Consider the following 57,671-nt stretch of genomic DNA (forward strand, 5'->3'; position numbering starts at 1 on the left):
ACCGAATGCTTAATACCATAGCACTATGTGCTGGGTAGCAGTTGCTCTTGCAGATTCGCCCCGCCCACCCTTTCTTAGTTGTCTCTCGGATAATCTTAGGCGGTCCTCATGCAGATTCTGATTCTTGGCAGCGGTGTCGTCGGCATCACCAGTGCGTACTATCTCGCGCGCGCAGGCCATGAGGTCACGGTGGTCGATCGTCAGAATGGTCCTGCGCTCGAAACCAGCTTTGCGAATGCCGGCCAGATCTCCCCCGGCTATGCCGCACCGTGGGCCGCGCCGGGCGTTCCGCTGAAGGCCATCAAGTGGATGTTCGAAAAGCACGCGCCGCTCGCTGTGTGGCCGGACGGCACACGCTTCCAGCTCCAATGGCTCTGGCAAATGCTGAGCAACTGCCGGACCGATCGCTATGCGGTCAACAAAGGCCGCATGGTGCGTCTTGCCGAATACAGCCGCGACTGCCTGCAAGCCCTGCGTGCCGAAACTGGCATCGAATACGAAGGGCGTCAGGGCGGCACGCTGCAATTGTTCCGGACGCAGGCACAACTCGAAGGTGCCGCAAAAGACATCGCCGTCCTTGACGATGCCGGTGTTCCCTATGAATTGCTGATGCCCGAGGAACTCGGCCGGGCCGAGCCTGCGCTCGTGCATGTCCAGCACAAACTCAGCGGCGGCTTGCGCCTGCCGAACGACGAAACGGGCGACTGCCAGCTGTTCACGAACCGGCTCGCCGCGATGGCTGCCGCGCTCGGCGTCAAATTCCGATACGGTGTGTCGATCGATGCGCTCGAAGTCGCGAGCGGCCGGATCGCGGGCGTGCGTACCGGTAGCGAGACCCTGCGTGCCGATGCCTATGTCGTCGCGCTCGGTTCGTTCTCGACCTCCTTGCTCGACAAGATCGTCAAGATTCCTGTCTATCCGCTCAAAGGCTATTCGATCACGGTACCGATCATCGACGGCACGCATGCACCGGTGTCGACCGTGCTCGATGAGACCTACAAGATCGCGGTCACGCGTTTCGAGGACCGGATCCGGGTTGGCGGGATGGCCGAAGTCGTTGGCTACAACCGCGACCTGAAGCCAGCGCGCCGCGCGACGCTCGAGATGGTCGTCAACGACCTGTTCCCGGGTGCCGGCGACACCGCCCAGGCCTCGTTCTGGACCGGCCTGCGCCCGATGACACCGGACGGCACACCGATCGTCGGCAAGACCGGCCTGCCGAACCTCTTCCTCAACACGGGCCACGGCACCCTAGGCTGGACCATGTCGTGCGGATCGGGCCAATTGCTCGCCGACCTGATGTCGGGACGCCGTCCCGCGATCCAGTCGGATGACCTGTCGGTCTCGCGCTACCTGAAGGGCGGCGATCGCGCATGGCGGCCGGCCTTCGCACACGCCTGAGCCCCACGCACCCCACCCACCCGACGGCTTCGACAAACGCAACAGACGCTTCAACCGCAATGGCCCGCGGTCGAAGCGTCTGCTCAGAACGCGTCGACCGGAAGTGTGAGCCAGTGATCGTCTCCGACTGTCTCGACGATCGATGCCTCGATGCCGGGCGCCTGCGATAACACTTGGCTGGCGAAGAACGCGGCGGTCGCGATCTTCGCCGCGAAAAACGCCGGATCGCTCGCACGCTTCGCATCGGCCACGAGTAGCGCACGCGCCATTTGCCAGCCGCCGAGCACGATGCCGGCCAGCTTCAGATAGGAGACGCTGCCGGCGAACACGGCGTTCGGATCCGGCTCGCCCTGTGAGACGACGAATTCAACCACGTTCGCCAATGCTTCGCGTCCCGCGGCAAGATGTTTGCGCATCGCCTCGAATGTCGCCGCGTCGCCCCCTGAGGCCGCGCGTGCGGCAAGTTCCACTTCGACTTCTGCGATTTGCGCAAGCAGCGTCTTCGCAATCGCACCGCCGTCTCTCAAAGTCTTGCGACCGACCAGGTCGTTCGCCTGGATCGCGGTCGTGCCTTCGTAGATCGGCAGGATCCGCGCATCGCGATAGTACTGGGCCGCTCCGGTCTCCTCGATAAATCCCATCCCGCCGTGCACCTGGATGCCGAGGCTCGCGACCTCGACCGACAACTCGGTGCCCCAGCCCTTCACGATTGGCACAAGAAATTCGTAGAGCGCGAGGCAATGACGACGTGTGGCCTCATCGGGTGAAGCGTGCGCACGATCCGCCAGCCCCGCCGCATAGTAGGACAGCGCTCGCGCACCCTCGGTCAGCGCGCGCATCGTCAAGAGCATGCGCCGCACATCGGGGTGATGAATGATCGCGACAGCCTGCCTTGCCGTGCCGTCCACGGGCCGGCTCTGCACACGATCCTTCGCATAGGCGGCCGCCTTCTGATAGGCACGGTCGGCCACGCCGACCCCCTGCGTTCCGACCGCGAAACGGGCCGCGTTCATCATGATGAACATGTACTCGAGGCCGTGATGCTCTTCACCGATCAGGTGACCGATCGCGCCACCCTGATCGCCGTATTGAAGCACCGCAGTCGGACTCGCCTTGATGCCCAGCTTGTGCTCGATCGACACGCAATGGACATCGTTGCGCTCGCCAAGCGAGCCGTCGGCATTGACGAGAAACTTCGGCACCACGAACAGCGAAATGCCCTTCACACCTTCGGGTGCGCCCGGCGTGCGTGCGAGGACAAAATGGACGATGTTGGCGGCCATATCGTGCTCGCCATACGTGATGAATATCTTCGTACCGAACAGCTTGAACGAACCATCGCCCTGCGGCTCTGCGCGCGTGCGAACCAGTGCGAGATCGGAGCCTGCCTGGGGTTCAGTCAGGTTCATCGTGCCGGTCCACTCGCCCGAGATCAGCTTCGGTACGTAACGCGCCTTTTGCTCGTCCGAACCGGCAGTCATCAACGCTTCAATCGCGCCGTCGGTCAACAGCGGACACAGTGCGAACGAGAGATTGGCCGCGTTGAGCATCTCGGTGCACGCGGTCGCGACGAGTTTCGGCAGGCCCTGACCGCCGAATTCGAGCGGATGCGGGACGCCTTGCCAGCCCCCCTCGCCAAACTGCCTGAATGCGTTGCCGAAACCGGGGCTCGTCGTGACCTTGCCCTCGCGCCACGCGCTCGGATCGCGATCGCCGATGACATTCAGCGGCGCGATGACCTCGCGATTGAAACGCGCCGATTCCTCGAGCACGGCATGCACGGTTTCCGGTTGGGCGTCCTCAAAGCCGGGCAATGCGGCAACGTCTGGGAGACCGGCGAGTTCGTTGAGCACGAACAGCATGTCCTTGACGGGGGCCTGGTAACTCATGGTTCTCTCCCTGTGGGTACGGGGCTGCAAAAAAGGGGTGCCTCACGGACACCCCTTTTTTATCTTTCCTTCGTCGAGCCCGCTATCAGGCAAGGGCTTTGACGAGCTCCGGCACAACCGTGAACAGGTCGCCGACCAAGCCATAGTCCGCGACACTGAAGATCGGCGCTTCGGGATCCTTGTTGATCGCGACGATCACCTTCGAATCCTTCATGCCGGCCAGGTGCTGGATCGCACCCGAGATACCGACCGCGAAATACAGTTGCGGCGCGACGATCTTGCCAGTCTGCCCGACCTGATAGTCGTTCGGCACATAACCCGCGTCGACTGCGGCGCGCGAGGCGCCGAGCGCCGCGCCGAGCTTGTCCGCGAGCGGCTCGAGCACACTCATGTAGTTCTCGCCGCTGCCCAGGCCGCGACCGCCCGAAACGATGATATGGGCCGACGTCAGTTCCGGACGATCGAGCTTCGTGATTTCACGGCTCACAAATTTCGAGACGCCGCTATCGGCCGCCGCCTCGATCTTCTCGATCGCGGCACTGCCGCCTTCCGCCGCGACCGGATCGAAGCCCGTGCCGCGTACGGTGATCACCTTGACCGGATCGGCCGACTGGACCGTCGCCACCGCATTGCCCGCGTAGATCGGACGCTCGAACGTATCGGCGCTCACCACGCCGGTGATGTCGCTGAACTGCGCGACGTCGAGTTTCGCGGCGATGCGCGGTGCCACGTTTTTGCCAAAGGCCGTCGCAGGCGCGAGGATATGCGAGTAGTTCCCTGCAATCGCGAGGACCGTCGCCTCGACGTTTTCCGCAAGGCCGTCGGCAAGCTGCGGCGCATCGGCGAGCAGCACTTTCGCTACACCCGGGATCTTGGCGGCCGCGTCGGCTGCGCCCTGCGCGTTGTGACCGGCAACCAGGAGATGGATATCGCCGCCGATCTTCTGGCCAGCGGCGATCGTGTTGAATGTCGCACCCTTGAGCGACTGGTTGTCGTGTTCGGCGAGAATCAGAATCGTCATGTCGGTATCCTTTTACAGCACTTTGGCTTCAGTCTTGAGCTTCGTCACGAGCGTCGCGACGTCGGGCACCTTGACTCCCGCCGCGCGCTGCGCGGGTTCGGCGATCTTGAGCGTCTTCAGGCGCGGCGTCGTATCGACCCCCAAGTCGACCGGCTTGATGTTCTCGAGCGGCTTCTTCTTCGCCTTCATGATGTTGGGCAACGTCACATAGCGCGGCTCGTTCAGGCGCAGATCGGTCGTGATCACGGCAGGCAGCGTCAGCGACAGCGTTTCGAGACCGCCGTCGATTTCGCGCGTGACCTGCACCTTGCCGTCGGCAACCGTGACCTTCGAGGCGAACGTCGCCTGAGGCAGATTGGCGAGCGCGGCAAGCATCTGCCCGGTCTGGTTCGCATCGTCGTCGATCGCTTGCTTGCCGAGAATCACGAGCTGCGGCTGCTCCTTGTCGATCAGCGCCTTGAGGATCTTCGCGACGGCGAGCGGCTGCAGTTCGTCGCCCGTCTCGACCAGGATCGCACGATCGGCCCCGATGGCGAGCGCCGTGCGCAGGGTTTCCTGGCATTGCGTGACGCCCGCGGAAACGACGATCACTTCGGTCGCGACGCCAGCTTCGCGCAGACGCACGGCTTCCTCGACCGCGATTTCATCGAACGGGTTCATCGACATCTTCACATTGGCGATGTCCACACCCGAGCCGTCCGACTTCACGCGGACTTTGACGTTGAAGTCGACCACGCGCTTGACTGGCACTAAAACTTTCATCCAAATGCTCCAAGATCCAGAGTTACGAATACTCAATCGCACCATTATAGCGATTGGCCTATGAGGCTGAGGCCGCCCCTCGGAAGCTTCCTCGCGGCTCATGTCGGCGGCCCCTGTTGGGGCTCATGCCGACGCGCCCTCGTGGGGCTCACATCGAACGATCGTACTATTTTAGAAGTGTACTGATGCTTTCGCTAGGGGGCTCACTCGACAGATTGTTCTAAAGCGGGAGAGCGCTCAGGCTTCGGTCAGGACTTTCAGGTGCGAGGCGACGCTGCGGCCGAGCGCCGACAGGTTGTAGCCACCTTCGAGGCAGCTGACGACGCGCCCTTTCGCATAGCGTTTCGCGATCGCGCAGATCTGGGCGGTCAGCCATTCGTAGTCGGCCTCGACGAGTCCGAGGCCACCGAGATCGTCCTCGCGATGCGCGTCGAAGCCCGCGGACACGAAGATCATCTCGGGCCTGAACGCCTCGAGCGCAGGAATCCACATCAGCTCGACCGCCTCACGCATGGTCGCGCCATTAGTGCGTGCCGCGAGCGGCACGTTGACCATGTTCGAGGCGAGCGGCTCGCCGCCCGAATAGGGATAGAACGGATGCTGGAAAAAGCTGCACATCAGTACGCGCTCGTCGCCCGCGAAGGCGACTTCGGTTCCGTTGCCGTGATGCACGTCGAAATCGATGATGGCGACGCGCGACAGGCCGCGCGCTTCGAGCGCATGACGTGCGGCAATCGCCACATTGTTGAACAGGCAGAAGCCCATCGCTCGGCCGGGCTCGGCGTGATGGCCCGGCGGACGCACGCTGCAGAATGCGTTGTCGTATCGGCCATCGAGCACCGCATCAGTCGCGGCCACGGCCGCGCCGGCGGCGCGCATCGCGGCGCGCCAGCTGTAGGGGTTCATCCTCGTGTCGGCGTCGATTTCGGCATAACCCGCATCGGGCGCGAGCGCGCGGATGAACTCGACATGCTCGGCGCGATGCACGCGCAACAGCTCGGCCTCGTCGACCATCGGCGCTTCCTCATGGACGAGGAGCGGCTCGATGCGACTCGCGATCAATTGATCTTCGATAGCCTGCAGACGGCCAGGGCATTCGGGATGCCAATCGCCCATATCGTGCAGATTGCAGTCGGGATGAGAAAAGAGACCAGTGGCCATGCGTGTCGAATTGCGCGCCCTGCACTAGGCAGAATGACGATAAGTTACCACAGCGGCCTCGGTTATACTCCTCCCAAACCCGCCCGACTCGACCAATGATCGCCTCAAGCTTCTTACGCCTGTCTGCCGTCTGTCCGCCCGTTTCCCCGCTGCTTCGCCGGACCTTCATCGCGGCGGCCACAGCAGCCCTCGCGCTCGGTGCCGCCACGGCGCACGCACAGGATCCGGCCCAGGGTTTTCCGGGACAAACGGCGCCCGGCCAGACCTTCGAAGAAGAGATCGAGCCGCAGCGTTACGCGAACAATCCCGACGTCGATGCGTTCATCAACGACATGGCCGCGCGCTACGACTTCGATGCAGATTCGCTGCATGCGCTGTTCAACCAGGTCAGCTATTCCGCGACAGCGGTCAAGCTCGTGACGCCTGCGCCGGCACCCGGTGTCAAGAACTGGCAAATCTACGAGAGCCGATTTGTCGAGCCGGTACGTATCAATGCAGGCGTCAAGTTCTGGCGCGACAACCGCGATGCCTTGCAGCGCGCCTCGCAACAGTACGGTGTACCGCCGGAGGTCGTGGTCGGCATCATCGGAGTCGAAACGATCTACGGCAAATACATGGGCAACTTCCGGGTGCTCGATGCGCTGACGACGCTCGCGTTCGACTACCCGGCGACGCCGAACCAGGCCGACCGCGAAGCAACCTTCCGCAAGAACCTCGCCGACCTGCTGATCTGGACACGCGACTCGGGTATCGACCCGACGACGGTGCAGGGTTCGTATGCGGGGGCGATAGGCATTCCCCAGTTCATGCCGAGCAGCATCATCCAGTATGCGGTCAATTTCGACGGCAACAAGACCATCGACCTGCGCAATAGCCCGGCCGATGCCATCGGCAGCGTGGCGAACTATCTCAAGCAGAATGGCTGGGAGCCGGGTCGGCCCGTCGTCTGGCATATCGCCGTCGATGCGGGCAGCATCGGCATCGCGCAGGCCGCCGCCGACGGACGGGCTCAACCGAGTTGGTCACTCGACCAGTTGCTCAAGGCGGGCATGCTGCTCAACGAGCCCGGGCTCAACCAGAACGACGAACTCGGCACGCCGGTCACCGTCGTGGATCTGCCCTCGCCGACCCAGCCGACTCAATATGTGCTGGGCCTCAAGAATTTCTATGCGCTGACACGCTATAACCGCAGTTTCTTCTATGCGGAAGCCGTCTATGAACTCGGCGAGGCGGTCAAGGCGAAGCTCATGGCGACCGGCGGAACCACCGGCGCGAGCACCAACTGAAACGCCGCAATCCTCCCCGCCCTAAAGCAGGCCTGAAGGAGGAAGATTGCCGTGCACTTGTTCAAGCTCGGTACGCTTCATGCACTCCGGCCTCCGGTTTCATGCCGGGCCTTGGACCGGCTCTCAGGCCGGAAACACGCCAGTCGACAAGTAGCGATCGCCGCGATCGCAGACGATGAACACGATCGTCGCGTTCTCGACCTGCCTTGCGACGCGCAGGGCGACTTCGCAGGCGCCGGCCGATGAAATTCCGCAGAAGATCCCTTCGACCATCGCGAGACGCCGTGCCATGGCTTCCGCATCGGACTGGCTGACTGACTCCTCACGATCGACACGCGCGCGATCGAAGATCTTCGGCAGATAGGCTTCGGGCCACTTGCGAATGCCCGGAATCCGCGAGCCCTCGGCGGGTTGTGCGCCGATGATCTGGATGTCGGCGTTCTGCTCCTTCAGGTATTGCGAGACGCCCATGATCGTGCCGGTCGTCCCCATCGCTGAAACGAAATGCGTGATGCGCCCTTCCGTGTCGCGCCAGATCTCGGGGCCGGTGCCCTGATAGTGCGCGAGCGGATTGTCCGGGTTCGCGAACTGGTCGAGGATCACACCCTTGCCGTCACGCTGCATCTGGTCAGCAAGATCGCGTGCGTACTCCATGCCACCCTTGAGCGGCGTGAGGATGATTTCCGCACCGTAGGCGGCCATGCTCTGCCGCCGTTCGACCGACAGGTCCTCGGGCATCAGCAACACCATCTTGTAGCCGCGAACCGCCGCGGCCATCGCGAGCGCGATCCCCGTATTGCCGCTCGTCGCCTCGATCAGCGTATCGCCCGGCTTGATCCGTCCGCGCGCTTCGGCCTGCTTGATCATCGACAGTGCTGGACGATCCTTGACTGAGCCGGCCGGATTATTGCCCTCGAGCTTGCCAAGAATGACATTGTTGCGCGCACGAATCTCATCGTCGACCAGACGAACGAGCTGCACGAGTGGTGTATTGCCGATGGTGTCTTCGATAGTTTTGTAAGGCATGGCGACGCTGGATACTCGGTTGAGCCCGGAAAGAGTAGAGCCTTTGATTGTAATCCACGGCCTGCGGCGGCGCAGGTTGCAAGGACGAAGCGTCAGTGAGGAAGCTCGATGAAGAGCGCCGTCAACAGGGCCGGTAGAGGGGCGATGAATGCATCCGAGGATAGCGGCTGGAAAGAGCGCCTGAGAAGAGCCCCTCAGAAGAGAGCCGGCAAAGAGGGCCAACGAAGAGGGCCGGTGATACGCCCGGCATGGGCTGCGCCCTCTTCGACCGACACCATCACGGACAACGGGCAAGCCTCGCGCTTATTTCTTCGCGGTCTGCGTCGGCGGCGCGGGGGATTTGCCCGATACGGCGGCAGGCGCCGCACCCTCCACAGCGGGTGCATGACCCGTGGCGACACCGCCGGCGACACCGCTGCCCCCGATCGTCAGCCCGTTGGCCACCAGCTTCTCGATCGACTTCAGTCCGAGCCCGTCGATGCGCCCGGCGAGATCGTCCGCATCCCGGAACGGTCCGTTCGCTTCGCGCTCCTTGACGATCGCACGTGCCTTTGCAGAACCGATACCCGCCACGCTCTCGAGCGCGGCCTCGTCGGACACGTTCACGTCGACGGCAGCCGAGGCACAAGACATGCCCGCCACAAGCGCGAGTCCCACCCAGAAGTTTTTGCTGAACATCCGATGCTCCCTTGAAAGTCGCTCGCCGCAACAGCGCAACGAGGAACAGTCAGTGTAGGGAGCGCGCCTACGCGCTAAAAGCTGGCCGGATGGCCAGACACGCCAGCAAGAGGTCGTTCGTTCGGCCCTCACCTGGCATGCCGGGTTGCATGTTGATCCGGCGAAGGCCATGGCCTCAAGCCATGTCCTTCACACGGTCCACCTCATCATTCGGCGCCTTCGACCATCCAGTTCACGTACCGCTCGACGCCCTGCTGAACGGTGAGGAACGGCACGGTATAACCGGCCGCGCGCAGCCGAGTCTGGTCGGCCTCGGTGAAGCATTGATACTTGCCCCGCAGCGCATCGGGAAACGGAATGTATTCGATCAGCCCCTGTCCGACGAGCTCCTCGAGCGACAGCCGCGTCTCGCCCTTGATCGCGCGCAGCGTATTGACGACGGTCGATGCGACATCGTTGAACGGTTGCGCATGACCCGTGCCGAGGTTGAAGATCCCCGTGATCTGCGGGCGATCGAAAAAATGCAGGTTCACGCGCACCACGTCCTCGACCGACACGAAATCGCGCGTCTGCTGGCCTGCGCCATAACCGTTGTACTCGCCGAACAGCTTGACCTTGCCCTCGGCGCGGAACTGGTTGAAGTTGTGAAACGCAACCGACGCCATGCGCCCCTTGTGCTGTTCGCGCGGTCCGTACACATTGAAGTAGCGGAAACCGACGATCTGGCTTTTTGCGATCGTCAGGCGTCGCCGCACGATCTGGTCGAACAGGAACTTCGAATAGCCGTAGACGTTCAACGGGCGCTCGGATTCGCGATTCTCGACGAAGGTCTGCGAACCGCCGTAGATCGCGGCCGAGGATGCATAGAGAAACGGCACCCGTTGCGCGATGCACGCATCGAGCAGTGCGCTCGAATAGCGGAAGTTGTTGTCCATCATGTAGCGGCCGTCGCTCTCCATCGTGTCGGAGCACGCACCTTCGTGAAACAGACCGCGGATCTTGCCGAAGTATCCCGAAGCGAAGCGTTCGACGAACTCGCTCTTGTCGAGATAGTCACTGACTTCGCAATCGACGAGATTGCGAAACTTGTCGGCACGCGTGAGATTGTCGACGGCGATGATGTCATGTTCGCCCCGCTCGTTGAGCGCCTTGACGAGATTGCTGCCGATCAGGCCGGCCGCGCCGGTAACGATAATGGTCATGAAAACGCCTTGTGTTGATTGCCCGGCTTCAGCCGAACAGTTCGTGATATTCGACGGTTGCGGTCCCCAGCTTGGCCACCACCACACCGGCGGCGCGATTCGCGTAGGCCATCGCCTCCTGCAACGACAGACCCGCGCCCAGCATGGCTGCGAGTGTCGCGATCACCGTGTCACCGGCGCCCGACACATCGTACACTTCGCGCGCCTGGGCCGGCTCGTGGACCACGCCTTGCGCCGTGAAGAGCGTCATGCCTTCCTCGGAACGCGTGAGCAGCAGCGCGGCGATATCGAGCTCGGCGCGCAGCTTCGACACACGCTGTTCGAGATCGGCTTCCGAATGCCAGCGCCCGACCACCTCACGCAACTCGGCGCGATTGGGCGTGATGACCGATGCACCGCGATACCGCGCCCAGTCGTCGCCCTTCGGATCGACGAGGATCGACTTGCCCGCCGCGCGCGCGTTCGCAATCATCTTCTCGACATGGGTCAGGCCACCCTTCGCATAGTCGGAGAGCAACACCACGTCGTGCGCGGGCAGCAGTGCATCGAAACGCGCGAGTCCCGCGAGCAGGACTTCATGAGTCGGCAGGCTTTCGAAATCGATGCGGATCAATTGCTGCTGCCGCGACACGATGCGAAGTTTGATCGTCGTCGCGAGGCCCGGGTCGCTCTGGACGTGGGCCACCACATTGCTGTGCGCCAACAGCTCGATCAGCTTTTGCGCGGGCTCGTCGTCACCGATCACGCAGAGCAGGCTCGTCTGCGCACCGAGCGTCGCGGCATTGCGCGCGACGTTCGCGGCCCCGCCGAGGCGCTCTTCACTGCGCGTCACATGGACGACCGGCACGGGGGCCTCGGGCGAGATGCGATTGACATCGCCGAACCAGTAGCGGTCGAGCATCACGTCGCCGACCACCAGCACACGCGACGCGCCGAGCTGCTCGCGCGTCACGACCGGCAATGTGGCCGCACCGGCCGCACCCAGATCCGCGGGACCCGATGAGGCCGCCGTACCCGGGCCGGTATGCGCCGATTTGCCCGGATCAAGAGAGGATCCTTGCGGCGAACCCTTTGACAACTCAGGCGATGACATCTGCATTTCCCTCGAGCGTTGTCAAAGCGATCTCAGGCCTGCCGATCCCGTAGTACTCGATGCCCTGTTCGGCGAGCGTCGGCGGATCATACAGATTGCGGCCGTCGAAGATCAGCGGGGTCTTGAGCTGCGTTTTCAGATAGCTGAAGTCAGGGCTTTTGAATGCCTTCCATTCAGTCACGATGACCAACGCATCGGCACCGGCCACCGCCTGGCGCGGCTCATCGACATAGCTGAGGCGTTCGAGCACCTCGGGCTGGTCCGCGAAGTCGATCGCGAAGACACGGCGCGCCTCGCCCATCGCCACGGGGTCGTGGGCAACGACCGACGCCCCGCGCGCGAGCAGCGCCGCCACGAGCACGCGGCTCGACGCGGCACGCATGTCGTCCGTGTTCGGCTTGAACGCCAGCCCCCAGACCGCGAACCGGCGCCCCGTCAGGTCTTCGCCGAGCCGCTTGACGATCTTGCCGACCAGCACCTGCTTCTGCTGCTCGTTGACGCGCTCGACCGACTCGAGAATATGCAGGTGCTGGCCAGATTCCGCCGCCGTGCGGATCAGCGCCTGCACGTCCTTCGGGAAACACGAGCCGCCATAACCGCAACCGGCATAGAGAAAGTCATAGCCGATGCGCGGATCGGAGCCGATGCCGCGACGCACGGCCTCGATGTCCGCGCCGACGCGATCGGCGAGATTGGCCATCTCGTTCATGAACGAGATCCGTGTCGCCAGCATCGCATTGGCCGCGTACTTCGTAAACTCGGCCGAACGGACATCCATATAGAGCATGCGTTCGTGGTTGCGATTGAACGGCGCATAGAGGCGCTTGATCATTTCGCGCGCTTTCGCTCCATGCCTGTCGTCGTCGCAGCCGATCACGATCCGGTCCGGACGCATGAAGTCGTCGACGGCCGCGCCTTCCTTGAGAAACTCCGGATTGGAGACGATCGAGAAGTTCGCCGCGACGCCACGCGCGTCGAGCTGCTCGCGAATGACTTCGCCCACGCGCTGCGCCGTGCCGACCGGCACGGTCGACTTGTCGACCACGACCTTGAAACCGGTCATATGCTTGCCGATCGAATACGCGGCATCGAGCACATGCGACAAGTCGGCCGAGCCGTCCTCGTCGGGCGGCGTGCCGACCGCGATGAACTGGATGTCGCCGTGCGCGACGCTCGCCTCGACATCGGTCGAAAACTGGATGCGGCCGGCCGCGCGGTTGCGTGCGATCAGTTCCTGAAGGCCGGGTTCATGAATCGGTACGCCGCCGGAATTGAGAATCTCGATCTTGCGCGCGTCGACATCGACACAGAACACGTCGTTGCCGATTTCGGCCAGGCAGGCGCCCGTGACGAGACCTACATAACCGGTGCCGATAATAGTGATTTTCATAGAGGTCGAAGTAGTCCAGATTCGGTTCCGCGACGTTCAGCCGCCGCTTGCCATGGGTTCGACGCGGCGCGGCGCGTAGGTTTCCCAGCCGCTGCAACCGGGGCATTGCCAGTAGAACAGGCGCGCGCGGAAACCGCAGCTCTGGCAGGTATAGCGAGGCAGGTTCTTGGTGCGCTGGCGCATCAGGTTGCGCATCAGCTCGAGTTCGCCGCGGCGCGGCTCCTCGGCCGTGGCCACTTGCGCTTCGAGCAGGCGCGACATGCCGGCAAGGTTCGGCGCCTTCTGCATCTGGCCGCGCACAAGCTGATGCGCAGCCTCCGTGCCGATTTGCTGAGCGATATAGGTATAGGACGTGTCGAGCAGATCATTCGACGGATATTTGTCGAGATACTGCATCAGCAGGTGCGCGCCTTCCGCGTCCCGGCCGAGCGCGCTGTAGGCTTTCATCAGGCGCTCGACGATCAGGGGCAGGTGCGCAGCCGACTGCGTCTCGACCTTGCGCCAGTGATCAATCGCGCCGGCCGGATTGGCGGTCGCCATCTCGGCGTCGCCCGCGAGGATCGTCGCGCGGACATTGGCCGGATTCGCCTCGCGCGCCAGCCGCAGTTCGGCGACCGATTGCGCACTATCCTGCTTCTGCAAGGCTTCCTGGGCCCGTTCGCAATGAAACTGCGCGACTTCCTTGCGAAACGACTGCGCGCTGATCTTTTCGAGCGCCTCGGCCGTTTCGATTGCTTTCGCCCAGTCCTTCTCGATCTCGTAGATGGTCAGCAGGCAGCGCTGAGCGTCGATCGCAAATGCGCCCTCATCGAGCGACTTGAAGGTGTCCTCGGCGCGGTCGAGCAGGCCCGCCTTGAGAAAGTCCAACCCGAGTTCGAACATCGCATGCTCGCGCTCGACCGAAGGCAGATCGGAACGGTTCAGAAGATTCTGATGGACGCGGATCGCCCGTTCGGTCTCGCCACGGCGGCGAAACAGGCTACCCAGTGCGAAGTGCAGTTCAGTCGTCTCGGGGTCGAGCTTGACGACTTCGATGAACGCATCGATCGCCTGGTCCGGCTGCTCGTTGAGCAGGAAATTCAGGCCGCGGAAATACGAGCGCGGCAAATTCGCGCTTTCGGACAGCAGATGCTTGACGTCGAAGCGCGCCGCCATCCAGCCGAGCCCGAAAACCACGGGGATCAACAACAACCACCAATAATCGAGATCCATGCGGCGTCGTCAGCTTTAGGAAAGGGATAGTTGAAAGAACGGCGTCACGACAGGGCACCCGCCGGGCACGCCGACCGAGGCGAGGGTCGGCTCGATTTCCGACACCCCACCGCTCGCTCAGATGATCGGGGGCAGCGGCGGTTCATCCAACACGACCGGCGCGTTCTGCGCATTCTTGATCTGGCGCCTGAGCCGCGCATTCTCGAGGCGCATCCGCACCAGCGCGGGCGCCGCCGCGAGTACACCCGCGAACAGGCCGACCGCGAAGAACACCAGGCCGAGGAGGATCAGGGGGGCCTGCCACGCATAGCCGGCAACGAAGTTGAGCGACGCTTCCTGGGTATTGGCGAGCGCCAGAATCAACAGCACGACAAAGACCAGCGCACGCAGCAGCCAGACGATGAACCTCATGCGATTTGTTTCCCGTTGGAGAGTGCGAACTACGCCGTTGCAAGCGTTCCGGCCGCCCGGCGCCCACCCCGCGAGCCAGCGTCGGCCTGCGAATCGCCCGTATTGTAATGGATGCGGCACCGGTCCCGAAGCGCGACCCGGCCGCCACCGCGTTTCGCGCGGATACAAAAAAAGCGCCCGGAGGCGCTTTCTTCGACAACCACTGCTATCACTTCAACTGGCTCGGATGATGGCCGTCCACCCGCCCTGCCTCCACTCCTGGGAATGGATTTCAGAAATGACGGGGCGCATCGTCCTGCTTCAGCGGCTCTCCCGCACGACCGTCGACACGTTCGCGCAATTCCTTGCCGGGCTTGAAATGGGGCACGTGCTTTTCGGGCACGAGCACCTTTTCACCCGACTTCGGATTGCGCCCTACGCGTGACGGGCGGCGGTTCAGTCCGAAACTGCCGAAGCCTCGAATTTCAATGCGGTGTCCTTTCGCAAGCGAGTCGGACATCGCATCGAGCATCTGTTTCACCGCGAAATCCACATCCTTCAACACCAGTTGTGAAAATCGCGTGGCCAGTTGCGCGACCAATTCGGATTTGGTCATACGCCCGCAACCTTACTGGTTCTGGCCGTCCAGCTTTGCCTTCAGCAGCGCGCCGAGATTCGTCGTGCCCGTTGCTGCGGAGCTGTCGTTGGCCATCTTCGACATTGCTTCGGTCTGCTCGGCTTGATCCTTCGCCTTGATCGACAGATTGATGCCGCGCGACTTGCGATCGATATTGATGACAACCGCTTCGATCTGCTGGCCTTCCTTCAGCACATTGCGCGCATCTTCGACGCGGTCATGCGTGATTTCCGACGCACGCAGGTAGCCTTCGATGTCGCCTTGCAGCGTCACGACAGCACCCTTGGCATCGATCGACTTGACCGTACCCGTCACGAGCGAACCCTTGTCGTTCATCGCGACATAGTTGCTGAACGGGTCGCCTTCCATCTGCTTGATACCGAGCGAGATGCGTTCCTTCTCGACGTCGATGCCAAGTACCAGGGCTTCGACTTCGTCGCCCTTCTTGTACTTGCGAACCGCTTCTTCGCCGGTTTCGTTCCAGGACAGGTCCGACAGGTGGACGAGACCGTCGATGCCGCCCGGCAGGCCGATGAACACGCCGAAGTCGGTGATCGACTTGATCGCGCCCTTGAGCTTGTCGCCCTTCTTGTAGTTACGGCTGAAGTCGTCCCACGGGTTCGGCTTGCATTGCTTCATGCCGAGGCTGATACGGCGGCGGTCTTCGTCGATTTCGAGAACCATGACTTCGACTTCGTCACCGAGCTGCACAACCTTGCTGGGGGCGACGTTCTTGTTGGTCCAGTCCATTTCCGAGACGTGAACCAGGCCTTCGATGCCCGATTCCACTTCGACGAATGCGCCGTAGTCGGTGATGTTGGTGACCTTGCCGAACAGGCGCGTGCCCGACGGGTAACGGCGCGAAATACCTTCCCACGGATCGTCGCCGAGTTGCTTGATGCCCAGCGAGACGCGGTTCTTCTCTTGATCGAACTTGAGAATCTTCGCGGTCACTTCCTGGCCGACCGACAACACTTCGCTCGGGTGACGCACGCGACGCCATGCGATGTCGGTGATGTGCAGCAGGCCGTCGATACCACCGAGGTCCACGAATGCGCCGTAGTCGGTGATGTTCTTGACCACGCCTTCGACGATCGCGCCTTCCTTGAGCGTTTCGAGCAGCTTCGCGCGCTCTTCGCCCTGGGTCGCTTCGATCACGGCACGGCGCGACAGCACGACGTTGTTACGCTTGCGGTCGAGCTTGATGACGCGGAATTCGAGGGTCTTGCCCTCGTACGGGGTCGTGTCCTTGACCGGACGCGTGTCGACGAGCGAACCCGGCAGGAATGCGCGGATGCCGTTGACCATGACCGTCAGGCCGCCCTTGACCTTGCCCGTGATCGTGCCGGTCACGAGTTCGTTGTTGTCGAGGGCCTTTTCAAGCGACAGCCACGAAGCGAGACGCTTCGCTTTGTCGCGCGACAGGATGGTGTCGCCATAACCGTTTTCGAGCGCGTCGATCGCGACCGAAACGAAGTCACCCGCCTGAACTTCAACCTCACCCGCATCGTTGAAGAATTCTTCGATTGGGATATAGGCTTCGGACTTCAGACCCGCGTTGACGACCACGAAGTTGTGGTCAACACGCACGACTTCGGCGGAGATCACTTCGCCGGCGCGCATGTCTTGACGGGTCAGCGACTCTTCGAACAGAGCCGCAAAGGATTCGTTGCTGGAGGTTGAGGTTTGCAGGTCGGACATAAAAATCGAAAATGGCGTGTTGCCGTTCGCGGCATGACGGCCGCTAGCTGAACGATGACACGCGGGGTTAAGGGTTGAAATACATCCCGCGGCACCCTTGCCGGGGACACTTCATCCGGCGCGCGACTGCTGCACGCCGGTACTGCACTTGCACTTCACTTGCGTACCACTTGTTGACGACTCGTGCGACCTACTCACGCGCGGTGCGCTCGCGAAACCAGCCGACCACCGTCTCCACCGTCTGTTCGACGCTCAAACCGGAGGTATCGAGGGTCAGCGCGTCGGCCGCCGCCTTGAGCGGTGCGGCCGCGCGTTGGCTGTCGCGTGCGTCGCGCGCTTGAAGATCGCGACTTAGATCATCGAGCTTAGCAGAAAAGCCTTTTTCTATCAATTGCTTATATCGCCTTTCCGCGCGCGCGGCAACGCTGGCCGTCAAAAACACCTTGAGCGTCGCATCCGGGAAAATCACCGTGCCCATGTCACGCCCGTCGGCAACCAGGCCCGGTGGCACGCGAAAGGCCCGCTGGCGGGCGATCAGGGCCTGCCGCAGCGCGCCGTGCACGGCGATCGCGGAGGCCCGGTTGCCGACGTGCTCCGCGCGGATTTCGTTCGAGACGTCCTCCCCGTCGAGCCGTACACAGCCTTCGCGGAAGACGATATGGAGATCGCCGGCGAGTTCCACAAGGGTGTCGACGTCGTCTTCATCGATCCCCACTTTTAGACTTGCCAATGCGGTCAGACGATAAAGCGCGCCGCTGTCGAGGTAGTGGAAGGAAAGCACCTCGGCCACCTGCTGGGCGACCGTCCCCTTGCCGGACGCCGTGGGCCCGTCGATCGTGATGACCGGGGCTTTTAGACTCGCGCTCATCGTCGCGCCACCTCGGCGAAGCGGTCGAAATAGTCCGGGAATGTCTTGCCCACGCAACGGGGGTCATTGATCGTCACGGGTACGCCCGCCAGGCTGACCAGCGAAAAACACATCGCCATGCGGTGATCGTCGTAGGTGTCGATCTCGGCACCCGCGCTCAGGCGCGCGGGCGGCGTCACCTTCAGATAGTCCGCGCCCTCCTCGACCGTCGCGCCGACCTTGCGCAGTTCGGTCGCCATCGCGGCAAGCCGGTCGGTCTCCTTGACCCGCCAGCTTGCAATATTGCGCAGCGTGCTCGTGCCGTCGGCAAACAGCGCGGCGACGGCGATCGTCATGGCCGCGTCGGGGATCAGGTTGAAATCCATGTCGATCGGCTTCAAACGGCCATGGTCGTTCTCGACGCCACGCACTTCGATCCAATCGTCGCCCACTGAGACATTCGCACCCATTTGCGCGAGGGCATCGGCGAAACGCACATCGCCCTGGATGCTCGTATGGCCCACGCCCTCGACCCGCAGCGGGCCGCCGCCGATCGCGCCGGCCGCGAGGAAATACGAGGCGGAGGACGCGTCGCCTTCCACTGCGATGCGGCCCGGCGACTTGAAGCGCGCGTTGGCCGGGATCGTGAAACGCGCCCAGCCCTCACGCTCGACGACCACGCCGAAACGCTCCATCAGCCGCATCGTGATCTCGACGTAGGGCTTCGAGATCAGTTCGCCCTCGATCTCGACGACGACTGGGCCGCTTGCCGAAACGAGCGGCAGAGTCATCAGCAGCGCCGTCAGGAACTGGCTCGAGACGTCGCCGCGCACCCGGATCGGCGCGCTCACGCGAATCGCGGCGGGGTGGATCCGCAGCGGCGGGAAACCGTCGTTGAGTTCATAGTCGATCTGGGCGCCGATCTGGCGCAGACCGTCGACGAGATCGCCGATGGGTCGTTCATGCATGCGTGCCACGCCGGCCACGCGATATTCACCGCCGCTCAGCGCCAGCGCCGCGGTCAGCGGGCGGACAGCGGTGCCCGCATTGCCGAGGAACAGGTCAGCTTCCTTGACGGGGAACGCGCCGCTTGAATTCCCACCGATGCCCTTGATGAGACAGTTTCCGTCGCCGCGCTCAAGCTCGACGCCGAGCTTGGCGAGCGCATCGAGCATCACCCGCGTGTCGTCCGATGCAAGCAGGTTCTCGACACGCGTCTCGCCTTCGGCGAGCGCGGCCAGCAGCAGCACGCGATTCGAAATGCTCTTCGAGCCCGGCAGGCGTACCGTGCCCGACGCACGGGAGAACGGCCCCAATACCAGTTGTTCCATTGTTGATCCTTTATTCGCCTGTTTTGTTAGCGCCGCCACCGGCCCGATGCGCTTCGCCACCTGCTGCCACGCCGGGTTCCGGCCGGTCGCTCCAGCGCTGGCGTGCGTCGCGCGCACGGCTGAAGACATCGGCCAGCCGATTGCCGTCACCCGCTTCGATCGCTGCACGCAGTCGGGCCAGCACCGCGGTATAGCCATCGAGTTCCGCAAGCAGCGCCTGCCGGTTCGCGAGAAAGATATCGCGCCACATCTCGGGGCTCGATGCCGCGATCCGGGTGAAGTCGCGAAATCCGCCCGCGGCAAAAGAAAACTTTAGTCCCGCTTCGGCCGAATCGAGAATCTGATCGACGAGCGCAAACGACAGCAGGTGCGGTAAATGGCTGACCGAAGCGAATACCGTGTCGTGCTGGTGTGCGTTCATCCGGTGCAGACGGGCTCCGCTCGCCTGCCACATGGCCTCGACACGCGCCACGCTCGCCTCTGGATTTTCGGGTAGCGGGCAGAGTACGACATTACGTCCGTCGTAGAGATCTTCGATCGCCGCGTCGATGCCACTGAGCTCACGCCCCGCGATCGGGTGGGCCGGGACGAACTGTTTGATCCGCGAACCGAGCGAGGCGCGCGCCGCGGCGATCACGTCGCTCTTGGTGCTGCCCGCGTCGGTGACAATGGTTTGCAGTTGAAGATGCGGGATCATGACGTCGAGCAAGGCGCGCGTCTGCGCGACCGGCGTGGCGATCACGACGAGATCGGCACCGTCGAGTGCCCGGGCGAGACCTGCCACGTCGTCGAAGGTACAGCCCGAATCGACCACGCCAAGCTGGATCGCACGCTCGACAGCGGCCATGCCGCGACCCACACCGACGATCTCGCCACGCGGTGCCGCTGGCGGCGACTTGCCGGCCGCATCGCTGCTTGCCCCGCTGTTCACCCCTCCGCTTGCCGCGCTGTTCACACCCCTGGCCTCGGCCAGCGGCGCGGCGCCATAGGCACTGTAGGGGTCCCCGAGTTCGTCGGCACGCCCGGCACGACGCAGCGCACGCGCGAGCGAACCGCCGATCAGCCCGACGCCGCAGATGACGATCTTCCCGAAGCGAAACGGCGCAGGCTGCGCCTCCTGCCCTTCAGCATCCATCACGCGCGACCGAGCACGCGGCGCAGCGCGGCCACGAAGGTTTCGTTTTCCTCGGGCAGGCCGATCGTCACGCGCAGCCATTGCGGCAGGCCGTAGTTGCCGACCGGACGAACGATCACGCCCTCCTTGAGCAGGCCGATGTTCACGCGCGCGCCGGCGCCATCGTCGTCGCCGACGCGCACCAGCACGAAGTTGCCGTGCGACGGTACATATTCGAGTCCGAGCGCGTCGAAGGCCGCGGTCAGCGTCTTGTATCCGGCCGAGTTGAGTTTGGCACTCTTCTCGAGGAAGGCCCGGTCGCCGAGCGCGGCAAGCGCCGCGGCCTGCGCGAGACTGTTGACGTTGAACGGCTGGCGCAGGCGATTGAGCAGGTCCGTGAGCTGGGGCTGCGCGATCGCAAACCCGACGCGCAGGCCCGCGAGGCCATACGCCTTCGAGAAGGTGCGCGAAACCAGTAGGTTCGGATAACGGCGCGTCCACTCGATCGAGTCGTAGCGCTGACTGGCGTCCAGATATTCGGTATAGGCCTCGTCGAGCACGACGACGACGTGCGAGGGCACCTTCTTGAGGAAGGCTTCCATCTGCTCGCCCGGCACAAACGTGCCGGTCGGATTATTCGGATTCGCAACGAATACGAGACGGGTGTCGTCCTCGATGGCGGCGAGCATCGCATCGAGATCGTGGCCATAGGCCTTCGCGGGCACGACGATCGCGCGCGCGCCGACGCCTTGCGTCGCGAGCGCGTAGACCGCGAACGAATACTGCGCGAACACGACCGACTGATCGTGTTCAAGCAAGGCATGCGCGGCAAGCTCGAGAATGTCGTTGCTGCCGTTGCCGAGCGTGATCCAGTCTTCGCCTACACCGTAGCGTGCCGCGAGCGCGGTCTTCAGGTCGAAGCCATTCGAATCGGGATAGCGGCCGAGATCGGCGATCGCGCGTTGCACCGCGGTCTGCGCGGACGGCGGCATGCCGAGCGGATTTTCGTTCGAGGCGAGCTTGACGATGCGTGCTTCGTCGAGCCCGAATTCGCGTGCGACCTCGGAAATAGGCTTGCCGGCGATATACGGTGCGATCGCGCGCACATAAGACGGCCCATAAGACGTGGCGGACATGAAGTCTCCCTTCTGCATGAGATGCGGCATAAACGGACCGCGCAAAGCGCGACGTGAGCTTCTGCAGCAATAGTGGCAATCCGGTCGCGGCAATCGCACACGGCCGGCATGATCAGTCGAATATCGGCGAACACCGCGGCGCGATTCAGCGCGAGCGCGGATAGGATCCGAGGATCTTGATGAACGCCGCGGTCTGTTCGAGTTCGGCCAGTGCCACGGCGACCTTCGGATCGGCGCGGTGGCCTTCGATATCGATATAGAAAAAGTATTCCCAGGAACCGCTGCGGGCGGGCCGCGACTCGATGCGCGTCATCGAGACGCCGTGACGCGCGAGCGGCTCGAGCACCCGGAACATCGCGCCCGGCACATTCTTGACCGACAGGATCATCGACGTCTGGTCGCGCCCGCTCGGTTCGGCCGGCGTGCCGCCGATCACGACGAAACGCGTGCGATTGTGCGGGTCGTCCTGGATCAATGCGGCGACGACCTGCAGGCCGTAGTGCGTGGCCGCACGATCGCCCGCGATCGCCGCGAGCGTCGGGTCTTCGGCCGCGAGGCGCGCGGCTTCGGCATTGCTCGCCACGGCCTGGCGCTCGAGTGTGGGCGCGTGTGTCGAAAGCCAGCCCTGGCACTGCGCGAGCGCCTGCGCATGCGCGCATACGCGCGTGACGCCCTCGAGCGAACCGGAACGGGTCATTAGATTGTGATGGATCGGCACGGCGATCTCGCCCGTGATCGTCAGCGTCGACTCGAGCAGCAGGTCGTGCGTGCGCGAGACCGCGCCTTCGGTCGAGTTCTCGACCGGCGCGACACCGAAGTCTGCGCCGCCCGCCTCCACCGCGCGGAACACCTCGTCGATCGACGGGCTCGGCAGGCCATGCACCGAATGACCGAAGTAGCTTGCCATCGCAAGCTCACTGTACGTGCCAACCGGCCCGAGGAAGGCCACCGTCGTTTCAGTTTCGAGTGCACGGCTCGCGGCCATGATCTCGCGCCAGATCGATGCGATGTGCTCCGCGTGCAGCGGCCCTTGCGCGCCGAGTTGCTGAAGGCGCGCGATCACCTGCATTTCGCGCTCGGGCCGGAACACCGGCGCCGCAAAGCGCTTCTTGACTTCGCCGACTTCGAGGGCGACCCCCGCGCGTTCGTTGAGCAAGACAAGCAGGCGCGCATCGAGCGAGTCGATCCGATCGCGCAGGGGGGTTAGCAGTGAATTGAGTTCGTCGTCCATTGTCTTTGTGCGAGCGGCACGGGTACCCCACCGCGGCGAGGCCGTTCACATTGCCGCCCAGATGTCCCGCGCATTCCATCGTGCAGCGGTACGACACCGGGGACGGCACGGAGCGGCCGCGTCGAACCGCGGCGCGGCACCTGTCGCCAGGTCTCTACGTCACACGCTCAGGCGCGTGTGCGCTCGAATTCCTTCATGTAATCGACCAGCGCATGCACCGCGTCGATCTGCACCGCGTTGTAGAGCGATGCCCGCATGCCGCCGACGGACTTGTGGCCCTTCAGTTGCAGGAGCTGGCGCGCTTTCGCGCCGGCCAGAAACGCATCGTTGAGCGTCTCGTCGGCCAGGAAGAACGGCACGTTCATGCGCGACCGCGCCGACCGTTCGACCTTGTTCAAATAGAAACTGCTGTTGTCGATCGTCTCGTAAAGCAGCGTCGCTTTCTCGATATTGCGCCGCTCGATCGCGGCGAGGCCACCCTGCGCCTTGAGCCACTTGAACACGAGGCCGGCAATATAGATCGCATAGGTCGGCGGCGTATTGAACATCGAGTCGTTGGCGGCAATCGTCTTCCACTCGAACGCACTCGGACAGATCGACATCGCCTGGTCGAGCAGGTCGTCGCGCACGATCACGATCGTCACGCCGGCCATGCCGATATTCTTCTGCGCGCCGCCGTACACCACGCCGAAACGCGATACGTCGAGCGGACGCGAGAGGATGTGCGACGACGCATCCGCGACGATCGGCAGGTCGCCGAGGTCCGGGAAATCGTTGAACTCGACACCGTCGATCGTTTCGTTCGAGCACAGGTGCAGATAGGCCGAGTCGGACGACACTTGCCACTCGCCGAACGCGGGAATGCGTGTAAAGCTGCCCTTGGTCGACGCGGCGAGATGTCCCTCGCCATACCGCTTCGCCTCCTTGTGCGACTTGTCCGACCACGAACCCGTGACGACGAAGTCGGCCTTGCGGCACCGGCCAAACAGGTTCATCGGCACGATCGCGTTCTCGCCAATTCCGCCGCCCTGCACGAACAGAATCTTGTAGTTCGAGGGCACGCCGAGCAGTTCGCGCAGATCGGCCTGCGCGGTTTCGATGATCGAGGTGAACTCATGGCCGCGATGGCTCATTTCCATCACGCTCATGCCGCTGCCGTGCCAGTCGAGCATCTCGCTCGCCGCCTGCTGCAACACCTCGACAGGCAGGGCCGCCGGACCCGCCGAAAAATTGAATGGCCGCATTCGAATTCCGAGATCGAGAAACGACAAAGGCCGTTTGCGCTGTGGCGCAAACGGCCTTCAACGCACGGGCTGGACAGCCCGTGCCGAATTGCTTTCCTGCAGTCCGCCTGCTTACTTTTGCGGTGCCGCGGGTGCTGCGCCGGCCGCCGGCGCCTTCACGTTTGCCACTTCCTTGTCAGCCATCGAACGCGTTGCGTTGACCGATTGCGGCATGTACTTGTCGAGCAGGCCGTTGACGACGTCACGACCGACGAGGTCCTGCGCGTGCAGGAATTTCTGGCCCGTCGAGCTCTTGTAGAACGTGGTCAGGTCCTTGATTTCCTGCGTCGAGTAATAACGCGCATAAGCCTGGTACAGCGAGTCGGTCTGGTCGGCCTTGAACTGCGGCGTCGCGAACACCGTGCCGGCCGATTCGACGAGCTTCGGAATCGAGGACTGTTGCAGTTGCGGCACCACGGCACGCTTCTGGTCGACCGTCATCGACTGGTTCTCGACCAGGGCTTCCTGGAGGATTTCCGGAACCATTTCCTTGGCACGCATCTGGGCGCTGTTGGCCATCGCGGCTTCAAGCTTCTCGACTTCGATCGCGGCGAACAGGTCCTTGATCGCGGCTTTCTTCGCTGCATCGATGTCGATCCGGGCCGGCGCTGCCGGTGCTTGCGGAGCCTGAGCACCTGTTGCCGGCGCGTTCTGGCCTTGCAGCGCTTGCGCGAACACGAGCGTGGGAACGAACAGCGCGATCGGCAACAGTTTGAAATACTTTTGCATCATTGCTCCATTGAAAACTTTGAAAGAATCGATTCGTATTGTTCGAATTCGGTTGATCGTCTTACTCTGCCGCTTCGTCGGCACCGGTTTCGGACTCACCTTCAGCTTCAGCGTCCGCGTCGGTTTCCGCGACTTGCTGCAGGCCGGACAGGCGGGTGCCCTCGTCGAGGCTGATGAGTGTAACACCTTGCGTTGCGCGTCCCATCTCGCGCACCTCTGAAACGCGCGTCCGGATTAATACACCCGATGTCGTGATCAGCATGATTTCGGCGTCCGCGTCGACGAGCGTCGCCGCGACGACCTTGCCGTTGCGCTCGCTCGTCTGGATCGCGATCATGCCCTTCGTGCCGCGGCCGTGACGCGTGTATTCGCCGATCGGGGTACGCTTGCCGAAGCCATTTTCAGTCGCGGTCAGCACTGACTGGTTCTCGTCGCCGGCCACGAGCATCGCGATGACCTGCTGGCCGTCCTCGAGCTGCATGCCGCGCACGCCGCGCGCCTCGCGGCCCATCGGACGCACGTCGTTCTCATCGAAACGCACCGCCTTGCCCGAATCGGAGAACAGCATCACATCATGCTGGCCGTCGGTGATTGCCGCACCAATCAGAAAGTCGCCTTCATCCAGATTGACGGCGATGATGCCCTTCTTGAGCGGACGCGAGAACGCTTCGAGCGGGGTCTTCTTGACCGTGCCGAGCGAAGTACCGAGGAATACATAGCGATCGGCCGAGAACTCGCGGACCGGCAGCACGACGTTGATCTTCTCGCCGTCCTGCAGCGGGAACATGTTCACGATCGGGCGGCCGCGCGAATTGCGCGAACCTTGCGGGACCTCGTAGACCTTGACCCAGTAGACGCGGCCGCGATTCGAGAAGCACAGGATGTGATCGTGCGTGTTCGCGATGAACAGGGTTTCGATCCAGTCGTCTTCCTTCATCGAGATCGCCTGCTTGCCCCGGCCGCCGCGTTTCTGCGCGCGGTATTCGGAGAGCGGCTGCGACTTCACATAACCCGCGTGGGACATCGTCACGACCATGTCCTGGGGCGTGATCAGGTCTTCGGTGTTCAAGTCGATCGCATTCGGCTCGATCGTCGAGCGGCGCGCATCGCCGAATTCCGTCTTGATCCGGACCATTTCCTCGCTGATGATCGTGCTGATCCGCTCGGGCTTCGCGAGGATGTCGAGCAGGTCGGCGATCTGCGCCATCACCTCGCGATATTCGCCGACGATCTTGTCCTGCTCGAGACCGGTCAGGCGTTGCAAACGCATCTGCAGGATTTCCTGCGCCTGCGTGTCCGAGAGCCGGTAGAGGCCGTCGGCCTGCATGCCGAATGCGGGATTCAGGCCATCGGGGCGGAAAGCCTCGCGGCCACCCGCGCCGATCGTCTCGCCGCGCGCCAGCATCTCGCGCACGAGGGACGAATCCCACGAGCGCGACATCAGTTCCTGTTTGGCGATCGGCGGTGTCGGCGCATTCTTGATCAGCGTGATGAATTCGTCGATGTTGGCGAGCGCAACGGCCAGCCCTTCGAGCACATGGCCGCGTTCGCGCGCCTTGCGCAGTTCGAACACGGTGCGCCGTGTCACGACTTCGCGACGGTGCGTCAGGAAGTTCTCGAGAATCTGCTTGAGGTTCAGCAGGCGCGGCTGGCCATCGACCAGCGCCACCATGTTCATGCCGAACGTGTCCTGCAGCTGCGTGTTCTTGTACAGATTGTTCAGGACGACTTCGGGCACTTCGCCGCGCTTGAGTTCGATCACGACGCGAATGCCGCTCTTGTCGGACTCGTCGCGCAGATCGGAGATGCCCTCGATCTTCTTTTCGTTGACGAGTTCGGCGATGCGCTCGAGCAGCGTGCGTTTGTTCACCTGGAACGGCAATTCGTCGACGATGATCGCTTCGCGCTGCCCGCGGTCGATCTCTTCGAAGTGAGTACGCGCTCGCATCACGACGCGACCGCGGCCGGTCCGATAGCCGTCGCGCACGCCCGAGATGCCGTAGATGATGCCGGCGGTCGGGAAGTCCGGTGCCGGGATGATCTCGATCAGCTCGTCGATGCTCGCTTCAGGGTTGCGCAGCAGATGCTGGCAGGCATCGATGACTTCGCCGAGATTGTGCGGGGGAATGTTCGTCGCCATCCCGACCGCGATGCCCGACGAACCGTTGATCAACAGATTAGGTATACGCGCCGGCAGAACCACCGGCTCGTTCTCGCTGCCGTCGTAGTTCGGCGCGAAGTCGACGGTTTCCTTGTCGATGTCGGCCAGCAGTTCGTGGCCGATCTTCGCCATGCGGATTTCGGTGTACCGCATCGCCGCCGCGTTATCGCCATCCATCGAGCCGAAATTGCCTTGGCCGTCGATCAGCATGTAGCGCAGCGAGAACCACTGGGCCATGCGCACGATCGTGTCATAGATCGACGCATCGCCGTGCGGGTGGTACTTACCCATCACGTCACCAACGATACGGGCCGACTTCTTGTGAGCCCGGTTCCAATCGTTGTTTTGCTCGTGCATCGCGAACATCACCCGGCGATGCACCGGTTTCAGGCCGTCGCGGACATCCGGCAACGCGCGCCCGACAATCACGCTCATCGCGTAATCGAGGTACGACCGGCGCATTTCCTCCTCTAGGGAGATCGGCAAAGTCTCTTTCGCGAATTGATCCATTATCCCTGTCTATTCCAGAACGACTGGCGCGGGCAAGCCCGTACACAAGCGTTCGATTCTAACATGGGGCAGGCAGCCGCCGACGCACCATGGGGTGCAAGCGGACCACAGCCGGGAACTTCGCCGCTTGCGGTGGTCCGGGGGCGCGCGTAGAGTGCAAAACAGAGAAAAAGTTCTGCAAGTGGCGCAAGATTCGAGGTAGGATGACGGCCGCACGCATGTTGCTTGGCTGCCACATGAGTTACGGGTGTTGTGCCGTATTAAGACTTTTTTGATGGCGGCTGTTAGCTTCATGGCAGAATGCCCGCACAAGTCCGTCATTGGTTAGAGTGTAAACTGCGCTTTTTTTGATAAAGGGCAATGTTATACTCCGGGCAATGACGACTCGTCTAGGTCACTAGGCTCGCAGTAAACCTGCGGTAATCTCAATTTCGAGAGGAGAAATATGAAAAAACTTTCAAAGCTCGCGTTCATTGCCGCTACCGCAGTTGTGGCTGCATCCGCAATGGCACAATCCGTACCTGCATCGCGGCAAGCCGTGAACGATAACTGGGTGAACGGTACGGGTGAGTACGTGTGGATGAACGGCACGAACGAACTCTGCTGGCGCAATGGTTTCTGGACCCCGGCAACGGCCAACGCCAAGTGCGACGGCGCGCTGGTCGCCCAGGCACCGGCTCCGGCGCCCGCACCCGCACCGGCTCCGGCTCCGGTCATCACGAGCCAGAAGGTCACCTTCCAAGCTGACACGCTGTTCGACTTCGACAAGGCAGTGCTGAAGCCCGAAGGCAAGGCGAAGCTGGATGATCTGGCATCGAAGATTGGCGACGTGAACCTCGAAGTCGTTGTGGCAACGGGCTACACGGACAAGATCGGCTCGGATAAGTACAACGATCGCCTGTCGCTGCGCCGCGCACAAGCTGTGAAGGCATACCTGGTCAGCAAGGGCATCGAAGCCAACCGCATCTACACGGAAGGCAAGGGCAAGCGTAACCCGGTCGTCACCGATTGCAACCAGAAGAACCGTAAGGCTCTGATCGCCTGCCTCGCGCCGAATCGTCGCGTGGAAGTCGAAGTGGTCGGTACGTCGAAGTAAGCGCTTCTGCCGCACTAAGAAGCCCCGCTCTGGCGGGGCTTTTTTTCGTCTTGACGGCGGCTTCGTTGGCTTTTCCTCCGACTTTCCCCCGCTTTCCGTCGACTTTCTTTCCGCATCCCCTCCGCTTTCTGTCGGCCTCTGGCGCGCGCGAGTGAGCCCCGGGACTCCCCCGCCAACGCTCACGCACCAGCAGTGCTTCACGGATGGCACACGAAGCCGAACCACTTCGCGCTTTAACCTGTCTATCAACTTGTCTATCAAATAAACGCCAATTCATTGGCGAGTCAATTAGCCGGTCCGCGTAGCCGAATTAACCCGACGGAAGTTCAGACAGCGGGTTTGATAATCCGCAATAATTCAGTCGCGCATTAATCGATCAACCTTAAGCGAATATTAAAAATGCAGGCGGACTTAGCAAAATTCAATCATCAGAAGTTTACGTCCGCAATATCTGCAAAACAGGTGCATCACTCGGGGAAAATAACTGTAACAGAACGTAAACACAAAAAACCCCACCAAAAAAGCCGGTGAGGTTGTTTATGAATTTTTTGTGACAGTTTGATCACCACCCCCTGCATCGCGGAGAGGGATGCAAGTGGTGGAGGCGGCGGGAATCGAACCCGCGTCCAGAAGCACTCCACGACCAGTTCTACATGCGTAGTTCAGTCATTTGATTTAACCGTACGGACGCGGACGAACACGCTGCCGGACGGCGATTCACTAAATTTTCGACCCTGATGTCGTGACGCCACCGAGGCTTAGCTGACGTGAATGACCTCGCGCGGTCTTGCGACCGGTCTTACGACCCTAGCCCGTCAGCGAGCCAGTGCGAGGACGGCTGCAATTAAGCAGCCAGTGCGTACGTGTTGTCGTTCGCAGTTACAAATTTCCCATTGATTAACGAGGTAACGGGTCCTCGGCATGCCCTGAGCCGCTTTGCTACCCCTGTCGAAACCAGGTCGCCCCCACGGTGGGTCGCCCAACAACCTGAGCGATTCACCAGTTTAGCCCAGATAGGCGCATTGAAGATAGCCCCTCCCCGCCCTACCTCCTACCTCCTACCTCCCTGCCTCCCTACCTCGCTACCTCGCTACCTCGCTACCTCGCTGCCCTTGCCCTTTGCCCTCTGTCTGATCTACCTTGCATTCCTCCCTCCTATCGGCTCCGTACATAAAGACCATGCGGTCTTCGACTAATGGACAGGTCCGCTCACCGGCTCTACGATGACCGTCCCTTCGCTCCGAACCCCTCTTCCCCTCATGCCACGTCCCCAGCCGAGTGCCTGCCTGCCACAAGATCTGAACGATGCCGTCCTGGTAGGACGCGCATGGCGACCCGCGCCCGTCGACGGCCCCTGTGTAATCACCATCAGACAAGGGCAGGTCTACGACATCACCTCGACGGTCGCGACGATGGCCGACTTGCTCGACCGTCCCGATGCCGTCGAGCTGGCACGCACGGCGCCGGGCGAAGCCCTGGGCTCGGTCGAGGCCCTGCTGGCTGCCAACCTCCCGGCCGGCGGCCATGACGCGCATGGACCGGCCTTGTTGGCGCCCTGCGACGTCCAGGCGATCAAGGCATGCGGCGTCACGTTTGCAGTCAGCCTGCTCGAGCGCGTGATCGAGGAGCAGGCCGGCGGCGATGCGAGCAAAGCACGCGAAGTGCGCGCGACGATCACACAGTTGATCGGCACCGATCTTTCGAAGATCCGTCCCGGTTCAGAAGCCGCCGCGAAGCTCAAGGCCGAACTCGAGCGGCGCGGCGCCTGGTCTCAATACATGGAAGTCGGGATCGGTCCCGATGCGGAAGTGTTCTCGAAATCGCAACCGATGTCGTCAGTCGGATTCGGTGACGACGTGGGTCTGTATCCGACCTCGAAATGGAACAACCCGGAGCCCGAAATCGTTCTCGCGGTCAATGGACGCGGCCAGATCGCTGGCGCGACGCTCGGCAACGACGTGAACCTGCGCGATATCGAGGGCCGCAGCGCGCTGCTGCTTGGCAAGGCAAAGGACAACAATGGTTCGTGCTCGATCGGCCCGTTTATCCGGCTGTTCGACGGTCGCTTCACGCTTGACTCGATCCGCTCGGCAAGCCTGTCGCTGCGCATCGAGGGTGAGGACGGTTTCGAGCTAGATGGGGTGAGTCATATGAGCGAGATCAGCCGCGACCCGGCTGATCTGGTCGCGCAGACCTGTGGCACGCATCATCAATATCCGGACGGCTTCATGTTGTTTCTTGGCACGATGTTTTCGCCGATCAAGGATCGGGGCGCGGCGGGAGGCGGCTTCACCCACCATCTCGGCGATCTCGTGACCATCGCGACGCCGTCGCTCGGTGCGCTCGTCAATACGGTGCGCCTGTCGACCGAGATCACGCCCTGGACCTTTGGCGTGCGTGCGCTCTACCGGAACCTCTCGGCACGCGGTCTTCTCGCAAATTAAACGGGACACCGGACCAGGGCGAAAAGAATCACCCGGAAGCAGCGCACGGCGGCTGGGTAGCTTGGTAACTGGGGGCGCCGGGCAGCCGGGAGCCAGGTGACTGGGTCGCTGAGCGACCGGCCGTGCCGGCCTACAGCGATCCGCGCAGCAATACCAAGGCGAGGTCGTCGGGCGAATCGACGATGCAATCGGCATCCCAGGCCTGCGGGGCGGGGCCGGTTCCACAATAGCCATAGGCCACGGCGATGGTCATCATGCCGGCCGCCTTGCCGGCCTGGACATCACGCAGGTCGTCGCCGACATAGACGATATGACCGGGGCTCACCCCAAGCGCGGACGCCGCATGCAACAGCGGGGCCGGATGCGGCTTCGAATGCGGCGTCGTGTCGCCCGACACCACGCAGCTCGCGACTTCGGCAAGCCCCAATTGCGCGATGAGCGGTTCGGTGAGGCGCGTCATCTTGTTGGTCACGATGCCCCAGCGCACATTGCGCGCCGACAGTTCGTCGAGCAACGGTGAGATGCCGGGGAACAGCGTAGTCTCGATGCAGAGATCCGCTTCGTAGTTCGCCAGAAATTCGTCGCGCATCGTCGCGTAGTCGGGGTCATCGGGCCCGATGCCGAACGCGGCGCCCAGCAGTCCGCGCGCGCCCGCCGAGGCGACCGGCCGGAATACATCGAGCGGCAGCATCTCGAGGCCGCGCGCATCGCGCATCTTGTTGGCCGCCGCTGCGAGGTCCGGCGCAGTATCCGCGAGCGTGCCGTCGAGATCGAACAGCACCGCGCGCGCGGTCATCAGCGACGACGACAGCAAAGGTTCCGGCAGCGGTGACAATTCCGGGGTATCGGGTTCTTCCATGGCCGGTCCTCAGGCTTCGCGCCGGCACGAGAGCATGTAGTTGATGCTCGTGTCGCTGGACAACGCAAATTGTTTGCCGATCGGGTGATAAGTGATGCCCCCGAACTGATCGGGCTGCATGTTCGCACGACGCGCGAAGGCCGCCAATTCCGCGGGCCGGATGAAGCGTGCGTAGTCGTGCGTGCCGCGCGGCAACAGCCGCGCAATGTACTCTGCGCCAACCACCGCGAACAGATAAGCCTTGAGATTGCGGTTCAGCGTCGAGAAGAACACCCAGCCGCCTGGCTTCACGAGTGTTGCGCAGGCCACGACGATCGCCGCCGGGTCGGGTACGTGTTCGAGCATTTCCATGCAGGTCACGACATCGTAGGTGCCCGGCTCGCGCGCGGCGAGCGCCTCGGCCGCGATTTCCTCATATTCGACGGCGACGCCGCTGTCGAGACTGTGGAGATCGGCAACGCCGAGCGCCTCGGTCGACAGGTCGATCCCCTTGACCTGCGCGCCGAGCAAGGTCATCGACTCGGTCAGGATCCCGCCGCCGCAGCCGATATCGAGCACCCGCTTGCCCGCGAGCCGCGCCTGCGAATCGATCCATTTGAGCCGCAAGGGATTGAGTTCGTGCAGGGGCTTGAATTCCGCGTGCGGATCCCACCAGCGGTGCGCGAGCTCGCTGAATTTCAGTAGTTCACGGGGGTCGGCATTCGTCATGGGAAATCGCGGCGTAAAGGCAGTGGACATGCCAGTATATCGGCGCAACAGCGACGCCGCAAAAGCCGGGCGTGGCGCCCAGGACCGGCATGCGGTCGAGTGAAGATCCGGGGCGGCCCTGCGCATGGCTGGACGCACACCAGACGCACCCCGGGCAGAAAAAATGCCGGGGACCGAAAAAGAGCCAGGCACGCCCCCATTGCGCGCGAGTTTTCCGGACGTTCCGCTCGGCACCCTGCTTGCCAATCACGCAGCGGATCGCGCCTCAGGCACGTACCAGCCCGGCTACATACCCGGGCGAAAACCACTTCGTACAGAACACCAGACATTCCGCTCCATCCGCGGCAGGCCGGCCGCGCGCCGCGATGTAACCGTCCGGCCGCCACAAAAAGAATACCGGCCGGGTCTGCCCGTATCCGTCGCTCAATTGCGGTCCGCCAATGGGCCGCAAGGCGTCGGCGACCAGCCAGATCCGTATCGCACCGCCCATCTTTTCGGACAGCGACCTGAACGAATCGAGAAAGGGTAACAGCGCCTTGCCCTCCATCGAATACGTCCCTGGTTCGAGCAAGACGAAAAGGGAAAAACTCCCGGGGTCGTGAAGGTCGAACAGGCGCGCATGACTGGGCACTTTGCCGAGCGGTCCGTCGAGCACCTCGACATAGGCATCCGGAGCGCGATCGCCCGCCTGCGCACCGCCGTCGAGCAGACGCTCGAAACAAAGCGGCCCGCGCCGGTAGTGCACCGACAGTTCGCTGATACCCCGCCGCGCCGCATTGCGCATCGGTCCGAGCGCGGTCAGAAGCGGCACGAGCCGGTCGCGCAGGGTAAGAAGCCAGCCGCGATCGACTGTACCCATGTGAGTGACAAATGCTGTCTGGCGGAGCACATCGCGCTCGATCGGATGACGTTCGGCATGGTAGCTGTCGAGCAGCTTGCCGGGCGCGCCGCGCTGAACCAGCGCGAGCTTCCAGGCGAGATTCATGGCTTCCTGGATACCGGTATTCATACCCTGCGCACCTGCCGGGCTGTGAACATGAGCGGCATCGCCCGCGAGCAGCACACGACCGCTGCGCAAGGCGCTGACCATCCGGCTATTGATCCTGAAACGGGACGACCAACCAAGCGAGGACAGCTTGGCCGGATGGCGCACGCGGGCGGCCATGATCGCCTGGCATTCATCGAGCGTCGGCGGCTCGCCACCCGAGGCGGCACCGTCCGGTGCGTCGGCGATCAGCCGATAGCGGCCGCCGCCGAGCGGGAAGATCGCGCTGAGCCCTTCGGGCGACAGAAAGATATGGAATTCGTCTTCGGGCAGATCCCATTCGACATGGAGGTCGGCGAGCACAAAGCTTTGTTCGAGCGTCTCTCCTTCGAACGCGATGCCGAGCCGGTGGCGCACCGTACTGTGTGCGCCGTCCGTGCCGATGATCCATGCAACCTCCAGCCGCTCCCCGCGTCCGTCGAGGTGCCGCAGATTGGCCGTCACGGTTTCGCCGTGCGTGTCGAAGTCGACGAGTTCGACGCCACGCTCCGGCGTGTGGCCGAATGCGGCCAGGGCTTCAGTCAGCACGCGTTCGGTCACCGACTGTTCCGCGAACAGGAGAAAGGGATAGCGGCTGTCGAGCGGGTCGAAGTCGAGGCGGATGATGCGCCGGGTGCCCGCCATGACATTGCCCGCATGGCCGCGGTGGCCCGCGGCGAGCAGGGCATCGACAATCCTGTGCTGCTCGAAGAGCTCGAGCGTGCGTGCCTGAAGCCCGATTGCGCGCGACCCCTTCACGGGCTCAATGGACTTGTCAATCAGGCGGAACGGCAGCCGCCAGCGCGCGAGGCACAAGGCCGCGGCGAGCCCGGTCGGACCCGCACCGACGATCAGGACTTTGGGCCGCTTGCCGTCGGTCCGCACGCTGCCGGTCGGCATCCCATCAGCCGACGCTCCGCGCGGTCGCTCGGCACTTCCCTGCGGCACGAAAGATTCACGACTGGACTCAGGCATGGCCCGCTCCGAAAACCTCGGCCTGACGAGTTTAACGCCGTAGCCGCGGCAACATGCGTCAAGTTGCGTCTGTGCCGCGGCCTGCTCGACTCGTACAGCTTGCCCAGGCCAATCAGCCTGCCCAGGCCAATCAGCGGCTCAGCACAATCAGCGGGCTCAGCCCGGCTTCGCCTCAGCCGGTATATCGAGCGAGCACGGATGGTCGTGAGTACCCAAATCGATCTGCAAGGTCGCGTGATGGACCGCATGTTCGTGCGCCAGCGTCTGGACAATTGTTTCGAGATAGCGATCTCCCGGGTGTCCACCCGGCATCACGAGATGAACCGTCAGCGAGTTTTCCGTGGTCGACAACGCCCACACATGGAGGTCGTGGACGCCGGTCACCCCCTGCAGTCCGGCCAGATAGCGCGCAATGCGGACGGTGTCGACACGTTCGGGCACCGCATTCAGCGTCAGCCGCACCGATTCGCGCAGCAGGCCCCACGTCCCACAAACGATGACCAGCACGACGATGAGCGACATGGCCGGATCGAGCCAATTCCAGCCGGTGTACAAGACCAGCAGCCCGCTGAGCGCTACAGCAGCAGAGACCGCCGCGTCACCGACGAGATGCAGGAATGCGCCGCGAATATTGAGGTCGTCCTTGCTGCCTTTCATGAACAGCAGAGCGGAAAAACCGTTGATGGCGATGCCCGCGACCGCAACCAAGAAGACCGCGAGACCGGCGACTGGGGCCGGATTGAGCAGTCTATGGACGGCCTCCCATGCGATCGCGCCGGTCGCCACGAACAGCAGGGCCGCATTGGCGAGCGAGGCGAGAATCGACGAGCCTCGCAGGCCGTAGGTATAGCGCGCCGAGGGGCGCCGCCTGGCCAGCCAGATCGCGCCCCAGGCGAGCACCATGCCGAGCACGTCGGACAGGTTGTGTCCCGCATCGGCCAGCAGGGCCGTCGAATGGGCGATGACGCCGTACACCGCCTGCACCACGACCATCGCCACGTTCAGGGTAACGGCGATCGCGAACGCGCGCTCGTTGCCCGACGGGTCCGGCAAGTGGTGGTGGTGATGGTGGTGGTGGTCATGGCCGTGGCCGTGATCGTGATCGTGTGCAATATGCGGGGCCTGATCGCCAGGGTGCGCCGTGCCGTGGTGCTCATGCCCATGGTCGTGATCCTCGCGCGGGGCGGTCTTCCCACCGGCTTGCCCGGCTCTGCCGTGATCGTGCCCGGAGCCTGTTGCGCTCATATGCCTCGCTTCCCCATCCCTTCTCGATAAAAAGCCGGCGCAGACCGCCACCAAGTCCCGATGGTAGGGACTGACGATGACGGAAGCAAGCGGGTGCCGCCACACCGAACGAGTCGCCCCGACATGTCACAATACGCGCTCTTTCGTACTGGATATTACGGGAGTCCATGTGGACGTGCTTCGCGAAGCCTATTCGGCTCATCAGAACGGCCGGTTCGCCGACGCCGAGCGCGGTTATCTTGCCGCACTGCAACGCGTGCCCGACGACGTCGACGCCTTGCACCTGCTCGGCGTGCTGCGCCACCAGCAGGGCCGCAACGACGAGGCGGTCGTGCTGCTGCGGCGCGCGGTCGAACTGCGCCCGCGCTTCGGGGGCGCCCATCTCAATCTCGGCAATGCGTGGAAAGCGCTGCGCCAGTTCGAGAAAGCCCAGGCGAGCTATCGCGCGGCGATCGCGGTCCAGCCCGAATTCGCCCACGCGCATTTCAACCTCGCCAACACACTCGTCACGCTCGATAAGCACGAAGAAGCGATCGATCATTTCGAGCAGGCGCTGCATCTGCAGCCGAACAACCCGGCGGCCTTGAACAATCTCGGCAATGCGCTGATGGCGCTGAAACGGCACGAAGCCGCGGTCGGCGCTTTTCACAAGGCGCTCAAACTTCAAGCCGGGCATGCGGGCGCGCACAATAATCTGGGGCTTGCCCTCAATGCGCTCGGCCGTCACGAAGAAGCGCTCGAGCAGTTTCGCGCGGCGATCGCAAGCGAGCCGAATTTCACGCTCGCTCATTTCAATCTCGGCACGACGTTCGACAAGCTGAACCGCGCACCGGAGGCGATCGCACCACTCGAGGCCGTGACCCGTGCGCAGCCAGCCTTCGCACCGGCCCACTATGCGCTCGGCAACGCTTACGCCGCGTGCGCGGACCTTGCACGGGCCATCGCGTATCTGGAGAAGGCGGTCGAACTCGATCCGACTTTTGCACTCGCGTGGCAGGATCTCGGTACGGTGCTCTATGAGCTCGGGCAGCTCCCTCGGGCCGCCGAGGCATTCGAGACAGCCACCCGCCTGAGGCCTGACCTCGCGCTCGCGCAATACAATCGCGGCCTCGTCGCCTTGATGAACGGCGATTTCGCACGGGGCTTCGAGGCGTACGAATGGCGCTGGAATGTCTGGCCACGGCCGCAGGTCTCGGCGCCCGCCTGGCGCGGCGGCCCGCTGCCCGCGCCAGGCGCTCGCCTGCTCGTGCATGCGGAACAGGGGCTCGGCGATACGCTTCAGTTCATCCGCTATGTCCCGCAACTGACGAAACTCGGCGCGCAGGTCGTGCTTGAGGTCCAGGCGCCGCTCGCGAGGCTGATCGCCCCGGCGGCCAAAACGTGGGGCGTGGGGCTGCTGACGCGCGGCGAGCCGCGTCCCGCGATCGACTGCGAGTGTCCGCTCCTGAGCCTGCCGCTCGCATTGCAGACGACAACGGCGTCGATCCCCGCCGACGTGCCCTACCTGGCCGCGCCGGGGTCTCTCTCTTCTTTGGACACGGCCGACGAACTTCGCCGGGCCGATGCGGCGCCGTCGACTGTCCCCGCGGGCTATTCGCCTGTGGCGACGCCGTCGGGCTCGCCTGCCGCGTTTGCGCCGCCGGATCAACCGAACCGCCGGCGGCGCATCGGGTTCGCCGTGTCGGGCGCGATTCGTGAACGGCGCGAGACACGCGCGATTCCCGCCAGTGCGCTCGCACCGCTATTCGAGATGGAAGGCATCGACTGGGTTGTGCTGCAAACGGAGATGCGCGCCGAAGACCGGGAGGCCTTGTCCGGATTCGACTCGGTCAGCACTCCCGCGGCCCCCCCGCGAGACTTCGCCGATACGGCGGACACGATCGCGCAGCTCGATCTCGTGCTCACGGTCGATACGTCGCTCGCTCACCTTGCCGGCGCAATGGGGCATCCCGTATGGATCATGTTGCCGCGTGGGCCGGACTGGCGTTGGGGCGCCGAGGGACCGGCGACCCCATGGTATCCAAGCGCACGACTGTTCCGCCAGACGAAGGCCGGTGACTGGGCAAGCGTCGTCGCCGAGGTCGGCGCAGCGTTACGGCAAGCGTACACCTAGATTGCTGAGACACCTTGCGGCAGGGGTTTGCGGCGGGGGGATTGCGGCGGGGGTTTGCGGCGGGCGATTGTGGCAGGCGTTTGCAGAGGACTAAGCATCGACGAGCCAATACGCTGACACGTAGACCAAGATCGGAGATGCCAGCGCGCGAAGGGGCGGCGAAACCGCTCGCCGCCCCTTTCGCGCGCCACCCGTTTCTCAGAAACGTGTTTCGCGCGCGTGCCGCAGAAAAGTATCGAGCAGCGGCGTGCAGTCGAGCAACTCGGGGCCACCCGCGCTGTGAAATTCCGGATGCCACTGCACGCCCATCACGAACGGTGCCTTGCGGTAGCGGATCGATTCGACAATGCCGTCGTCAGCCGACACGGCCTCGATCGAAAGGTCGCGACCCAACGTCCGGACGGCCTGATGGTGGATCGAGTTGACGAGCGCATCGGCACGCGTGGGGAACATCGACGCAAGCGTCGAGCCCTGCGCGAAATGGATCGTATGGCGCAGCCGGTCGTACTCGTCGTTGACGTGAACCACCGCGCTCGGCACGTCGGTCGCGATGTCCTGGTACAAGGTCCCGCCGAACGCGACATTGATCAACTGGCAGCCGCGGCATACGCCGAGCACCGGCTTGCCGGCCTCGATGAACTCATGCAGTAACTCGAGCTCGTACATATCGCGCACGCGGTCGCCGGGCCATTCGGGCCGCGTTGCGACATCCGCATAGGATTGCGGCGACACATCGGCGCCCCCCTGCAGCACGAGGCCGTCGAGCTGCTTCGCATAGTCTCGCAGACGGATATTGCTCGGGTGCAGCATGCCCTGGTGCCCGACTGTCGGAATCATGAACACGAGCACGTCGCGCGACATGACCCAATGCGCGACGGACTCTTCAAGATACTGGAGCGTCCTGCCACGCAGCCCCTTGGCACCGGGTTCGGGGTGGAAGATCCGCGCCGACACGCCGATGCGCAGGGTCCGCTGCGTAATGCGCTGCCCCGCACGATCGAACAGGGCACGCGCGCGCGCCGCGAAGATCCGGCCGAATACGGACCAGGCCGAGTCATGGGCCTTCAGATAGGCGGGAGGAACGTTGGGCGTCGCGGTGCCGCGCATTTGTTCGGCGGCTACAGGGCCGGCCGAATCGCTCGCCGCATCGATCAGGGGGTCGGGCGCAGGGGTCGGCGCAATTGTCGCCGGGGACGGTGCCAGGCCCGCCTGCGCAGTGGCATCGAAAGGGGACGTCGCGGACTCGGAGCCCGGCGGTGAAGCGAGTCCCGGAGCGAGCCGTGACGCGGGCTGTGAACTGGGCGGTGCAACAGGCTGTGAAACAGGCTGTGAGGCCGGCTGCGAAGCGGACTCTGAAGCAGGCTGTGGAGCCGGCGGTGAAGCGGGCTTCGGCGACTGGGGTTCGCTCATCGTTTGCAATACGGGCGCACAAGGCGCTTGATCGGCTAGGACCGATTCATTATCCGCCAGTCCACCCCCAGCGGCAAACCTCCCTTTTGCAACTGAACGTTAGCCGTCCGGCCGACGTTCGCGCCCCGCACGATCCGCCCTACAATCGATGCGAACGATGATAGGCCGCCGGGTCTTTGCGGATGAAACCCATCATGCCGACTTGAGTCGATATACCTTATCGTCCGGTTCGCATCCTGCGGGGTGCCCCTGGGATCCGGCACCTTGAAAACGGGTCGAAGCAGTATTGCGCCCGGTAAGAACGACCGCTGATCCCGGACGTCGGGCTACAATGAGCCACGCTTTTTGAACGACTGACCGCCTACTCTTCCATGAACCGTTCTTTCGACGCCTCGTCACGTCTACTCGCCCGCGAGCGCGGCCGCCTGCTCCTGCTTGCGCTCGTGTGCATCGCGCTGGTCGCGGGCGCGCTGTACCTGCAGATATTCAAGGGTGAAGACCCCTGCCCGCTCTGTATCCTGCAACGTTACGGCTATCTGCTGATCGCGGTGTTCGCGTTGATCGGCGCGAGCGCAACGCGCTGGCGCACGGTCATCGTTTCGGAAGTATTCGTCCTCATCTCAACGCTGTTCGGCATTGCGGTCGCGGGTCGGCATGTCTGGCTCCAGTCCCATCCGAGCTTCAGTTGCGGTTTCGACAAACTCCAACCGCTCGTCGACAGCTTGCCGCCGGCCAGCTGGCTGCCGCAGGTCTTCAAGGCCGCGGGCCTGTGCGAAACGCCGTACCCGCCGCTGCTTGGGCTGACACTGCCGCAGTGGTCTCTGGTCGGTTTCCTGCTGGTGCTGCTTGCACTCGTGCGCTCGATGCGGTCCCGCCGCCGGGAACTCTCCCGCCTCTGAAGTTCCATGAGGTGAGCCGGTGTCTGGTGTGCCGTTATAGCGCCCCCCAACAAGAGGGATCCACATAGCGCTATCCATATAGCCGCATCCACATAACGCGGATCAGGACTGACCATACTTTCCGCGTCATAGTGGTGCTATGTTTCGGATCATGGATGGCGATCGCCTGCGCAAATGCGTGGTGCGCGCCCTGTCCGAAACTCTATCGAGCACGATCCTGATATGGATACGCACACCATCCGCTACCTTCATCGCGGCGAATACCGCGAAGTCGGCAACCTCCCCGCCACGCGCACGGTGCTCCAGCATCTGCGTGAAGACCTCCATTGCACGGGCACCAAGGAAGGCTGCGCCGAAGGCGACTGCGGCGCCTGCACAGTCGTGGTCGGCGAAGCCGACGGCACGGGCGGCGTCACGCTGCGCGCAGTCAATTCGTGCATCCAGTTCCTGCCCACGCTCGACGGCCGTGCGCTCTTCACGGTCGAAGACCTGCGGCGCGCCGACGGCTCGCTGCACCCGGTGCAGCAGGCGATGGTCGACTGCCATGGCTCGCAGTGCGGCTTCTGCACGCCTGGCTTCGTGATGTCGATGTGGGCGCTCTACCAGGACCAGGATCCGGCAGCGGGCGCACCGACCCGGCAGGAGATCGATGAAGCGCTCGCGGGCAATCTGTGCCGCTGCACCGGCTATCGGCCGATCATCGCGGCAGCCCAGGCCATGGTCGATTACGTGCCTCAGCCCGGCGACCGGCTCGATCGCAAAGCGCTCGCCAAACGGCTCGGCGCCTTGCGCCGCGACGACACGTTCGAATATCCGTTCGTCGACCTGGCCGGCGCGAGCCGCCGCTTTTTCGCCCCGCGCTCACTCGACGAATTCGCGCGTCTGCGCGCCGCCCACCCCGAGGCACGCGTGCTCGCCGGCAGCACCGATCTCGGCCTGTGGGTCACCAAGCAGTTCCGTGAGCTCGGCGACATCCTGTATATCGGCAACGTTGCCGAACTCCGCGACATCGAGGCCGACGGCGAGGTGCTGACGATCGGCGCCGCGGCGAGCCTGCAGGAGGCGTTTGCGGCAATCGCGACCGACTACCCTGAGGTCGCCGAAATTTGGCAACGCTTTGCGTCGGTGCCGATCCGCAATGCGGGAACGCTAGGCGGCAATGTCGCGAACGGCTCGCCGATCGGCGATTCGATGCCGGCGTTGATCGCGCTCGGCGCGCAGGTCGTGCTCCGCGAAGGCACGCGCAGCCGCACCATGCCGCTCGACGCGTTTTATCTCGGCTACCAGAAGACCGCCCTGAACCCCGGTGAATTCATCGCGGCAATCGGTGTCCCGCGCCCCACGCAGGACCTGAGCTTCCGCACCTACAAGCTCTCGAAACGCTACGACTCCGATATCTCGGCAGTCTGCGCCGCGTTTGCGATCCATCTGTCGAACGGCCACATCAGCTCGGCGCGCATTGCCTTCGGTGGCATGGCGGCCACACCGAAACGCGCGGCTGCGGCCGAGGCCGCGCTGATAGGCGCACAATGGTCGGAACAGGCGGCGCGTGCCGCGATGGATGCACTCGCGGTGGACTACCAGCCGCTGACCGACATGCGGGCATCGGATCGCTATCGGGCCAAGACTGCGCGTAACCTGCTCTATCGCTTCTGGCTCGAAACACGTGAGGAGAAGCCGCTGGACATGGCCAACGTCAATGTGTTTACCCCCATTTTCACGTCGGCGTCCAGTGCGGAGCCCGGCACGGAGCCCGGCGCGGCGACATCCGCTTAATCGCTCCCGAGCGCCATAGCGAAGGAGAAGTCATGAATCAGCAACACGAAGCATTCTTCACCGAACCGGCAGTGGCCGGCCTGGTTGCGACCCCGTCGATCGGCGCGAGCCGGCCGCACGAATCGGCGCAGCTGCACGTCGCGGGCGAGGCGGCCTACACCGACGACATCATCGAACTCCAGGGCACCTTGCACGCCGCACTTGGCCTGTCCAAGCACGCGCATGCGAAGATCCTCTCGATCGATCTCGAGCGGGTCCGACGCGCGCCCGGCGTGATCGCCGTGCTGAGCGCCGCGGACATTCCCGGCCTCAATGATTGCGGCCCGATCCTTCACGACGATCCGGTGCTGGCCGACGGCCTCGTCCAATTCCTCGGCCAGCCGGTCTTCGCGGTCATCGCCGAGACGCAGGATCTGGCCCGTCGCGCTGCCCAGCTCGCGCAGCATGACGACGTGATCCGCTACGAACCGCTCGAGGCCGTGCTGACCACGCGCGAAGCCCGTGCCCGCGAGCAGTATGTGGTGCCGCCAATGCATCTGGTGCGCGGCGAACCGGACCGCCGGATCGCCGAGGCACCCTACCGGCTCACCGGCGAGTTCGAAGTCGGCGGCCAGGAACAGTTCTACCTCGAAGGCCAGATCGCCTACGCGGTGCCCAAGGAAGGCGACAGCATGCATGTCTGGTCGTCGACCCAGCACCCGAGCGAAATGCAGCACGTGATCGCGCACGTGCTCGATGTGCCGAACCATGCGGTGCTCGTCGAGTGCCGGCGCATGGGCGGCGGCTTCGGCGGCAAGGAATCGCAATCGGCGCTGTTCGCGGCGGTCGCGGCACTCGCCGCCCACAAGCTGCGCCGCCCGGTCAAGCTGCGCGCCGACCGCGACGACGACTTCATGATCACCGGCAAGCGGCACGACGCATGGTATCGCTATGAGGCCGGCATTGATTCGCAGGGCCGGCTGCTCGGCGCGCGCGTCGAGATCGCCCTGCGCGCGGGGTTTTCGGCGGATCTATCGGGCGCGGTCGCGACGCGCGCGCTCTGTCATTTCGACAACGCCTACTACCTGTCGGACGTCGATATCCTCTCGCTCGCCTGCAAGACCAACACGCAGTCGAACACGGCCTTTCGCGGTTTCGGCGGCCCCCAGGGCGCGCTCGTGATGGAGGTGATCCTCGACGCGATCGCACGCAAGCTCGGCCGCGATCCGCTCGAAGTCCGCCAGCTCAACTACTACGGCACGGCCGATCGCAACGTCACGCCGTACGGCCAGACCGTCGAGGACAATGTCATCGCGCCGCTGACCGACGAACTCGTCGCCACGAGCGAATACCGGACGCGCCGCGCGGAGATCGCCGACTACAACCGCGACAGCCCGGTACTCAAGCGCGGCCTCGCATTGACACCCGTCAAGTTCGGCATTTCGTTCAACGTGCCGCACCTGAACCAGGCCGGCGCGCTCGTGCATGTCTATCGCGACGGCTCCGCGCTCGTCAATCACGGCGGCACCGAGATGGGTCAGGGGCTCAACACGAAGGTCGCGCAGGTCGTCGCCCATACGCTCGGGATCGACCTGCTGCGCGTGCGCGTCACCGCGACCGATACCAGCAAGGTCGCCAACACCTCGGCAACCGCCGCCTCGACGGGCAGCGACCTCAATGGCAAGGCGGCCGAAGCCGCCGCCCTCACGATTCGCGAACGCCTCGCCGCCTTCGCCGCCAGGACCTATGGAGGCGAACCCCGGGCCGTGGAATTCCGCGACGGCATGGTCCATGCGAACGGACATGAAATCGCATTCCGCACCCTGATCGAAGGTGCGTACCTGGCGCGCGTACAGTTGTGGTCCGACGGCTTCTATGCGACACCGAAAGTCCACTGGAACGCGAAGACACTGACCGGCTCGCCGTTCTACTACTTCGCTTACGGCGCCGCACTCTCCGAAGTCATCGTCGACACCCTGACCGGCGAGTGGAAGCTGCTGCGCGCCGACGTGCTCTACGACGCGGGCCGTTCGATCAATCCCGCGATCGACATCGGCCAGGTCGAGGGCGCCTTCATCCAGGGCATGGGCTGGCTGACGACCGAGGAACTCTGGTGGAACAAGGATGGCCGGCTCATGACGCATGCGCCGTCGACCTACAAGATTCCCGCGATCAGCGACTGTCCCGACGCCTTCCACGTGAAGCTGTTCGATAACGAGAATGTCGAGCCGAGCGTGTTCCGCTCGAAGGCCGTCGGCGAGCCGCCGCTGCTCCTGCCTTTTTCCGTCTTTCTCGCGATTCGCGATGCGGTCGCGGCGACCTCGTCCGACCCGACATGCGTGCCGCCGCTGCGCGCGCCCGCGACACCGGAAGCGATTCTCGACGCGATCGATGCGGTAGCCGACGGCATCAGCGCCGTCGAAATCCAGGCCAATGCGCTCGCCGCGCCGGCCGAGAGCGAGGGTGCGATCATGGCGACGCTCGATACGGCAGGCAGGTAGTCGAGATGGAACGCTGGCTCCAGGCGCTCCTTGGCACCCTCGCACACGGCGACGCCGTCGTGCTGGTGACGGTCGCGCGCGCCGAGGGCTCAGTGCCGCGCGATGCGGGAACCAAGATGGTCGTTACGCGCGACAGCGTGAGTGACACGATCGGCGGCGGCCACCTCGAATGGAAGGCGATCGAGATCGCGCGCCAGGTGCTGCGCGACGGTTCGCACGGGCATATCGAGATCAATCGGCGCCTCGAACGGCTGTCGCTCGGCCCGAGCCTCGGCCAATGCTGCGGCGGCGCGGTTACGCTGTCGTTCGAACGCCTGACGATTGCCGATCTCGGCTGGGTCAAGACCTTGTCCAAGCGGCTCGCCGCAGGACAGGCGACGGTGCGCAGCGTGTCCTTCGACTCGACCCTGCCGGTGATGATCAGCGATCCCGAGCCCGGTTGCGAGACTGCCGATTGCCTGCTCTGGAGCGGCGATTCGAGCGGCCCGCTGCTGACCGAGACGATCGCGATCGACACCTTTCATGTCGTGCTGTTCGGCGCGGGCCATGTCGGCACCGCGCTCGTCGAGGTGCTCAAGACCCTGCGCTGCACGATCCATTGGGTCGATGTGCGCGACGCGCAATTTCCGCGACTCGATATGACACAGTATCCTTCGTTGAAGGTCGAACCGAACGACGCACCCGAGCAGGTCGTCGACGACGCGCCGCCGGGCACGTATTTCCTCGTGATGACACATAGTCATCCGCTCGACCAGTCGCTCTCGGAGCGTATCCTGCGGCGGGGCGACTATGCGTATTTCGGGCTGATCGGCTCGCATACCAAGCGCAAGCAGTTCGAGCACCGGCTCGCCGCGCGCGGGATCGACCCGCAGCAGCTCGCCAAAATGACCTGCCCGATCGGCGTGCCGGGAGTCGTCGACAAGGCGCCCGAGTCGATCGCGATCGCAGTGGCCACGCAGTTGCTGCAGGTCGTCGATACGCGCATCAAAAGCGCCCGCCCGGCTCTCGCGTGAGACTGGAACACGACATCAATATTGGCGGACTCGCACATGGAACAGGCACTCCTGAACAAGATTCTCAAGGCTCCCAAGGCGGAGCTGCACATGCACATCGAGGGGTCGCTCGAGCCCGAGCAGATCTTCGCGTTCGCCCGGCGCAACAAGGTGAAGCTCGCCTACGACTCGGTCGAGGCGCTGCGCGCGGCCTATGCGTTTACCGATCTCCAGTCCTTTCTCGACATCTATTACGCCGGCGCGAGCGTGCTGCTCAAGGCGGACGACTTCTACGAAATGACACGCGCTTATCTCGACCGCGCGCGTGCCGACAACGTCATCCATACCGAACTGTTCTTCGATCCGCAGACCCATACGGAACGCGGCGTGCCGGTGCAGGCGGTGGTCGAAGGCATTGAAGCGGCGATGGCCGATGTCGAGCGCGAGCACGGCCTGACGAGCAAGCTGATCCTGTGCTTCCTGCGTCACCTGCCCGAGCAAGCGGCCCTGGCCGCCTTCAAGGACGCGCTACCGATGTTCGAACGCTACGGCGACCGCCTGGTCGGCATCGGCCTCGATTCGTCGGAGCGCAACCACCCCCCGTCAAGTTTCGCTCGCGTATTTGGCAAGGCGCGCGATCGCGGCCTGCGCCTCGTCGCCCACGCGGGCGAGGAAGGTCCGCCCGCCTATATCCACGAGGCGCTCGATATCCTGCGCGTCGAGCGGATCGACCATGGCGTACGCAGCATCGAAGACCCGGCGCTCGTCAAGCGCCTCGCCGACGCGCGGATCGCATTGACCGTCTGCCCCTTGTCGAACCTCAAGCTCATGGTGTTCGACGACATGAAGAACCATTCGCTGAAGACGCTGCTCGATGCAGGTGTCGCCGTGACGGTGAACTCCGACGATCCGGCCTATTTCGGCGGCTACGTGAACGACAACTATGTCGCAGTCGCCGAAGCGCTCGAACTCGGCGAGCAGGATCTCTACGCCCTCGCGCGCAACAGCCTCGAGGCCTCGTTCGTCGATGCCCCGCAACGCCGGGCCATGATCGGCAAGCTCGACGCCTACTGGCAAGGCTGAGATGGCCAAGCCGCCTTCGACAGAGGCCGCCTATCGCGCGCGGCTGCTGAGCTTTCGTGCCGATCCGGCCGACGACGAACGCGCCGCCCTCTATTTCGAGGATGGATTGCTCGTGGTCGACGCGCAAGGCAAGGTCGCCGCCTTCGGTGAGCACGCGCAGCTCCGGCCGACCCTCGACGAGGCCACGCCGGTCCATGAAATGGGCGACAAACTGATCGTGCCGGGCTTCATCGATTCGCATCTGCACTACCCGCAGACCGAGATGATTGCCTCGCCCGCCTCGGGACTGCTGCCCTGGCTCGAGAACTGGACCTTCCCGGCCGAGGGCCGCTTCGGCAATGAAGCCCATGCGGCCGATGTCGCGCGTTTCTTTGTCGATCAGTTGCTTGCCAACGGCACGACGACCGCGCTCGTCTATTGCAGCGTGCATCGCGAGTCTGCCGACGCACTGTTTGCCGAGGCCGATGCGCGCAATCTGCGTATGGTCGCGGGCAAGGTGCTGATGGACCGGCATTGCCCCCCTTATCTGCGCGATACCGCGGAGTCGGGCTATCGCGACAGCACCGCGCTGATCGAGCGCTGGCACGGGCATGGCCGCCAGATGTATGCGCTTACGCCGCGTTTCGCACCGACCTCGACCGAGGCGCAGCTTGAAGCCTGCCGGACGATCGCGCGCGAGCATCCGGACATCTTCATCCAGAGCCATGTCGCCGAAAACCAGGACGAAGTGAAATGGGCCGCGGAACTGTTCCCGAACCGCCGCAGCTATCTCGACGTCTATGAACACTACGAGCTGCTGCGCCCGCGTGCCGTCTACGGGCACTGTATCCATCTCGACCATGAGGACCGCCGGCGCATGGCCGCGACGCGTGCGATCGCCGCGCACTGCCCGACCTCGAACCTGTTTCTCGGCAGCGGGCTGTTCGATTTCGACGCTGCCGCCGCGGCGCGCATGCCGGTGACGCTGGCGACCGATGTCGGCGGGGGTACGTCGTTCTCGATGCTCCAGACGATGAATGAGGGCCATAAGGTCGCGCGGATGGGCGGACATCATTTGAGCGCGATGCGCATGTTCTATCTGGCGACGACGGGGGCCGCGCGCGCACTCGATCTCGATGCCTTCATCGGCACGCTCGCCCCCGGTTCCGAAGCGGATTTCATCGTGCTCGACCCGGCAGCGACGCCGTTGATGGCACGCCGTTCCGCGCAGGCGGAGGCGCTCGAGGATTTGCTGTTCGCGCTGGCAATGCTCGGCGACGACCGGACGGTCGCCGCGAGCTACTCAATGGGACACTGCGTGCACCGGAGGTGACGTGGAGCGAGCCGGAGTCCATCCCGCGGGACTTATCTCCGGCCTCCTCCATACCCCCTGCCCCTCGACTTCGACCCAAGCATCGACCCGGGGCATCCACCTCAATGCGCTGCGACTTCTTCATCGCGGGCCGAACCGTCGGCCCCTTCGGTGAAAAACGTCCCGCCGAGCGCGAGATGAAGATCGACGCGCGCGGTGAGGCGCGCGGTCTCGATCTGCAGTAGCGCCAACTGCGCGCGATAGGCGGTGATCTGCCTGTCGAGCACCCCATACGCGTCGACCTGCCCGACTTCCTGCTGGACCTGCGCGAGCCCGACCACCCGGCTGGTCTCCCGTTCCTGCGACGCCAACGCGGTGCCGCGCTGCGCCAGTTGGCGCTCAGCAGCCAGCGCGTTCTCGACCTCGCCGAGCGCGCGCTGGATGGCAGCCGCATACTTCGCGGCCGCCTCGCTTTGCTGCAGGGTCGAGATCTCGAACTGCGTCTGCCGGCGGCCGCCGTCGAACAATGGCCAACTGATCTTCGCGCCGAGCGGAAATACCGCGCTGTCGAGTGCCCCCTGGAACATCGCCGCACTGGTATCGAGATAGGCGGCGCCCGCCGTCAGCGTCAGGTTGGGCAATCGTGCCGCCTTGGCCTGCTGCGCGCCGAAGAACGCCGCCTCGAATGCCTTGCGCGACGCGATCAGGTCGGGACGCCGTTCGAGTACATCGAGCGGTACCCCGGCGGGCACGGCCGGCAACTGCGTGGCGAGCAAGGACGACGCCTCGCCCGCGAGCTCGATCTGCGCTTGCGGATAGCGTCCGAGCAGGAGTTCGAGCGCGCGCTGCGCGGCCTGCCTTGCCTGCGCGGCCGCAAGCCATTGTTCGTGGACGGCGTCGACACCGGCCTGCGCTTGCGCGCTGTCGATACCGCTCGCCTTGCCGATCTCGTTGCGGGCGAGCACGATGTCGCGCTGACGCTGGCTCGATTGCTCGATCGCGCCCATCAATTCGAGCTGGCGCGAAGCCTGCAGATTGAGCAGCCAGGCCTTGGCCGTCGCCGCGCCGAGCGAAGCGCGTGCATAGACGTAGGCGGCCTCGACCGAGCGGTACCTCGCATCGCTCGCGTTGACGCCGGCGCGCGTCGCGCCCCAGAGATCGATTTCCCAGCTGGCCGACGCGCCGACGCCCGAGAGATTGAGCGCATCGGCCGAGACCAGCGAGTTCGACCATTTGGCGGTGACGTTGACGCTCGGCAGGAGCGCGGCACCCGCGAGTTGCACCTGCAGGCGAGTCTGTTCGACGCGCGTCGCCGCGACGCGCAGGTCGGGGTTCTGCGCAAACGCCTCGTCGAGCAGCCCGCGCAATTCGCCGCTCGCGTCGAAACCGAGCCATTCGGGACGAAACACGGCATTGTCCGCGGCGCTCGACCAGTTGGCCGGAAGGGTGACAGGCATCGCCGCTTCATAGGCCGCTTGCGCGGTGGGCGCCGTCAGGTCCGCGCATCCACCCAACGACATCAGGCAGGCCGCGCATAGTGCGCAATATAAGGTGGAGCGTCCCGCGGCGTGCCTTGAGGAAGCCGGAGTTTTCAAAGCACGGGGAAGTGCGCCAACAACATGCTTGGGTGATTTCATACGCTCCCCTATTCGAGCTTGAACACGAGATAGTTGATCTTCGTCTTCACGCGGATGATGACTTTGCGGACCATGTGCAGCATCGCCAGGTGATCCGTGTAGATCGCCGATTCGCCGCGTGCGCCCATCGGCAAGTCCGCAGCGTCCTCGGGATCGATGCGCAGCTTGACCGGGAAGCGCAGCGGCGAATCGGGATGGGCGAGCTCCGCGGAGGTGGTCGGCAGGCTGCCTGAAGCGATGAACTGGCCCTGCGCGGTCGACCAGACGATCGACTCGACTTCACCGTAAATGATCTTGCCCGGCTTCGACTTGAGCGCGACCTCGACCTCGTTACCGGGTTCGACTTTGGTCAACTGATTCTGGTCGTAGAACGCGATCACATGCTGCGTCGTTTCGACGAAACTCATCACGGGACGCAGCGGAATCGCCGCCGCATACGAACCGGGGCGTACCTGCAGATTGATCGCCTGACCATCGGCCGGAGCGCGAATCACGGTCTGTTCGAGTTCCCATTCGGCGGTCGCGAGCTGGGCGCGCACTTGCGCGACGCTCGAGTGATCGCCCTCGACCATCGCGGAACGCGCCGTGCGCGCGCGCGTTTCGGCGGCCCGCGCCGCGTCGAGCGAGCCTGTGAGCTGCTTGACCTGAGCCGCGTAGTTCTCCACGTCGAACCGGCTACCGGCCTCACGCCCAGCCAAAGCACGCGCTTCGGCAAGCCGGATGCGTGCGAGTTCGAGCTGTGCCGTGACGCCCATGAGCTCTCCGTGCGCGGCTTTCACATCGGAGTCGAGTTGCCAGGCTTTCGACTGCATCTCGACGAGCTTCGCCTTGAGTTCGGCCACCTTTTGCTCAAAAGGCTCAGGGTCGAGCCTGAGCAATACCTGCCCCTTGCGTACTAGCGTGTTGCCGGTAATCGGCACCTCGATCACGCGGCCGGACACGCGCGGCACGATCTCAACCACATAGTTGGACACACGCACATCGTGTGACTGCGGCGTGACCACATTGATCGTGAAAATCAGTGCCGCCATGCCGACCAGGCCGAGCGAGACCACACCGACCTGGGAAGCGGTATTCCACGGCAACACCTTCAATTTGAAAAACAGCAGCCAGACCAGCAGCGCATAGGTGCATAGGATGATTTCGAGCATTGCATCTTCTTTGATTGACGACGGTGACACCGCTCAGGGGCGGCGGCGATCCGACGGAGGGTTCGACGCTGGCAGCGAAGCACGCGGTGCGCTCGTCTCTTCGGCTGACGCGGGGGTATCAGGCATGGGGCGGTCGCCGAGCTGTGCGCGCAGGGCCGCGAGGCTCGCCCGCAGCTCGGCGTTCTCGCGTTCGCTCGCGAGCACGCGTGCATCGACACCGTCTTCGCGCGCGACATCGTGCAGCGATGTGTGTCCCGTCATGGGCCTTGCGACACGTGCGTGCTCATGGGCATGCTCGTGTTCCCGCTCTCGCCGCTTGCGGCGGCTGCGCACGATCGGTACCTCGATCGGCTTCATATAGGCCCAGAGCCATGCGAGCGGCCAGAGCAGGCCGCCGAACACGAGGGAGAGCAGGCACAACACACGGATCGCCTCGGCTTGAGGGTGATGCCGCTTTTCTGCGATGACTTCAGGCAGGACGTGGATCTTCCAGAACAGATAGACCCCGACCAGCGGCATGACCGTGAGTGCGACCCAGGAGAGTGCATTGGCAAGCCCATCCTCGAACGGGTGCGTGGATCCGGCTTGCGCGACGCTCGGCAACAGGACGGCGCCGAGTCCGCACGCGAGCGCGAACACACGTCGGGCGAGGCTTGGTGTTGTCATGAATTTCCTTGGTGGGTGACAGAGAACGCTTCTTTAAAAAAGCGTCCTACTGACCCTCGAAAATTCACGATCGTTCCCGAGTGCGGAATTATCCTAACAACAACAAGGATGACTTAACGATAACAGGATCCACTACTGGACCGAGACGCCCGATGCGCCGGCCGGAGCGGCTGGCGGCGCGGACTGCACCGAGCGTTCGTTGGTCAACGCACCGGGCGCACCGTTCGGATCGACCGGGATGCGCACGCTGCGCACCGTGCCGTTCTGCAATGGGAAGTTCGCCAGTGCGCCTCGCACCAGATAAGGCATCGCGTGCAGCAGCGACGGATCGTCGACCTGCGCAGCGGAGCTGACGCGATAAACCTCCTTGCCGGTGGCCTTGTCCGCAATGAAAATCGAGAGCTGATGCGAGAAGACCGAATAGGCCTGGCTGGTATAAATCGGCGGGGGCGGGGGCGCCCAGTACGGGCCCCACGGCCGCCATGGACCACCCCAGGGGCCCCACGGATCGTAGAAATCAGGTTGCTGGACGATCACAGTCTGATCCCGGCTGCCATACTGGAGCGAGATCGTGAAGTGCGCCTTCGCAAGGTCGGTGTGCCGGAACCCATAGGTCGACAGTTCCTGGTCGACGAGCTGTTCGTAGGTCTGTTGCTCGAGGCTGTTCTGTTGCATGGCCGTACGCTGGAACACATAGGTCTTGTCCGCGTCGCTCGCATGCCAGTCCTGGAATGCGGTGACCTGGGTCGTCACGTAGCTCGCACAGCCGCCCAGCCCCAGCACGGCGGCCGAGGCGGCAACGCAGGCGACCCGCCTGATCCATTTCATGACCATGATGATGTCCTCTAAAAGATGCGCCCGGATCATGCGATGACCCCGCAAGCCCCGGAACCGTTCATCGTGACACGAATACAGTATAAGAGCCCGTTTCCCGAAATGATGACGCGTTGTCCGGCCACGGCATCCGGCCTATTCGTGGCATTCGGACAGATCGGGCCATCCGGCCCCTCCGGACGGCCGGCGAAGCGCCCCGGCGGCCGGCATCCCGTTTTTGTACAATGACTCGCATTGTTCCCAGAGATCCTGCCATGCTCGACAATTCAGCCGCTTCCGTCACGATCCGCCGCGTCGACTACACGCCGCCGGCCTTTGCCATCGACAAGGTCGAACTCGAATTCGATCTTGCCCCGCTGACCACGACGGTGACGAACCGCATGCAGCTCCGCCGCGCGCCCGGCGCGAGCGCACGGGATCTTGTGCTCCACGGCGAGGATCTCGAGCTCGTGCGCGCGGAGATCGACGGCAAGCCGTGGACCGGCGTACAGGTGAGCACCGACGGTCTCACCGTCTCGAACGTACCCGAGCAGCCTTTTGAACTCACGCTCGTGACGACCAACCGGCCGAGCGCGAATACGAGCCTCTCGGGCCTCTACGTCTCGAATCACAACTTCTTCACACAGTGCGAAGCCGAGGGTTTTCGGCGGATCACCTACTTCCTCGACCGTCCGGATGTGATGACGACGTACACGGTCACGCTGCGCGCCTCACGCGCGGACTACCCCGTGCTGCTGTCGAATGGCAATCTTGTCGAGACCGGCGAATTGCCCGACGGCCGTCATTTCGCGAGGTGGCACGACCCGTTTCCGAAGCCGAGTTATCTCTTCGCCCTGGTGGCCGGCAAGCTCGTGGCACGCGAGCAGCGCATCCGGATTCGCAGTGGCGAGGAAAAGCTGCTGCAGGTCTGGGTCGAGCCGCACGACCTGCCCAAGACCGAATATGCGATGCAGTCGCTCGTCCATTCGATCGAATGGGATGAAGAACGCTTCGGCCTGCCACTCGATCTCGAGCGATTCATGATCGTCGCGGTCGGCGACTTCAACATGGGCGCGATGGAAAACAAGGGGCTCAACATCTTCAACACGAAGTACGTGCTGGCCGATGCCGAGACCGCCACGGACATCGACTTCAGCGGCATCGAAGCCGTGGTCGGCCATGAATACTTCCATAACTGGACCGGCAATCGCGTGACCTGCCGCGACTGGTTCCAGTTGAGCCTCAAGGAAGGCCTGACCGTCTTCCGCGACCAGGAATTCTCGGCCGACATGGCGGCGGCGGGCGGCAGCCCCGAGGCCGCCGCCGCGGCACGCGCCGCGCGCCGCATCGACGATGTGCGCGGACTGCGGCAAAACCAGTTCGCCGAGGACGCGGGCCCGATGGCGCACCCGGTGCGGCCCGACAGCTATGTCGAGATCAACAACTTCTACACGATGACGGTCTACGAAAAGGGCGCCGAAGTCGTGCGGATGTACCAGACGCTGTTCGGTCGCGACGGTTTTCGCAAGGGCATGGATCTCTACTTCGCGCGCCACGATGGCCAGGCGGTGACCTGCGACGACTTCCGCGCGGCAATGGCTGATGCGAACCAACGCGATCTCACGCAGTTCGAACGCTGGTACAGCCAGGCCGGTACGCCGCATGTGTCGGCGACGGCGCAGTACGACGCAGCCGCACGCACCTTCGATATCACGCTCACACAGGGCTACGGTCCCGCGAGTGCCGACGCGAAGGCGACGCAGAAAGGTCCGCTGCTGATACCGTTTGCGATCGGCCTGGTCGGTAGCGACGGCAAGGACCTGCCACTGCGACTCGCCCAGGACGGCCAAGTCCTTGCTGAACCGCAGACGACCCGGGTGCTGGAACTCACCGAAACCGAGCAGACATTCCGATTCGTCGATGTCGCCGAAGAACCGCTACCCTCGCTGCTGCGCAATTTTTCCGCGCCCGTGATCGTCAGCTACGACTACACCGACGCACAGCTGACCTTCCTTTTCGCGCACGACAGCGACCCGTTCAACCGCTGGGAAGCGGGCCAGCGCCTCGCGACGCGCGCCTTGCTCTCGCTCGCGGACGCGGCCGCGCGCGGTGACGCCCTGTCACTGGACCCGGAGATCGTCGCCGCATTCGGCCGCGTGCTGCGCGACAGCACGCTTGCACCGGCGTTCCGCGAACTCGCGCTGACCCTGCCTTCGGAAAGCTATCTGGCCGAGCAGATCGAAGAGGCGGATCCGGCGGCCGTGCATGCGGCGCGCCTGTTCTTCCGACGCGCGCTCGCCAACGGCCTGCGCGACGACCTGATGGCCGCCTACGAGCAGAACCGCGTCGAGGGTCTTTATGAGCCGAGCGCGGTCGATGCGGGCCGGCGCGGACTCAAGAATGTCGCACTGAGCTACCTCGCCGATCTCGACGATCCGGACGACGCGGCGGAACTGGCCCGCGCGCAATACGACAGTGCCGACAATATGACCGAGCGCAGCGCGGCACTCGTGACCTTGCTGCAGATCGGGCCATCGGCTGCGCGTGCGCCGCTCGACGATTTCTACCTGCGCTTCGAGAAAGAGGCGCTGGCGCTCGACAAATGGTTCGGCATGCAGGCGACGCGTCGAGGCGCGCCCGGCGAACGCGTGCTCGACGACGTGGGCGCGCTGATGGCGCACCCGGCGTTCTCGCTCAAGAATCCGAACCGCGCGCGGGCGCTGATCTTCCAGTTCTGCATGGGCAATGCCGCGCAATTCCACGCGACGGACGGTTCGGGCTACGCGTTCTGGGCCGAGCAGGTGCTCGCGCTCGACGCGATCAACCCGCAAGTCGCTTCGCGTCTCGCGCGTTCACTCGAGCGGTGGCGCAAGTTCACACCCGCCCTGCGCGAGAAAATGCGCGCGGCGCTCGAACGGGTCGCCGCAGGCGTCCAGTCGAAGGACGTGCGGGAAGTCGTCGAGAAGGCGCTCGCCCCCTAGTGGTCGACCACCGCCCGGCCCGTGTCTAGCGCGACCTCGGCCGCGGCAAGGTGCTCGCGCGTTCCAACAGCAGTTCGCGCTCGCGCGCGTTGCGCGTCATCGAGGCGGCGCGTGCGAGTTCGAGGCGCGCCTCGTCGAGACGGCCGAGTTTCGCGAGCAGATCGCCGCGTACACTCGGCAGCCAGTGATAGTTCGCCAACGTGGAATCGGCGGCGAGCGCGTCGACGATTTCCAGGCCGGCCTCGGGGCCGAACGCCATGCCGACCGCGACCGCGCGGTTGAGCTCGACCACCGGCGAAGGCGCGACCTGCGCGAGTGCGTCGTAGAGTGCCACGATCTGCACCCAGTGGGTTTCGCCGGCCGTTCGCGCGCGTGCGTGGCAGGCGGCCAGCGCGGCTTGCAGCGCGTATGGCCCGCTCGCGCCGCCGAGCGATTGCGCGCGCTCGAGCGCGGCCAGCCCGCGTCGAATCAGCAGCCCGTCCCATCGGCTGCGGTCCTGTTCGAGCAGCAGTACCGGCCGCCCACCGGCATCGATGCGCGCATGCATGCGCGAGGCCTGGATTTCCATCAGCGCGACCAGGCCATGAACCTCGCTCTCACCGGGTGCGAGCGTGGCCAGCACGCGGCCCAGACGCAGTGCTTCATCGCATAGCGCGGGGCGCATCCACTCATCGCCCGCGCTCGCCGAATAGCCTTCATTGAAGATCAGGTAGATCACCTCGAGCACCGAGGCGAGTCGCGCCACGCGCGCCTCCGCGCGCGGCACCTCGAACGGCACGCGAGCCGCCGCGAGTGTGCGCTTGGCCCGCACGATGCGTTGCGCGACGGTGGCCTCCGAGGTGAGGAAGGCGCGCGCGATCTCGTCCGTGGTCAGGCCGCCAAGCAGGCGCAGCGTGAGCGCGACGCGCGCATCGGTCGCGAGCACCGGGTGGCAGGCCGTGAAAAGGAGGCGCAGCAGGTCGTCGCCGATATCGTCCTCGCGCGCCGCGTCGAGCGCATCGACAAAATCGGGCACAACATGGGCCTCGAGCGCATCGAGGTCGCCGCCGAGTTCCTGATGCTTGCGCGCATGGAGGGCATCGAGCCTGAGACGGTCGAGCGCACGGCGCTTGGCCGTGGTCATCAGCCACGCGCCGGGGTTCTCGGGCACGCCGGCCTGCGGCCAGTGTTCGAGCGCGGCCACCAGCGCATCCTGTGCGATCTCCTCGGCAAGGCCCACGTCGCGCACGACGCGCGCGACGTGGGCGATGACCTTGGCGGATTCGATCCGCCATACGGCCTCGATCGCGCGATGGGTGGCAGCGGTGGGAATCACGCCGTTACCACCCAAGGCATGCCTCAGGACGTGCAAGGACGGAAACGGCGAGGTTCGTGACGATTTGCATGCGCATCATGTACCTTTGTGGACCGCGCGATGCGGCTCAACGTCTGGCCGCATCAAGCTCGAGCAGAAATGCTCGAGTCCCGCGCCTGTTCAAAGTCCTCGGGCTCGTAGAGTTGCCGCACTTCGATCTCGCCCTCGGCATACTCACCGAACGGGGCCGGAAAACGGCGCGACCACTCGAGTGCCTCGTCACGCGAGCGCACCTGAATCAGCGTATAGCCCGCGACCAGTTCCTTGGTCTCCGCAAACGGCCCATCGACAATCGAGCGGCGCCCGCCCGCGTATCGCACTCGCCATCCTTGCGAACTCGACTTCAGGCCGTTCGCGTCGAGCAGCACGCCGGCCTTGGCAAGTTCCTCATGATAGCGGGCCATCGCGACCATCAGGGTATGGTCGGCGGCGAATACCACGCCAGCTTCGGACTGCGCGGTCGCCTTCACAATGATCATGAATCGCATCGTCATTCTCCTGGGAGTGGGACATCGGACACCGCTTCGCGGCTCCTTGCCCCTACGACGATCCACGCGGCGGGCAATCGACAAATGACATGCGAGCGTCCTATTGATAGCAGGGACCGACCTCGCGGACTTCGACCGTGCACCACTTGGCGGCCGGGCATTCGCCGGCGATTACAAGGGCTTCCTCCCGCGTCGCGCAGTCGAGCAGGAAAAAGCCGCCGACCATTTCCTTTGCCTCGGCAAAGGGGCCGTCGACGAGCCGCGTTTGCCCGTCCCGCACCTGTACGCGCACGGCCTTGGCATCCGAAACGAGCGCCTCGCTGGCGAGCAGCACGCCGCGCGCCTTGAGATCGGCGGTAAAGCCAAGCATGCGGTCGTAAGCCTCGTGTCCGGCCTGCTCCGAGCGCTGGCCCCGCTGGTTGGTCGGTTCGACGATAAGCAACATGTATGACATGACACCTCCGTTAGGTTCGCGAACGGCCGGTTACTGCCGCGAGTCTAGCAAGCAATGGAACTGTTGTATTCGACAGGTACAATCGAGCGATCTTGAGTCACGGAGGCTTCAATGTCCCGCCGCACAACGCTTACGCAGTACCTGATCGAGCAGCAACGTGAACACAACAATATTCCGGGCGATCTGCGCCTGCTGATCGAAGTCGTCGCACGCGCCTGCAAGGCGATCGCGCATCACGTCAGCAAGGGAGCGCTCGGCGACGTGCTGGGCACCGCCGGTAGCGAAAACATCCAGGGCGAGGTGCAGAAGAAGCTCGACGTGCTGTCCAACGAAATCCTCCTGGAAGCCAATGAATGGGGCGGCAACCTCGCCGCGATGGCCTCTGAGGAGCTCGAAGAGATTCATCCGATCCCCAATCGCTATCCGAAGGGCGAATACCTGCTGCTGTTCGATCCGCTCGACGGCTCCTCGAACATCGATGTGAACGTCTCGATCGGCACGATCTTCTCCGTGCTGCGCTGCCCCGACGGCGAACACCCGA

At 63.9% G+C, this 57,671-nt stretch carries 46 protein-coding genes and 1 other RNA gene (1 of these 47 running past the window's edge); 13 read left to right on the forward strand and 34 right to left on the reverse strand.

The window, feature by feature from the left end; genetic code table 11:
* Nucleotides 1-108 precede the first annotated feature (108 nt).
* On the forward strand, nt 109-1,401 hold the full coding sequence (locus HV670_RS06040) for a D-amino acid dehydrogenase (RefSeq protein ID WP_175103749.1): 1,293 nt from the start codon (nt 109-111) through the stop codon (nt 1,399-1,401).
* Between the two features lie 83 nt (nt 1,402-1,484).
* On the opposite strand, the gene HV670_RS06045 is transcribed toward HV670_RS06040, so the two are convergent.
* The 4 genes from HV670_RS06045 to HV670_RS06060 form a co-directional block, all read right to left on the reverse strand.
* Nucleotides 1,485-3,290, reverse strand: a complete 1,806-nt coding sequence (locus HV670_RS06045) for an acyl-CoA dehydrogenase (RefSeq protein ID WP_175103750.1) — start codon at nt 3,288-3,290, stop codon at nt 1,485-1,487.
* Nucleotides 3,291-3,375: 85 nt separating this feature from the next.
* A complete protein-coding gene (locus HV670_RS06050; RefSeq protein WP_175103751.1) occupies nt 3,376-4,311 on the reverse strand; it encodes an electron transfer flavoprotein subunit alpha/FixB family protein in 936 nt (311 codons plus the stop codon).
* Between the two features lie 12 nt (nt 4,312-4,323).
* The gene (locus HV670_RS06055; protein ID WP_175103752.1) at nt 4,324-5,073 is read right to left on the reverse strand and encodes an electron transfer flavoprotein subunit beta/FixA family protein; all 750 of its coding nucleotides are present in this window, start codon (nt 5,071-5,073) and stop codon (nt 4,324-4,326) included.
* 237 nt (nt 5,074-5,310) lie between these two features.
* Nucleotides 5,311-6,234 (reverse strand): histone deacetylase family protein, encoded by a 924-nt coding sequence (locus HV670_RS06060; RefSeq protein ID WP_175103753.1) that lies wholly within the window; start codon nt 6,232-6,234, stop codon nt 5,311-5,313.
* Nucleotides 6,235-6,329: 95 nt separating this feature from the next.
* Here HV670_RS06060 and mltB point away from each other — a divergent pair, with 95 nt between their 5' ends.
* Nucleotides 6,330-7,520: a lytic murein transglycosylase B gene (gene mltB, locus HV670_RS06065; RefSeq protein ID WP_175103754.1), complete on the forward strand. Its 1,191-nt coding sequence runs from the start codon at nt 6,330-6,332 to the stop codon at nt 7,518-7,520.
* Between the two features lie 123 nt (nt 7,521-7,643).
* Here mltB and cysM read toward each other — a convergent pair whose 3' ends face one another.
* The 17 genes from cysM to gyrA form a co-directional block, all read right to left on the reverse strand.
* Nucleotides 7,644-8,546 carry a cysteine synthase CysM gene (gene cysM / locus HV670_RS06070; RefSeq protein WP_175103755.1) on the reverse strand — a complete coding sequence of 301 codons (903 nt, stop codon included), beginning with the start codon at nt 8,544-8,546 and terminating at the stop codon, nt 7,644-7,646.
* A 303-nt stretch (nt 8,547-8,849) separates the two neighbouring features.
* Nucleotides 8,850-9,224, reverse strand: a complete 375-nt coding sequence (locus HV670_RS06075) for a ComEA family DNA-binding protein (RefSeq protein WP_175103756.1) — start codon at nt 9,222-9,224, stop codon at nt 8,850-8,852.
* A gap of 206 nt (nt 9,225-9,430) precedes the next feature.
* The gene (gene rfaD / locus HV670_RS06080) at nt 9,431-10,426 is read right to left on the reverse strand and encodes an ADP-glyceromanno-heptose 6-epimerase (RefSeq protein ID WP_175103757.1); all 996 of its coding nucleotides are present in this window, start codon (nt 10,424-10,426) and stop codon (nt 9,431-9,433) included.
* A 28-nt stretch (nt 10,427-10,454) separates the two neighbouring features.
* Nucleotides 10,455-11,519 (reverse strand): D-glycero-beta-D-manno-heptose-7-phosphate kinase, encoded by a 1,065-nt coding sequence (rfaE1, locus tag HV670_RS06085; RefSeq protein WP_175103758.1) that lies wholly within the window; start codon nt 11,517-11,519, stop codon nt 10,455-10,457.
* Nucleotides 11,506-12,909 carry a UDP-glucose dehydrogenase family protein gene (locus tag HV670_RS06090; RefSeq protein ID WP_175103759.1) on the reverse strand — a complete coding sequence of 468 codons (1,404 nt, stop codon included), beginning with the start codon at nt 12,907-12,909 and terminating at the stop codon, nt 11,506-11,508. The genes rfaE1 and HV670_RS06090 overlap by 14 nt, the downstream gene beginning before the upstream one ends.
* 36 nt (nt 12,910-12,945) lie before the next feature.
* The gene (gene lapB, locus HV670_RS06095; RefSeq protein WP_175103760.1) at nt 12,946-14,121 is read right to left on the reverse strand and encodes a lipopolysaccharide assembly protein LapB; all 1,176 of its coding nucleotides are present in this window, start codon (nt 14,119-14,121) and stop codon (nt 12,946-12,948) included.
* Nucleotides 14,122-14,238: 117 nt separating this feature from the next.
* Nucleotides 14,239-14,532: a LapA family protein gene (locus HV670_RS06100; protein ID WP_175103762.1), complete on the reverse strand. Its 294-nt coding sequence runs from the start codon at nt 14,530-14,532 to the stop codon at nt 14,239-14,241.
* A 271-nt stretch (nt 14,533-14,803) separates the two neighbouring features.
* Nucleotides 14,804-15,127: an integration host factor subunit beta gene (locus tag HV670_RS06105; protein WP_175103764.1), complete on the reverse strand. Its 324-nt coding sequence runs from the start codon at nt 15,125-15,127 to the stop codon at nt 14,804-14,806.
* Nucleotides 15,128-15,139: 12 nt separating this feature from the next.
* Entirely contained in the window at nt 15,140-16,849 is a 1,710-nt protein-coding gene (gene rpsA, locus HV670_RS06110; protein ID WP_175103766.1) for a 30S ribosomal protein S1, read from the reverse strand.
* Nucleotides 16,850-17,039: 190 nt separating this feature from the next.
* On the reverse strand, nt 17,040-17,717 hold the full coding sequence (gene cmk / locus HV670_RS06115) for a (d)CMP kinase (protein WP_175103767.1): 678 nt from the start codon (nt 17,715-17,717) through the stop codon (nt 17,040-17,042).
* The gene (gene aroA / locus HV670_RS06120) at nt 17,714-19,027 is read right to left on the reverse strand and encodes a 3-phosphoshikimate 1-carboxyvinyltransferase (protein ID WP_175103769.1); all 1,314 of its coding nucleotides are present in this window, start codon (nt 19,025-19,027) and stop codon (nt 17,714-17,716) included. Before aroA ends, cmk begins: the two co-directional genes overlap by 4 nt.
* A gap of 10 nt (nt 19,028-19,037) precedes the next feature.
* Nucleotides 19,038-20,162: a prephenate dehydrogenase gene (locus tag HV670_RS06125; RefSeq protein ID WP_175103771.1), complete on the reverse strand. Its 1,125-nt coding sequence runs from the start codon at nt 20,160-20,162 to the stop codon at nt 19,038-19,040.
* Nucleotides 20,162-21,277, reverse strand: coding sequence for a histidinol-phosphate transaminase (gene hisC, locus HV670_RS06130; RefSeq protein WP_175103773.1), 1,116 nt, complete (start codon nt 21,275-21,277; stop codon nt 20,162-20,164). The genes HV670_RS06125 and hisC overlap by 1 nt, the downstream gene beginning before the upstream one ends.
* A gap of 145 nt (nt 21,278-21,422) precedes the next feature.
* On the reverse strand, nt 21,423-22,508 hold the full coding sequence (gene pheA / locus HV670_RS06135; protein WP_175103775.1) for a prephenate dehydratase: 1,086 nt from the start codon (nt 22,506-22,508) through the stop codon (nt 21,423-21,425).
* A gap of 167 nt (nt 22,509-22,675) precedes the next feature.
* Nucleotides 22,676-23,752: a 3-phosphoserine/phosphohydroxythreonine transaminase gene (gene serC / locus HV670_RS06140; protein WP_175103777.1), complete on the reverse strand. Its 1,077-nt coding sequence runs from the start codon at nt 23,750-23,752 to the stop codon at nt 22,676-22,678.
* Between the two features lie 111 nt (nt 23,753-23,863).
* A complete protein-coding gene (locus tag HV670_RS06145; protein WP_175103778.1) occupies nt 23,864-24,523 on the reverse strand; it encodes a DUF2059 domain-containing protein in 660 nt (219 codons plus the stop codon).
* Nucleotides 24,524-24,581: 58 nt separating this feature from the next.
* Nucleotides 24,582-27,191 carry a DNA gyrase subunit A gene (gyrA, locus tag HV670_RS06150; protein WP_175103780.1) on the reverse strand — a complete coding sequence of 870 codons (2,610 nt, stop codon included), beginning with the start codon at nt 27,189-27,191 and terminating at the stop codon, nt 24,582-24,584.
* A 445-nt stretch (nt 27,192-27,636) separates the two neighbouring features.
* Here gyrA and ompA point away from each other — a divergent pair, with 445 nt between their 5' ends.
* Nucleotides 27,637-28,287: an outer membrane protein OmpA gene (gene ompA, locus HV670_RS06155; protein WP_175103782.1), complete on the forward strand. Its 651-nt coding sequence runs from the start codon at nt 27,637-27,639 to the stop codon at nt 28,285-28,287.
* Between the two features lie 596 nt (nt 28,288-28,883).
* Here the strand turns inward: ompA and ssrA are convergent.
* Nucleotides 28,884-29,254: a transfer-messenger RNA gene (ssrA, locus tag HV670_RS06160) on the reverse strand.
* Nucleotides 29,255-29,546: 292 nt separating this feature from the next.
* Between ssrA and HV670_RS06165 the strand changes: the two genes are divergently transcribed.
* Nucleotides 29,547-30,731, forward strand: a complete 1,185-nt coding sequence (locus tag HV670_RS06165) for a fumarylacetoacetate hydrolase family protein (protein ID WP_175103784.1) — start codon at nt 29,547-29,549, stop codon at nt 30,729-30,731.
* 130 nt (nt 30,732-30,861) lie between these two features.
* On the opposite strand, the gene gph is transcribed toward HV670_RS06165, so the two are convergent.
* The 4 genes from gph to HV670_RS06185 form a co-directional block, all read right to left on the reverse strand.
* Nucleotides 30,862-31,527 carry a phosphoglycolate phosphatase gene (gene gph / locus HV670_RS06170; RefSeq protein ID WP_175104081.1) on the reverse strand — a complete coding sequence of 222 codons (666 nt, stop codon included), beginning with the start codon at nt 31,525-31,527 and terminating at the stop codon, nt 30,862-30,864.
* Nucleotides 31,528-31,599: 72 nt separating this feature from the next.
* Complete coding sequence (ubiG, locus tag HV670_RS06175; protein WP_175103785.1) at nt 31,600-32,298, reverse strand: bifunctional 2-polyprenyl-6-hydroxyphenol methylase/3-demethylubiquinol 3-O-methyltransferase UbiG; 699 nt, start codon at nt 32,296-32,298, stop codon at nt 31,600-31,602.
* A gap of 265 nt (nt 32,299-32,563) precedes the next feature.
* A complete protein-coding gene (locus HV670_RS06180) occupies nt 32,564-34,222 on the reverse strand; it encodes an FAD-dependent monooxygenase (protein ID WP_175104082.1) in 1,659 nt (552 codons plus the stop codon).
* 231 nt (nt 34,223-34,453) lie between these two features.
* Nucleotides 34,454-35,542, reverse strand: a complete 1,089-nt coding sequence (locus HV670_RS06185) for a cation diffusion facilitator family transporter (protein ID WP_175103787.1) — start codon at nt 35,540-35,542, stop codon at nt 34,454-34,456.
* Nucleotides 35,543-35,711: 169 nt separating this feature from the next.
* Here HV670_RS06185 and HV670_RS06190 point away from each other — a divergent pair, with 169 nt between their 5' ends.
* Nucleotides 35,712-37,655 carry a tetratricopeptide repeat protein gene (locus tag HV670_RS06190; protein WP_246257066.1) on the forward strand — a complete coding sequence of 648 codons (1,944 nt, stop codon included), beginning with the start codon at nt 35,712-35,714 and terminating at the stop codon, nt 37,653-37,655.
* A 198-nt stretch (nt 37,656-37,853) separates the two neighbouring features.
* Here the strand turns inward: HV670_RS06190 and HV670_RS06195 are convergent, their stop codons facing one another.
* Nucleotides 37,854-39,065 (reverse strand): gamma-glutamyl-gamma-aminobutyrate hydrolase family protein, encoded by a 1,212-nt coding sequence (locus tag HV670_RS06195; protein ID WP_175103790.1) that lies wholly within the window; start codon nt 39,063-39,065, stop codon nt 37,854-37,856.
* Nucleotides 39,066-39,436: 371 nt separating this feature from the next.
* Here HV670_RS06195 and HV670_RS06200 point away from each other — a divergent pair, with 371 nt between their 5' ends.
* From HV670_RS06200 to guaD, 6 genes are all read left to right on the forward strand, one after another.
* Nucleotides 39,437-39,964: a disulfide bond formation protein B gene (locus tag HV670_RS06200; RefSeq protein ID WP_175103791.1), complete on the forward strand. Its 528-nt coding sequence runs from the start codon at nt 39,437-39,439 to the stop codon at nt 39,962-39,964.
* Nucleotides 39,965-40,186: 222 nt separating this feature from the next.
* Complete coding sequence (gene xdhA / locus HV670_RS06205) at nt 40,187-41,740, forward strand: xanthine dehydrogenase small subunit (protein WP_175103793.1); 1,554 nt, start codon at nt 40,187-40,189, stop codon at nt 41,738-41,740.
* A 32-nt stretch (nt 41,741-41,772) separates the two neighbouring features.
* Nucleotides 41,773-44,220, forward strand: a complete 2,448-nt coding sequence (xdhB, locus tag HV670_RS06210; protein ID WP_175103795.1) for a xanthine dehydrogenase molybdopterin binding subunit — start codon at nt 41,773-41,775, stop codon at nt 44,218-44,220.
* A gap of 5 nt (nt 44,221-44,225) precedes the next feature.
* On the forward strand, nt 44,226-45,233 hold the full coding sequence (gene xdhC, locus HV670_RS06215; RefSeq protein WP_175103697.1) for a xanthine dehydrogenase accessory protein XdhC: 1,008 nt from the start codon (nt 44,226-44,228) through the stop codon (nt 45,231-45,233).
* A 36-nt stretch (nt 45,234-45,269) separates the two neighbouring features.
* On the forward strand, nt 45,270-46,295 hold the full coding sequence (locus HV670_RS06220; protein WP_175103796.1) for an adenosine deaminase: 1,026 nt from the start codon (nt 45,270-45,272) through the stop codon (nt 46,293-46,295).
* A gap of 1 nt (nt 46,296) precedes the next feature.
* Nucleotides 46,297-47,607 carry a guanine deaminase gene (gene guaD, locus HV670_RS06225; protein WP_175103797.1) on the forward strand — a complete coding sequence of 437 codons (1,311 nt, stop codon included), beginning with the start codon at nt 46,297-46,299 and terminating at the stop codon, nt 47,605-47,607.
* 101 nt (nt 47,608-47,708) lie between these two features.
* Here the strand turns inward: guaD and HV670_RS06230 are convergent, their stop codons facing one another.
* The 4 genes from HV670_RS06230 to HV670_RS06245 form a co-directional block, all read right to left on the reverse strand.
* Nucleotides 47,709-49,043 (reverse strand): TolC family protein, encoded by a 1,335-nt coding sequence (locus HV670_RS06230; protein ID WP_217478372.1) that lies wholly within the window; start codon nt 49,041-49,043, stop codon nt 47,709-47,711.
* A 188-nt stretch (nt 49,044-49,231) separates the two neighbouring features.
* Complete coding sequence (locus tag HV670_RS06235) at nt 49,232-50,374, reverse strand: HlyD family secretion protein (RefSeq protein ID WP_175103799.1); 1,143 nt, start codon at nt 50,372-50,374, stop codon at nt 49,232-49,234.
* Nucleotides 50,375-50,407: 33 nt separating this feature from the next.
* Nucleotides 50,408-51,040 (reverse strand): DUF3302 domain-containing protein, encoded by a 633-nt coding sequence (locus HV670_RS06240; RefSeq protein WP_175103800.1) that lies wholly within the window; start codon nt 51,038-51,040, stop codon nt 50,408-50,410.
* Between the two features lie 132 nt (nt 51,041-51,172).
* Nucleotides 51,173-51,877, reverse strand: coding sequence for a DUF4136 domain-containing protein (locus HV670_RS06245; protein ID WP_175104083.1), 705 nt, complete (start codon nt 51,875-51,877; stop codon nt 51,173-51,175).
* Nucleotides 51,878-52,128: 251 nt separating this feature from the next.
* Between HV670_RS06245 and pepN the strand changes: the two genes are divergently transcribed.
* Entirely contained in the window at nt 52,129-54,834 is a 2,706-nt protein-coding gene (pepN, locus tag HV670_RS06250) for an aminopeptidase N (RefSeq protein WP_175103801.1), read from the forward strand.
* Nucleotides 54,835-54,859: 25 nt separating this feature from the next.
* On the opposite strand, the gene HV670_RS06255 is transcribed toward pepN, so the two are convergent.
* The 3 genes from HV670_RS06255 to HV670_RS06265 form a co-directional block, all read right to left on the reverse strand.
* The gene (locus tag HV670_RS06255; RefSeq protein WP_175104084.1) at nt 54,860-56,146 is read right to left on the reverse strand and encodes an RNA polymerase sigma factor; all 1,287 of its coding nucleotides are present in this window, start codon (nt 56,144-56,146) and stop codon (nt 54,860-54,862) included.
* Nucleotides 56,147-56,271: 125 nt separating this feature from the next.
* Nucleotides 56,272-56,676 (reverse strand): YciI family protein, encoded by a 405-nt coding sequence (locus HV670_RS06260; RefSeq protein ID WP_175103802.1) that lies wholly within the window; start codon nt 56,674-56,676, stop codon nt 56,272-56,274.
* A 100-nt stretch (nt 56,677-56,776) separates the two neighbouring features.
* A complete protein-coding gene (locus HV670_RS06265; protein ID WP_175103804.1) occupies nt 56,777-57,130 on the reverse strand; it encodes a YciI family protein in 354 nt (117 codons plus the stop codon).
* Between the two features lie 111 nt (nt 57,131-57,241).
* On the opposite strand from HV670_RS06265, the gene HV670_RS06270 reads away from it, so the two are divergent.
* A protein-coding gene (locus HV670_RS06270) for a class 1 fructose-bisphosphatase (protein ID WP_175103806.1) crosses the window boundary here: on the forward strand, nt 57,242-57,671 show its beginning. The gene runs 572 nt beyond the window's last position; 430 of the gene's 1,002 nt are visible here — the first part of the coding sequence; it begins with the start codon at nt 57,242-57,244; its stop codon lies off the right edge, out of view.

The sequence above is a fragment of the Pararobbsia alpina genome, assembly GCF_902859895.1.
GTDB lineage: Bacteria > Pseudomonadota > Gammaproteobacteria > Burkholderiales > Burkholderiaceae > Pararobbsia > Pararobbsia alpina.

Bases quoted from the DNA above. Each gene is read 5' to 3' on its own strand.
- HV670_RS06040 (WP_175103749.1), top strand. From the start codon at position 109: ATGCAGATTCTGATTCTTGGCAGCGGTGTCGTCGGCATCACCAGTGCG.
- HV670_RS06045 (WP_175103750.1), bottom strand. From the start codon at position 3,290: ATGAGTTACCAGGCCCCCGTCAAGGACATGCTGTTCGTGCTCAACGAA.
- HV670_RS06050 (WP_175103751.1), bottom strand. From the start codon at position 4,311: ATGACGATTCTGATTCTCGCCGAACACGACAACCAGTCGCTCAAGGGT.
- HV670_RS06055 (WP_175103752.1), bottom strand. From the start codon at position 5,073: ATGAAAGTTTTAGTGCCAGTCAAGCGCGTGGTCGACTTCAACGTCAAA.
- HV670_RS06060 (WP_175103753.1), bottom strand. From the start codon at position 6,234: ATGGCCACTGGTCTCTTTTCTCATCCCGACTGCAATCTGCACGATATG.
- mltB (WP_175103754.1), top strand. From the start codon at position 6,330: ATGATCGCCTCAAGCTTCTTACGCCTGTCTGCCGTCTGTCCGCCCGTT.
- cysM (WP_175103755.1), bottom strand. From the start codon at position 8,546: ATGCCTTACAAAACTATCGAAGACACCATCGGCAATACACCACTCGTG.
- HV670_RS06075 (WP_175103756.1), bottom strand. From the start codon at position 9,224: ATGTTCAGCAAAAACTTCTGGGTGGGACTCGCGCTTGTGGCGGGCATG.
- rfaD (WP_175103757.1), bottom strand. From the start codon at position 10,426: ATGACCATTATCGTTACCGGCGCGGCCGGCCTGATCGGCAGCAATCTC.
- rfaE1 (WP_175103758.1), bottom strand. From the start codon at position 11,519: ATGTCATCGCCTGAGTTGTCAAAGGGTTCGCCGCAAGGATCCTCTCTT.
- HV670_RS06090 (WP_175103759.1), bottom strand. From the start codon at position 12,909: ATGAAAATCACTATTATCGGCACCGGTTATGTAGGTCTCGTCACGGGC.
- lapB (WP_175103760.1), bottom strand. From the start codon at position 14,121: ATGGATCTCGATTATTGGTGGTTGTTGTTGATCCCCGTGGTTTTCGGG.
- HV670_RS06100 (WP_175103762.1), bottom strand. From the start codon at position 14,532: ATGAGGTTCATCGTCTGGCTGCTGCGTGCGCTGGTCTTTGTCGTGCTG.
- HV670_RS06105 (WP_175103764.1), bottom strand. From the start codon at position 15,127: ATGACCAAATCCGAATTGGTCGCGCAACTGGCCACGCGATTTTCACAA.
- rpsA (WP_175103766.1), bottom strand. From the start codon at position 16,849: ATGTCCGACCTGCAAACCTCAACCTCCAGCAACGAATCCTTTGCGGCT.
- cmk (WP_175103767.1), bottom strand. From the start codon at position 17,717: ATGAGCGCGAGTCTAAAAGCCCCGGTCATCACGATCGACGGGCCCACG.
- aroA (WP_175103769.1), bottom strand. From the start codon at position 19,027: ATGGAACAACTGGTATTGGGGCCGTTCTCCCGTGCGTCGGGCACGGTA.
- HV670_RS06125 (WP_175103771.1), bottom strand. From the start codon at position 20,162: ATGGATGCTGAAGGGCAGGAGGCGCAGCCTGCGCCGTTTCGCTTCGGG.
- hisC (WP_175103773.1), bottom strand. From the start codon at position 21,277: ATGTCCGCCACGTCTTATGGGCCGTCTTATGTGCGCGCGATCGCACCG.
- pheA (WP_175103775.1), bottom strand. From the start codon at position 22,508: ATGGACGACGAACTCAATTCACTGCTAACCCCCCTGCGCGATCGGATC.
- serC (WP_175103777.1), bottom strand. From the start codon at position 23,752: ATGCGGCCATTCAATTTTTCGGCGGGTCCGGCGGCCCTGCCTGTCGAG.
- HV670_RS06145 (WP_175103778.1), bottom strand. From the start codon at position 24,523: ATGATGCAAAAGTATTTCAAACTGTTGCCGATCGCGCTGTTCGTTCCC.
- gyrA (WP_175103780.1), bottom strand. From the start codon at position 27,191: ATGGATCAATTCGCGAAAGAGACTTTGCCGATCTCCCTAGAGGAGGAA.
- ompA (WP_175103782.1), top strand. From the start codon at position 27,637: ATGAAAAAACTTTCAAAGCTCGCGTTCATTGCCGCTACCGCAGTTGTG.
- HV670_RS06165 (WP_175103784.1), top strand. From the start codon at position 29,547: ATGCCACGTCCCCAGCCGAGTGCCTGCCTGCCACAAGATCTGAACGAT.
- gph (WP_175104081.1), bottom strand. From the start codon at position 31,527: ATGACCGCGCGCGCGGTGCTGTTCGATCTCGACGGCACGCTCGCGGAT.
- ubiG (WP_175103785.1), bottom strand. From the start codon at position 32,298: ATGACGAATGCCGACCCCCGTGAACTACTGAAATTCAGCGAGCTCGCG.
- HV670_RS06180 (WP_175104082.1), bottom strand. From the start codon at position 34,222: ATGCCGACCGGCAGCGTGCGGACCGACGGCAAGCGGCCCAAAGTCCTG.
- HV670_RS06185 (WP_175103787.1), bottom strand. From the start codon at position 35,542: ATGAGCGCAACAGGCTCCGGGCACGATCACGGCAGAGCCGGGCAAGCC.
- HV670_RS06195 (WP_175103790.1), bottom strand. From the start codon at position 39,065: ATGAGCGAACCCCAGTCGCCGAAGCCCGCTTCACCGCCGGCTCCACAG.
- HV670_RS06200 (WP_175103791.1), top strand. From the start codon at position 39,437: ATGAACCGTTCTTTCGACGCCTCGTCACGTCTACTCGCCCGCGAGCGC.
- xdhA (WP_175103793.1), top strand. From the start codon at position 40,187: ATGGATACGCACACCATCCGCTACCTTCATCGCGGCGAATACCGCGAA.
- xdhB (WP_175103795.1), top strand. From the start codon at position 41,773: ATGAATCAGCAACACGAAGCATTCTTCACCGAACCGGCAGTGGCCGGC.
- xdhC (WP_175103697.1), top strand. From the start codon at position 44,226: ATGGAACGCTGGCTCCAGGCGCTCCTTGGCACCCTCGCACACGGCGAC.
- HV670_RS06220 (WP_175103796.1), top strand. From the start codon at position 45,270: ATGGAACAGGCACTCCTGAACAAGATTCTCAAGGCTCCCAAGGCGGAG.
- guaD (WP_175103797.1), top strand. From the start codon at position 46,297: ATGGCCAAGCCGCCTTCGACAGAGGCCGCCTATCGCGCGCGGCTGCTG.
- HV670_RS06230 (WP_217478372.1), bottom strand. From the start codon at position 49,043: ATGCCTGTCACCCTTCCGGCCAACTGGTCGAGCGCCGCGGACAATGCC.
- HV670_RS06235 (WP_175103799.1), bottom strand. From the start codon at position 50,374: ATGCTCGAAATCATCCTATGCACCTATGCGCTGCTGGTCTGGCTGCTG.
- HV670_RS06240 (WP_175103800.1), bottom strand. From the start codon at position 51,040: ATGACAACACCAAGCCTCGCCCGACGTGTGTTCGCGCTCGCGTGCGGA.
- pepN (WP_175103801.1), top strand. From the start codon at position 52,129: ATGCTCGACAATTCAGCCGCTTCCGTCACGATCCGCCGCGTCGACTAC.
- HV670_RS06260 (WP_175103802.1), bottom strand. From the start codon at position 56,676: ATGCGATTCATGATCATTGTGAAGGCGACCGCGCAGTCCGAAGCTGGC.
- HV670_RS06265 (WP_175103804.1), bottom strand. From the start codon at position 57,130: ATGTCATACATGTTGCTTATCGTCGAACCGACCAACCAGCGGGGCCAG.